Annotated in this window: 52 protein-coding genes, 2 tRNA genes, 3 pseudogenes and 1 other annotated feature (1 of these 58 running past the window's edge); of the genes and pseudogenes, 3 read left to right on the forward strand and 54 right to left on the reverse strand. The window is 52.5% G+C overall.

Features of this window, described 5'->3' with window-relative positions; genetic code table 11:
• From JJQ72_RS04130 to ltrA, 4 genes and pseudogenes are all read right to left on the reverse strand, one after another.
• The coding region (locus JJQ72_RS04130; RefSeq protein WP_243895879.1) for an SMI1/KNR4 family protein at positions 1-475 on the reverse strand (475 nt) is incomplete at its 3' end.
• Positions 476-558: 83 nt separating this feature from the next.
• Positions 559-744: pseudogene (locus tag JJQ72_RS04135) on the reverse strand (N-acetylmuramoyl-L-alanine amidase family protein); the annotation flags it as partial.
• Positions 741-836 (reverse strand): phage holin family protein, encoded by a 96-nt coding sequence (locus tag JJQ72_RS20420; RefSeq protein ID WP_347880718.1) that lies wholly within the window; start codon positions 834-836, stop codon positions 741-743. The gene JJQ72_RS20420 and the pseudogene JJQ72_RS04135, both read right to left, overlap by 4 nt.
• A gap of 221 nt (positions 837-1,057) precedes the next feature.
• Positions 1,058-2,456: pseudogene (gene ltrA, locus JJQ72_RS04140) on the reverse strand (group II intron reverse transcriptase/maturase).
• Between ltrA and JJQ72_RS04145 the strand changes: the two are divergent.
• Together JJQ72_RS04145 and JJQ72_RS20425 are read left to right on the forward strand one after the other, a co-directional pair.
• Complete coding sequence (locus JJQ72_RS04145) at positions 2,345-2,638, forward strand: hypothetical protein (protein ID WP_208203014.1); 294 nt, start codon at positions 2,345-2,347, stop codon at positions 2,636-2,638. The pseudogene ltrA and the gene JJQ72_RS04145 overlap by 112 nt on opposite strands.
• A gap of 1,318 nt (positions 2,639-3,956) precedes the next feature.
• Positions 3,957-4,130 (forward strand): annotated as a pseudogene (locus JJQ72_RS20425) (tyrosine-type recombinase/integrase); the annotation flags it as partial.
• Positions 4,131-4,286: 156 nt separating this feature from the next.
• Here the strand turns inward: JJQ72_RS20425 and JJQ72_RS04155 are convergent.
• The 16 genes from JJQ72_RS04155 to lspA form a co-directional block, all read right to left on the reverse strand.
• Positions 4,287-4,360, reverse strand: a tRNA-Ile gene (locus JJQ72_RS04155).
• 45 nt (positions 4,361-4,405) lie between these two features.
• Positions 4,406-4,482 (reverse strand) — tRNA-Met (locus JJQ72_RS04160).
• A 116-nt stretch (positions 4,483-4,598) separates the two neighbouring features.
• Positions 4,599-4,763 (reverse strand): hypothetical protein, encoded by a 165-nt coding sequence (locus JJQ72_RS04165; protein WP_175415243.1) that lies wholly within the window; start codon positions 4,761-4,763, stop codon positions 4,599-4,601.
• A 120-nt stretch (positions 4,764-4,883) separates the two neighbouring features.
• On the reverse strand, positions 4,884-5,564 hold the full coding sequence (locus JJQ72_RS04170; RefSeq protein WP_208202888.1) for a TetR/AcrR family transcriptional regulator: 681 nt from the start codon (positions 5,562-5,564) through the stop codon (positions 4,884-4,886).
• Entirely contained in the window at positions 5,565-6,365 is an 801-nt protein-coding gene (locus JJQ72_RS04175; protein WP_138225323.1) for an ABC transporter permease subunit, read from the reverse strand.
• Positions 6,362-7,279 carry an ABC transporter ATP-binding protein gene (locus JJQ72_RS04180; protein ID WP_208202889.1) on the reverse strand — a complete coding sequence of 306 codons (918 nt, stop codon included), beginning with the start codon at positions 7,277-7,279 and terminating at the stop codon, positions 6,362-6,364. The genes JJQ72_RS04175 and JJQ72_RS04180 overlap by 4 nt, the downstream gene beginning before the upstream one ends.
• A gap of 227 nt (positions 7,280-7,506) precedes the next feature.
• Positions 7,507-8,154, reverse strand: coding sequence for an orotate phosphoribosyltransferase (pyrE, locus tag JJQ72_RS04185; RefSeq protein ID WP_138225321.1), 648 nt, complete (start codon positions 8,152-8,154; stop codon positions 7,507-7,509).
• Positions 8,151-8,888 (reverse strand): orotidine-5'-phosphate decarboxylase, encoded by a 738-nt coding sequence (pyrF, locus tag JJQ72_RS04190; RefSeq protein WP_208202890.1) that lies wholly within the window; start codon positions 8,886-8,888, stop codon positions 8,151-8,153. The genes pyrE and pyrF overlap by 4 nt, the downstream gene beginning before the upstream one ends.
• A gap of 17 nt (positions 8,889-8,905) precedes the next feature.
• A complete protein-coding gene (gene carB, locus JJQ72_RS04195; protein WP_138225319.1) occupies positions 8,906-12,118 on the reverse strand; it encodes a carbamoyl-phosphate synthase large subunit in 3,213 nt (1,070 codons plus the stop codon).
• 1 nt (position 12,119) lies between these two features.
• A complete protein-coding gene (gene carA, locus JJQ72_RS04200; RefSeq protein WP_138225318.1) occupies positions 12,120-13,262 on the reverse strand; it encodes a glutamine-hydrolyzing carbamoyl-phosphate synthase small subunit in 1,143 nt (380 codons plus the stop codon).
• A 76-nt stretch (positions 13,263-13,338) separates the two neighbouring features.
• Positions 13,339-14,622 carry a dihydroorotase gene (locus tag JJQ72_RS04205; RefSeq protein ID WP_138225317.1) on the reverse strand — a complete coding sequence of 428 codons (1,284 nt, stop codon included), beginning with the start codon at positions 14,620-14,622 and terminating at the stop codon, positions 13,339-13,341.
• 112 nt (positions 14,623-14,734) lie between these two features.
• On the reverse strand, positions 14,735-15,646 hold the full coding sequence (locus JJQ72_RS04210) for an aspartate carbamoyltransferase catalytic subunit (RefSeq protein ID WP_481856822.1): 912 nt from the start codon (positions 15,644-15,646) through the stop codon (positions 14,735-14,737).
• Between the two features lie 2 nt (positions 15,647-15,648).
• Positions 15,649-16,209, reverse strand: a complete 561-nt coding sequence (gene pyrR / locus JJQ72_RS04215; RefSeq protein WP_138225315.1) for a bifunctional pyr operon transcriptional regulator/uracil phosphoribosyltransferase PyrR — start codon at positions 16,207-16,209, stop codon at positions 15,649-15,651.
• A gap of 251 nt (positions 16,210-16,460) precedes the next feature.
• Positions 16,461-17,714 carry an LL-diaminopimelate aminotransferase gene (locus JJQ72_RS04220; protein ID WP_208202892.1) on the reverse strand — a complete coding sequence of 418 codons (1,254 nt, stop codon included), beginning with the start codon at positions 17,712-17,714 and terminating at the stop codon, positions 16,461-16,463.
• A 141-nt stretch (positions 17,715-17,855) separates the two neighbouring features.
• Positions 17,856-18,830 carry an RluA family pseudouridine synthase gene (locus JJQ72_RS04225; protein ID WP_481856821.1) on the reverse strand — a complete coding sequence of 325 codons (975 nt, stop codon included), beginning with the start codon at positions 18,828-18,830 and terminating at the stop codon, positions 17,856-17,858.
• A complete protein-coding gene (gene lspA / locus JJQ72_RS04230) occupies positions 18,830-19,336 on the reverse strand; it encodes a signal peptidase II (protein WP_138225312.1) in 507 nt (168 codons plus the stop codon). Before lspA ends, JJQ72_RS04225 begins: the two co-directional genes overlap by 1 nt.
• 201 nt (positions 19,337-19,537) lie before the next feature.
• On the opposite strand from lspA, the gene JJQ72_RS04235 reads away from it, so the two are divergent.
• Positions 19,538-20,272, forward strand: a complete 735-nt coding sequence (locus JJQ72_RS04235; RefSeq protein ID WP_208202893.1) for a TraR/DksA C4-type zinc finger protein — start codon at positions 19,538-19,540, stop codon at positions 20,270-20,272.
• 19 nt (positions 20,273-20,291) lie between these two features.
• On the opposite strand, the gene JJQ72_RS04240 is transcribed toward JJQ72_RS04235, so the two are convergent.
• The 34 genes from JJQ72_RS04240 to JJQ72_RS04405 form a co-directional block, all read right to left on the reverse strand.
• Positions 20,292-20,591, reverse strand: a complete 300-nt coding sequence (locus JJQ72_RS04240) for a DUF5665 domain-containing protein (RefSeq protein WP_243895882.1) — start codon at positions 20,589-20,591, stop codon at positions 20,292-20,294.
• A gap of 218 nt (positions 20,592-20,809) precedes the next feature.
• A complete protein-coding gene (ileS, locus tag JJQ72_RS04245) occupies positions 20,810-23,896 on the reverse strand; it encodes an isoleucine--tRNA ligase (protein ID WP_208202894.1) in 3,087 nt (1,028 codons plus the stop codon).
• Between the two features lie 83 nt (positions 23,897-23,979).
• Positions 23,980-24,247 (reverse strand) — a binding site (T-box leader).
• Positions 24,248-24,315: 68 nt separating this feature from the next.
• Positions 24,316-24,810 (reverse strand): DivIVA domain-containing protein, encoded by a 495-nt coding sequence (locus JJQ72_RS04250; RefSeq protein WP_138225308.1) that lies wholly within the window; start codon positions 24,808-24,810, stop codon positions 24,316-24,318.
• A 71-nt stretch (positions 24,811-24,881) separates the two neighbouring features.
• Positions 24,882-25,664, reverse strand: a complete 783-nt coding sequence (locus JJQ72_RS04255) for a YlmH family RNA-binding protein (protein WP_208203001.1) — start codon at positions 25,662-25,664, stop codon at positions 24,882-24,884.
• 37 nt (positions 25,665-25,701) lie between these two features.
• Complete coding sequence (locus tag JJQ72_RS04260) at positions 25,702-25,968, reverse strand: YggT family protein (RefSeq protein ID WP_208202895.1); 267 nt, start codon at positions 25,966-25,968, stop codon at positions 25,702-25,704.
• Positions 25,969-25,975: 7 nt separating this feature from the next.
• On the reverse strand, positions 25,976-26,413 hold the full coding sequence (locus tag JJQ72_RS04265; protein WP_138225305.1) for a cell division protein SepF: 438 nt from the start codon (positions 26,411-26,413) through the stop codon (positions 25,976-25,978).
• 12 nt (positions 26,414-26,425) lie between these two features.
• A complete protein-coding gene (locus tag JJQ72_RS04270) occupies positions 26,426-27,106 on the reverse strand; it encodes a YggS family pyridoxal phosphate-dependent enzyme (RefSeq protein WP_208202896.1) in 681 nt (226 codons plus the stop codon).
• Positions 27,107-27,114: 8 nt separating this feature from the next.
• The gene (gene pgeF, locus JJQ72_RS04275; RefSeq protein ID WP_208202897.1) at positions 27,115-27,963 is read right to left on the reverse strand and encodes a peptidoglycan editing factor PgeF; all 849 of its coding nucleotides are present in this window, start codon (positions 27,961-27,963) and stop codon (positions 27,115-27,117) included.
• Between the two features lie 63 nt (positions 27,964-28,026).
• Positions 28,027-28,341 carry a YlmC/YmxH family sporulation protein gene (locus JJQ72_RS04280; protein WP_208202898.1) on the reverse strand — a complete coding sequence of 105 codons (315 nt, stop codon included), beginning with the start codon at positions 28,339-28,341 and terminating at the stop codon, positions 28,027-28,029.
• A 153-nt stretch (positions 28,342-28,494) separates the two neighbouring features.
• Positions 28,495-29,277, reverse strand: coding sequence for an RNA polymerase sporulation sigma factor SigG (gene sigG, locus JJQ72_RS04285; protein ID WP_138225301.1), 783 nt, complete (start codon positions 29,275-29,277; stop codon positions 28,495-28,497).
• A 78-nt stretch (positions 29,278-29,355) separates the two neighbouring features.
• Positions 29,356-30,078 carry an RNA polymerase sporulation sigma factor SigE gene (gene sigE, locus JJQ72_RS04290; RefSeq protein WP_138225300.1) on the reverse strand — a complete coding sequence of 241 codons (723 nt, stop codon included), beginning with the start codon at positions 30,076-30,078 and terminating at the stop codon, positions 29,356-29,358.
• Between the two features lie 262 nt (positions 30,079-30,340).
• Positions 30,341-31,303, reverse strand: a complete 963-nt coding sequence (spoIIGA, locus tag JJQ72_RS04295; RefSeq protein WP_208202899.1) for a sigma-E processing peptidase SpoIIGA — start codon at positions 31,301-31,303, stop codon at positions 30,341-30,343.
• Between the two features lie 227 nt (positions 31,304-31,530).
• The gene (gene ftsZ / locus JJQ72_RS04300) at positions 31,531-32,649 is read right to left on the reverse strand and encodes a cell division protein FtsZ (protein WP_138225298.1); all 1,119 of its coding nucleotides are present in this window, start codon (positions 32,647-32,649) and stop codon (positions 31,531-31,533) included.
• 57 nt (positions 32,650-32,706) lie between these two features.
• The gene (ftsA, locus tag JJQ72_RS04305) at positions 32,707-33,993 is read right to left on the reverse strand and encodes a cell division protein FtsA (RefSeq protein ID WP_138225297.1); all 1,287 of its coding nucleotides are present in this window, start codon (positions 33,991-33,993) and stop codon (positions 32,707-32,709) included.
• Positions 33,994-34,209: 216 nt separating this feature from the next.
• The gene (locus JJQ72_RS04310; protein ID WP_138225296.1) at positions 34,210-34,980 is read right to left on the reverse strand and encodes a cell division protein FtsQ/DivIB; all 771 of its coding nucleotides are present in this window, start codon (positions 34,978-34,980) and stop codon (positions 34,210-34,212) included.
• Between the two features lie 65 nt (positions 34,981-35,045).
• Positions 35,046-36,329, reverse strand: coding sequence for a UDP-N-acetylglucosamine 1-carboxyvinyltransferase (gene murA / locus JJQ72_RS04315; RefSeq protein ID WP_138225295.1), 1,284 nt, complete (start codon positions 36,327-36,329; stop codon positions 35,046-35,048).
• 16 nt (positions 36,330-36,345) lie between these two features.
• Entirely contained in the window at positions 36,346-37,254 is a 909-nt protein-coding gene (murB, locus tag JJQ72_RS04320; protein ID WP_138225294.1) for a UDP-N-acetylmuramate dehydrogenase, read from the reverse strand.
• A 155-nt stretch (positions 37,255-37,409) separates the two neighbouring features.
• On the reverse strand, positions 37,410-38,519 hold the full coding sequence (gene murG / locus JJQ72_RS04325) for an undecaprenyldiphospho-muramoylpentapeptide beta-N-acetylglucosaminyltransferase (protein ID WP_208202900.1): 1,110 nt from the start codon (positions 38,517-38,519) through the stop codon (positions 37,410-37,412).
• 5 nt (positions 38,520-38,524) lie between these two features.
• On the reverse strand, positions 38,525-39,622 hold the full coding sequence (gene spoVE, locus JJQ72_RS04330) for a stage V sporulation protein E (RefSeq protein WP_138225292.1): 1,098 nt from the start codon (positions 39,620-39,622) through the stop codon (positions 38,525-38,527).
• Positions 39,623-39,674: 52 nt separating this feature from the next.
• A complete protein-coding gene (gene murD / locus JJQ72_RS04335; RefSeq protein WP_208202901.1) occupies positions 39,675-41,096 on the reverse strand; it encodes a UDP-N-acetylmuramoyl-L-alanine--D-glutamate ligase in 1,422 nt (473 codons plus the stop codon).
• A gap of 2 nt (positions 41,097-41,098) precedes the next feature.
• Positions 41,099-42,064, reverse strand: a complete 966-nt coding sequence (gene mraY, locus JJQ72_RS04340; RefSeq protein ID WP_138225290.1) for a phospho-N-acetylmuramoyl-pentapeptide-transferase — start codon at positions 42,062-42,064, stop codon at positions 41,099-41,101.
• 4 nt (positions 42,065-42,068) lie between these two features.
• Positions 42,069-43,484: a UDP-N-acetylmuramoyl-tripeptide--D-alanyl-D-alanine ligase gene (locus JJQ72_RS04345; protein WP_407669153.1), complete on the reverse strand. Its 1,416-nt coding sequence runs from the start codon at positions 43,482-43,484 to the stop codon at positions 42,069-42,071.
• A complete protein-coding gene (locus JJQ72_RS04350) occupies positions 43,484-44,971 on the reverse strand; it encodes a UDP-N-acetylmuramoyl-L-alanyl-D-glutamate--2,6-diaminopimelate ligase (RefSeq protein ID WP_208202902.1) in 1,488 nt (495 codons plus the stop codon). The genes JJQ72_RS04345 and JJQ72_RS04350 overlap by 1 nt, the downstream gene beginning before the upstream one ends.
• Before the next feature lie 63 nt (positions 44,972-45,034).
• On the reverse strand, positions 45,035-46,981 hold the full coding sequence (locus JJQ72_RS04355) for a stage V sporulation protein D (RefSeq protein ID WP_138225287.1): 1,947 nt from the start codon (positions 46,979-46,981) through the stop codon (positions 45,035-45,037).
• 83 nt (positions 46,982-47,064) lie between these two features.
• Positions 47,065-49,299 (reverse strand): penicillin-binding transpeptidase domain-containing protein, encoded by a 2,235-nt coding sequence (locus JJQ72_RS04360; protein WP_208202903.1) that lies wholly within the window; start codon positions 49,297-49,299, stop codon positions 47,065-47,067.
• Between the two features lie 18 nt (positions 49,300-49,317).
• Entirely contained in the window at positions 49,318-49,722 is a 405-nt protein-coding gene (locus JJQ72_RS04365; protein ID WP_138225285.1) for a cell division protein FtsL, read from the reverse strand.
• Between the two features lie 33 nt (positions 49,723-49,755).
• Positions 49,756-50,709, reverse strand: a complete 954-nt coding sequence (gene rsmH, locus JJQ72_RS04370) for a 16S rRNA (cytosine(1402)-N(4))-methyltransferase RsmH (protein ID WP_138225284.1) — start codon at positions 50,707-50,709, stop codon at positions 49,756-49,758.
• A 63-nt stretch (positions 50,710-50,772) separates the two neighbouring features.
• Positions 50,773-51,210: a division/cell wall cluster transcriptional repressor MraZ gene (gene mraZ, locus JJQ72_RS04375; RefSeq protein WP_208203002.1), complete on the reverse strand. Its 438-nt coding sequence runs from the start codon at positions 51,208-51,210 to the stop codon at positions 50,773-50,775.
• 216 nt (positions 51,211-51,426) lie between these two features.
• A complete protein-coding gene (locus tag JJQ72_RS04380) occupies positions 51,427-52,695 on the reverse strand; it encodes an adenosylhomocysteinase (RefSeq protein WP_208202904.1) in 1,269 nt (422 codons plus the stop codon).
• 28 nt (positions 52,696-52,723) lie between these two features.
• The gene (gene bshC / locus JJQ72_RS04385; RefSeq protein WP_208202905.1) at positions 52,724-54,355 is read right to left on the reverse strand and encodes a bacillithiol biosynthesis cysteine-adding enzyme BshC; all 1,632 of its coding nucleotides are present in this window, start codon (positions 54,353-54,355) and stop codon (positions 52,724-52,726) included.
• A 203-nt stretch (positions 54,356-54,558) separates the two neighbouring features.
• Positions 54,559-55,497, reverse strand: coding sequence for an ABC transporter ATP-binding protein (locus JJQ72_RS04390; protein WP_138225281.1), 939 nt, complete (start codon positions 55,495-55,497; stop codon positions 54,559-54,561).
• Complete coding sequence (locus JJQ72_RS04395) at positions 55,494-56,489, reverse strand: ABC transporter ATP-binding protein (protein WP_279591684.1); 996 nt, start codon at positions 56,487-56,489, stop codon at positions 55,494-55,496. The genes JJQ72_RS04390 and JJQ72_RS04395 overlap by 4 nt, the downstream gene beginning before the upstream one ends.
• A 13-nt stretch (positions 56,490-56,502) precedes the next feature.
• Positions 56,503-57,453 (reverse strand): ABC transporter permease, encoded by a 951-nt coding sequence (locus tag JJQ72_RS04400; protein WP_138225279.1) that lies wholly within the window; start codon positions 57,451-57,453, stop codon positions 56,503-56,505.
• A protein-coding gene (locus JJQ72_RS04405; protein ID WP_279591685.1) for an ABC transporter permease crosses the window boundary here: on the reverse strand, positions 57,453-57,671 show its 3' end. 714 nt of this gene lie beyond the right edge of the window; 219 of the gene's 933 nt are visible here — the last part of the coding sequence; the start codon falls outside the window, past its right edge — the gene reads right to left on this strand; its stop codon occupies positions 57,453-57,455. The genes JJQ72_RS04400 and JJQ72_RS04405 overlap by 1 nt, the downstream gene beginning before the upstream one ends.

Consider the following 57,671-nt stretch of genomic DNA (forward strand, 5'->3'; position numbering starts at 1 on the left):
TGTTCCAAAATACTGTTAACCATTCTTCAAAGTTTGGTAAAGTTTTGACAATGACATTAGTAGCCTGGCTAATGAACCCTAGTCTATACTCATGATTATAAATTCCATCCTCACAGATAAAGACCCAATGATGATTTGAACTTTCTCCTGCATCGAACATGGTTAAGGATATAAGACGATTTGAGTCGATCAACTCACCCGTCTCACGAATCAAGATTTGATCAGGCAAATCAGGCAGAATCACTTTGGTTTGGCATAACCTTCCACAAGGTGATTCATTAGAAACCCCACCAATTGGTTCAATATCGAGTAGAAATATACCATTTGAAAACTCAGTTAGAAAAACAAGTAATGAAGATGGTAAATTCACCCCTAAGTTGTCTTCTATAACTGTAATGTCTTCATAGTTTCTGAGCTCAAATCTATCAACATCGGGAAACTTTTTATTAAACTGATTTATAAACTCTCTAATCATAAACACAATCACGATCCCTTTATATGTTTTGACATTTACTTTCTTGGTGCAAACTGCCCTACCTCAATAAAATCTGCCATGAATTCTGAAAGCTCGAGGAAAACATCACTCCCTCGTGACATCAGCACCTGAACTCCTTCATACTCAGCTTCCAGCTGCTTTTTTACGCCTAATGCGATTTTTAACACGATGTCTTTTTCTCGCAGTCCATTTGCCACTGCCCCTGGGTCTTTACCGCCATGATCTGCATCGATCCATACCTTCTTCATCCTTGATCGACTCCGATCTTGGTTTGTTTAACGACCTGGTGGCCAAACACGGCAAAGGCACCTGCAAGAATGCCTTGAATCACTGATTCCACGCTTCAGCCAATGATCCCAATGATAAAAAGGACAGCCATCAATAGAACAATATAAACAATGGACGAGTCTGACATTAAGCTCTTTTTTCTTTTTCTTCATTAGCTAAGCGTTAGCTAATTATAAGAATAAAAAGTAAAATAAATCGAGTAGGAGGAGGCGCCTAGCCTCCGTCCTCTCACACCACCGTACATGCGGGTCCGCATACGGCGGTTCCAAAAGGTTAACAAAGCTCCAAATAACGAGAAAGCAAACTTTTCAGCCCTTTCGCTTCCCAATAGGAAGTTGGAAGGGCGTTGTTTGTGTTTCGAGACATTTCCCACGCTCCGCGTCTGGAGTTAGCCATGACAAAACATGCCCATTCTGGGACACCGAGTGCCCGGAGTTCTCGGATACGAGTACGTACCCGTTTCCATGGCTTCCAGAGACACATACGTAACCTGCGCCGAATCCACTGGTCGAATTTCTCGCAGTGACCTTTTGCTGAGGCTAGCCGGAAATAGCCAATCCAGCCGATGAGATAGCGGTTTAGTTGCATAATCCGGTTTTCCATAGACATCGATCGCGTTCGGTTCGTCAGCTCTCGCACCTTCTCTTTGAATCGCGAGATGGTTTGTGGCGCTAATCGAATCGTCGCTTTCTTGTCCCTCAGGAAACTGAATCCGAGGAACTTACGGTTCCAAGGGCGATCTACCGCGCTTTTCTCTCGATTCACTTTCAGTTTCAGCTTCCCTTCTACGAAGCGTGTTACCGAATCCATGACGCGTTCTCCCGCACGTTTACTCGCAACGAATATATTGCAGTCGTTCGCATAGCGGACGAATCGCAATCCTCGTTCGGATAGTTCTTTGTCCAAGTCGCAAGTCGTCCAGCAGAATGTTCGCTAAGAGCGGGCTCAATGGTCCGCCCTGCGGCGTACCCTCTCCCGTTTTCTCGAGCACGTCATTTGCCATAACTCCTGCATTTAGGTAGGCACGAATGAGCTTCAACACATATTTGTCCGTCACTTTCCTTGCCACCCTTGCCATGAGCATGTCGTGGTTTACTCGGTCAAAAAACTTCGCTAAGTCCAGGTCTACGACCCAGCGGAAGCCTTCTTGGATGTAATGTTGAGCTTGCTTTACCGCGTCATGCGCTCGCTTCCCAGGGCGAAAGCCGTAGCTATGCCTTGAGAAGTCCGCGTCGAAGATCGGGTTCATCACTTGCAACAGGGCTTGTTGATGAAAGCGGTCCATCACGGTCGGGATGCCAAGCAGCCTCACGCCGCCTCCGGGTTTGGGGATTTCCACCCGTTTGACGGGCATGGGTCTGTAGGTTCCCGCAAGGAGCTCGGTCTTCACCGTCTCCCAATGTGTTTTCAGGTAAGCTTGTAGATTCGCTACCATTACGCTGTCCACGCCGGGCGCTCCTCCGCTCTGTACCACTCGCTTGTAGGCGAGCCTGAGGTTATCTCCTCTGAGCATTCGTTCTAACAAGTCGTTATTCGCTTCGCGAGAGGGAGGGGCGACTTGTGCCGACGAAGAACTCGGCGCTCCGACATACCCTGACGGCTTCACCGCTTCTCTTTGCCACGAGCTCTCTTGCGAGATTTCCTGCTGTCTTTGCTCTTCATGCGAACGCATCGGTTTCCTCTCTCCTTTCAGTTCAGCCCTTCCGGTTTCCGGCGTCCCGTACTCCCGTACTATGGCCTCTGCTGACTCCTGCGGATTCAGCACGGCTTCTCAGCCGCGGTTACGAAGTAACTTCGCGTATTCCGCAGGCCTCCCCAGATAAGAACGTCATCTTTCTGCCCGCGACCACCTAAGTCTACAGCGCCAGCCCTTGGCGGCTTTGGATTTCGTCTTGGTGTGGAGACTCATCCGGCTGTCACTGCCTCAAATTAGGTTCGTGTACCTTGGTCCGTGCATTTGCCTCCGGCTTCCTTCAGATTCCGCCTCGCGGTGGACACCCTTGCCCTTGGTTATGGTAGGCGCTCGCCAGCTCCCGTTCGGGACTTTCACCCTAAAGATAACGCCCATGCTGGGCGTAAACAGCAAAAAACCCTTGCAGCGCAAGGGTTTTTCAATAAGTGCGCCCTGAGGGACTCGAATCCCCGACCAGTCGGTTATGAGCCGACCGCTCTAACCAACTGATTTAAGGGAAACGTTAATTTCGGTTTTAATAGGTTTAATTTCCCTTTATTTACCAGGTTTATCTCTCCTACGGGCTTAGCACGTTTTAATGAGTTTATGACCAACTCTGTGATCATTTTTATGATGCCACCTTGATCAGAAAGATTTGTCTAATCTATATGTAAGTTTTTTTGAAACCCGGAACTCGAACGATTGGATTTAAGGCTTGCTTCACTGTCTTACTATTTTTCATTAAAACTGAACAGACACTATTTCTTCAATCTTTATCCACCGCCATTCATTTGAACCTGTGGCCAACTTGATTTCACGTCTAAATGTATGGATGATAACGACCCGTTCCATCTCATTCCACATCCTCATATTTATAAAATAAACGAATCTTCACCTTTCTGCGTCTGTGATATGACTCAGCCAGAGCTTTTTCAATCAATTCTATCTCTTGCGTATCAAGATTTATTTTCCTTCATTCCTCTTACTAGTTGCTATTAAATGATACACCCTTCTAAGCAATATACAGTAAAAAAATGCTAGAATGGCATCTTATGACGTTTTTATGTTGTTCAAGTCAGTATCTACCATCCTCTTAATAACCATTTTAATAAGTTAACTATAAGGTTAATAGCATAAATTGTGATTAACATTATTAAGGAAGCCCATAGTATTTGTTTAACACTCATTTTTTTCTTACTGTTAAATATTCCAAACAAAAGAACGAAGGTCAGCACAGTTGCAATAACAACATAGTCAGGAAGCATTTTGATCTCAAGGAAGTCAAACATCACTTACTCCTCTCAATATATCAAAGGAACACCCAAATAGGTGTTCCTTTCGAGTAACTTAAACGCATTTACTATGTTATCAAAATACTGTCCAAGTATTATATTGGACACTTCCACTTTTATCAATAACAAATCTTACTCTATAGTGCCAAGTATTATCCTTTCCAGAAATGCTGACATACACAATAACCTCCTTAGACCCAGATTTAGTAAGATTCGTTTTCATGATCTCCGACATTCTCATGCATCAATGCTCCTTAATAATGGAGTAAATCCAAAAATAGGTGCCGAGAGGTTAGGACATAGTAGCGTTCAGATTTATCTCGACCGTTATTCTCATCTCCTCCCCAACATGCAAAGAGATGCAGTGGACCTTGTAGAATAAAAGATAAAAGATGCTATAAAATTAGCTCATTAAATGTTATGTGACCATTTATGTGACCAAATTAAAAAATCAGGAGTAAAACGGTATTCATTTACTTTCCCCATCAACCCCCATAGACAGCAAAAAACCCTTGCAGCGCAAGGGTTTTTCAATAAGTGGGCCCTGAGGGACTCGAACCCCCGACCAGTCGGTTATGAGCCGACCGCTCTAACCAACTGAGCTAAGGGCCCTGATCATATACCAAATCCTATAAGTACATTATCAAGTAAGAACATTGGTTGCGGGGGCAGGATTTGAACCTGCGGCCTTCGGGTTATGAGCCCGACGAGCTACCGAGCTGCTCCACCCCGCGTCATTAAAAAATCAAACAGCGACAATAAATAATATACATGATCTCGCAGCAGCAAGTCAAGTCTGAAATTCTGGAATTCACAGTGTGGCCTCGGGTTATCTTTGCCAGTTATGAATTTAAGGAAGATATCGGACTCCATATTTGCCCTTTCGAGAGCGGTACACTTCAACGGCCCGAGGATCGCCATAGCCAAACAGCCAGGCATCCTGCTCCAACCGCTTGGCGAAGCAGCCTGCCTGGAATTTGGTGGTATACAGCTTGCCATAATAAACCCAGTTCATTGGTATCATCTCCCTTTGAGCATGTCTAACGCAGTGTCGTTAGTATGCCCAAAGAGCCCGATTACATGCCAGGCTCACCCTGATCTTTCTTCAGCATCACAAGCTTCCATAGATCGTAATTTATTTATCATCCGGAGACTTTACCGCAGAGGCCTCTTTTCTGTCATCCCTATCCGGATCATCAGCGGTACCGTTAAGCTCCGGTTCAGCAGCAGAAGCTGCAGAACTCCGGGAGTCCGGCTCAAGAAAGCCGTAATAAAGAATGCGCATCATTTGCTCCCCCACAGCATTAGGGCTTCCCAATCCTTCATACCAGGGTACTCGTGCAGAGTATTCTTTGATGAAGCTAAGAAAGGCCACGAGAATATGGGGAGAAATATCCTTACGGATCTGCCCTTTTTGCTGACCTTTAAAAATCAGAAGCTGCAGCTCAGGAAGCACCTTTTGTTGATGAAAAGACAGCATTTTGTCCATCTGCTCCGGAAATTTTGCCAGATCCGATACGAATGGCTCACTGACGGCCGGAGAGAAGCGTTCCTGCTCTTGATACAGCCTCGTAAATGCTTCCAGAGGGTCCTTCGCCTCATCCAGCAGCTCCTGAAGCTGAGCCCAGGACTCTGCTATCAGTAAATCCACAACCTGATCCAGGAGGCCTTCTTTACTCTGAAAATGATTATATACCGTCATCTTCGACACCGGTACAGCTTCAGCAATCTCCTCCATGCTTGTCTGCATGATGCCTTGGGATAGAAATAGAGACTTGCCGGCCTCCAGCATCGCTTTTCGTTTCGCAGTGGTCATCTACGGAATATCCTTTCTCTGCAGCAGCGCAACACCCACGACCAGCCCGGCAGCATACAGGCCTAACGGCACCAGCCACCCTGCCGCGCCCAGTCCCCCGCCGCTGACGATATCTGTTGCATCCACCAGCTGATACGGAGAGAGCAGTGCGATCAGCTCCATCCATTCGCTACTCCCGGACAGCATATCCAGGAAAAAAGCCAGTACAGCCACCCCGCACGCAATCCCCACAGCCGTCCGATCGGAAGCAAACCACGAGGTCAGCATATACCCAATCCCCATAAAGCACAGCACGAGCAAGTAGCCCGACCACAGCAGCAAAAGCACTTGGTCCCATGAAAGCTCCCCCGATGCCTTGCTGTAAAGAAGCGCCAGCAAAACGCCGCTGCCTGCAATATACACCAGGCTCATATAAATCCAGTGCGCTGCCGCTTTGGACCAGAATATACCCGAACGACGGTAAGGAAGCGTGAACAGGTATTCACCTGTGCCGCGATCCTTCTCCTTGGCAATGCTTCCCGCAGCCCAGGCAGCAGCAAATGAAGATAAAATCACGATGAAATATGGAAACACCTGTGTCGCCAAATACCCCTGCAGCGTGCGGAAGCTTTCGACATCCAGACCAAAGGCCTGAACCAATCCCGGCGGCATGCTTCCCAGCAGTCGCTCCATTTCGGGATTATCCACGAATGCATCTGCCTTAGCCAGCAGCAGCAGAATGAAGACGACCGTTACCCCAAGACACGTAAAAAAAGCACGTCGATTCTGCCGCAGCTCATGAGAAACAATGTTCCAGCTCACGCTTCTTCCCCCTCTTCATTACGTGCCCTGTAATCGTCCATGAACAGCTCCTCCAGCGTCGGCCGGCGAATTTCCAGATCCTGCACCGGCAATCCCGACAACGCGGCAAGCAGCGAAGACAGCTTCGGTCCTGATGCCTCCAGCGTATGATATATGCCGTCAAACTGTATTTGAGCATCCAGCTCCTTTAGCGGCAAGGTCTCCCTCTGATCTCCCGGGGTATCAAATTGCACGGAGACCCGGTGTGTACGACCAGAAGACAGCTCTTCAAGCCGATTGACCCGCAGCAGCTGTCCTTCCTTAATAAAAGCAACCCGCTCACAAAGCTTCTCCACCTCAGATAACACATGCGTCGAGAAAAAAATAGTCATGCCCTCCTGACGGTTCAGCTCTGACAGCAATTGAAACAGCTCTCGCTGGATCAGCGGATCCAGTCCAGAGGTTGGCTCATCCAGGATAAGCAGCTCGGGCTGATGAAGCAGGGATAGGATGATACCGAGCTTCTTCCGATTACCCAATGAGTAAGATTTCATTTTCAAATCCGGATTCCACTGCAGCCGTTCTGCGTAATTCATAGCTGGTGTATCCTTGAGCCTCCGCCCGTAGGCCCGGGCAGTGAGCTCCAGCGCCTGCTTTCCCGTCATTTGGGGATAAAGCATTACTTCAGACGGCAGATAGCCTATACGCTTGCGCAGCTCCGGCTTTTCTCGATCCAGAGCCTCTCCCAGCACCTGCAGGGATCCGGATGTCGGATGAATCAGCTGCATGAGCATACGGATGGTTGTAGACTTTCCAGCTCCGTTGGGGCCAATAAACCCGAAGATTTCCCCTTGCCGCACCTCCATATTCAGTCCCGTAACCCCGATCCGTTGTCCATATTGCTTGCTGAGGCCTACCGCTTCAATGGCGAGCATAACCACACCTCTTTTATACTTTTATTTGACTTATAGTCTAATTATATGTTAATACAAAGCTATAATTCAATATATTTTATACTTATGATCATAGTAATATAAAAATTACGAGTCATCAGTGCCACTCCTCCACCTACATCCACGCAAAAAAAGACCGAAGCTCAAAGCCGCCCCTCAGGCAGCCGTCTTCGGTCTTTGTCATATAGCTCCAGTTAAGTAAAAATGCGCTACTGCTTCTGGCCGTAGGCAGCCGGATTGGCTCTAAAGGATTGCAGCAGCTCCAGATCTTCCTTCTGGATTACACCCTTTTCGAGAGCTACTTCGGTCAACGCCGTGTAGTTAGAAAGGCTTTGCAGCGGCACACCCGCTTCCTCAAACGCCTTCTCGGCCTTGTCCAGCTGATAGCTGAAAATCGCCAGGACGCTTTGAACCTGTGCACCGGCCTCCTCTACAGCCTTCGCCGCTTTAATAGAGCTTCCCCCGGTGGAGATTAGATCCTCAATTACGATGGCCTTCTGACCCGGCTTGATCTGTCCTTCGATCAGATTCTCCTTGCCATGGCCCTTGGCCTTATCGCGGATATAGGCCATAGGCAGATTCAGCTTCTGGGCAACCCAGGCAGCATGAGGAATGCCAGCTGTTGCCGTGCCTGCAATGACGTCCGTGTCCGGAAACTGCTCCCGAATGATCGCCGCAAAGCTCTCCGCTATGAAGTCCCGAACTTGTGGATGAGACATGGTCAGCCGGTTATCGCAATAAATCGGAGATTGAATGCCGGATGTCCAGGTGAAGGGCTGATGCGGACGCAGGGCGACAGCTTCGATCTCCAGCAAATACGATGCGATTTGCTGAGGTACTCCGTTCAAGGTATTCATGTCAACATCATCTCCTCTATAATTTGCTCTGCAGCTTCCCTCGGATTCTGTGCAGCTGTAATCGGACGTCCCACCACCAGATAATGGCTGCCGCGGGCAATCGCTTGTCCAGGGGTAAGCACGCGGGACTGATCGCCAATACCGCTGCCGGCAGGACGGATACCTGGGATCACGGTCTGAAACTGCGGACCGCACGCCGCTGCAATAGCTGTCACTTCGAGAGAAGAAGCTACCACACCGTGAAGGCCTGCCTGCTGCGCCATTTGAGCATAACGAACAACCGCATCCTCTACAGTTCCGGAAACGCCAATCTCCTCATTCATCATCTGCTGACTCGTGCTGGTGAGCTGAGTGACCGCTATGATGGAGGGCATGACAAGGCCCGGGGTTTCCGCAACGGCTGCTTCGGCCCCGTCCTTGGCTGCTTCCATCATCTGCACGCCCCCGGCTGCGTGCACATTAAACATGTCCACACCCAGACGCGTTACGCTATGCGAGCCGCCCTTTACAGTGTTGGGAATATCATGCATCTTTACGTCCAGAAAAACACGGTAACCCCTAGCTTTCAACGCCCGGACAAAATCAGGTCCCGCCGCATAAAAAAGCTGCATACCTACCTTCATATAGCACGGGATGCCTTCCAGCTGACGGATCAAATCAGATGCTTGGGAAGCATCCGCATAATCCAGGGCCACCATCAGGCGGCCCGCCATGGATTCATAACCGGTATTCATGAAATTCCTCCCTCTTTTTACTGTAGAACCGGCATCGCTTCCGAAGTGAAGTTAATTGTCTCCAGCATCGTCAGCAGCTCACGTACAGTATCCAGAGAGGTCATGCATACGACTCCGTTCTCAACCGCTTCACGGCGGATTCGGAATCCGTCACGCTCCGGAGTCTTGCCTTTGGTCAAGGTGTTGAAGACAAAGTTCGCTTCACCTGTCCGGATCATATCCAAAATGTTCGGTGCACCCTCAGACAGCTTGTTGATCGTCGTTACATCCAGCCCTGCTTCCTGCAGCGCCTTCGCAGTACCGCCTGTCGCGAGAATTTTGTAGCCCAGCTTGTGGAAGCCCTTCAGCAGTTCAGTCGCCTCCGCTTTATCCTTGTCGGCAATCGTCGCTACAATGGCTCCTGTGGAAGGAATCTTCATGCCTGCACCGATCAGACCTTTGTAAAGTGCTTTGGCATATTTCACGTCACGGCCCATAACCTCACCCGTGGATTTCATTTCCGGACCCAGGGTTGGCTCAACACGGCGCAGCTTCGCGAAGGAGAATACCGGTACCTTTACCGATACATACTCGCTCTCTGGCCACATGCCTTCCTGATAGCCCAGATCCTTCAGCTTGCTTCCCAGAATCGCCTGGGTTGCGAGATTCGCCATCGGGATTCCCGTCACCTTGCTCAGGAATGGAACCGTCCGGGAAGAACGAGGATTTACCTCAATCACGTACACCTCATCCTTGTAGATAACAAACTGGATGTTGACGAGTCCGTAGGTTTGCAGTTCCTTCGCAATCTTGATCGTAATCTCCGTAATCTTGTCCTTCAGCTGCTGGCTCAGATACTGCGGCGGGTATACAGCGATGGAGTCGCCGGAGTGAACCCCTGCCCGTTCCACATGCTCCATGATACCCGGAATCAGAACGGTCTCTCCGTCACAGATCGCATCCACTTCCACTTCTTTGCCCAGCATGTAGCGGTCAATCAATACCGGATGCTCCGGATTAATCTTGACAGCCTGCTCCATATATCCAAGCAGCTCGCTGTCGGAGTAGACGATTTCCATCGCGCGTCCGCCAAGAACGTAGGACGGTCTTACCAGTACCGGATAGCCCAGCGACTGCGCAGTGCCTACCGCTTCATCCACCGAGGTCACGGTGCTGCCCTGCGGCTGTGCAATGTTCAGACGGGAGAGCAGCGCTTCGAACTTCTTGCGGTTCTCCGCCTCATCAATGCTGGCAAGACTCGTACCCAGAATGTTAACGCCTGCTTTTGCGAGCGGCGCAGCCAGGTTGATCGCCGTTTGACCCCCGAACTGGACAATAACGCCGATTGGCTTCTCCTGCTCGATCACATTCATGACATCCTCGAAGAACAGCGGCTCAAAGTACAGTCTGTCAGATGTACTGAAGTCCGTCGATACGGTCTCCGGGTTGTTGTTAATAATCACCGCTTCATAGCCGGCTTTTTGAATAGCCCATACGGCATGGACGGTCGAGTAGTCGAACTCGATGCCCTGTCCGATACGGATCGGTCCTGATCCCAGCACGACAATCTTCTCTTTGGCAGAGCCGATCACTTCATTTTCGGTTTCATACGTAGAGTAGTAGTACGGCGTGGACGCTTCAAACTCGGCCGCACAGGTGTCTACCATTTTGTATACCGGACGAAGTCCGTGCTCATGACGCAGGAAGCGAATGGACTCTTCCGTTGTGTGGGAGGACGCCCCGCCTTCTGTGCGAAGCTCGGCGATTGCGCGGTCGGTAAAGCCCATGCGCTTGGCTTCGTACAGTGTTTCATAAGTCAGCGATGCTTCGCTGCGGATGTGCTCCTCATACTTGATAATGCCCTCCAGCTTGTCAAGGAACCACCAGTCGATATGGGTAAGGTCCTGAATTTGCTGCAGTCCGTAGCCGCGGCGGAACGCCTCGGCAACCAGGAACATCCGCTCATCATCCGGCTTGATCAGGCGCTGCTGCAGAACTTCCTCGCTCAGAGAAGCAGCCTCCTTCAGATGAATGCGGTGCACGCCGATTTCAAGGGAACGAACCGCTTTGTGCATCGACTCTTCAAACGTCCGGCCAATCGCCATAACCTCGCCGGTGGCCTTCATTTGCGTGCCCAGCTTACGGTTGGCCGAAGTGAACTTGTCGAACGGCCAGCGTGGAATTTTGCTGACGATGTAATCCAGGGTTGGCTCAAAGCAAGCGTAGGTTTGGCCTGTAACCGGATTGACAAGCTCATCCAGCGTGTAGCCCATCGCAATCTTCGCTGCCATTTTGGCAATCGGGTAGCCTGTCGCTTTGGATGCAAGCGCAGAAGAGCGGCTTACCCGCGGATTTACCTCGATAACATAGTATTGATAGCTGTTTGGATCCAGCGCAAACTGCACATTACATCCGCCTTCAATATTGAGGGCACGAATAATTTTCAAGGATGCCGATCTCAGCATCTGGTATTCACGGTCGGACAGCGTCTGGCTCGGTGCCACAACGATACTGTCTCCGGTGTGTACGCCTACAGGGTCAAAGTTCTCCATGTTACACACGACGATACAGTTATCGTTCGCGTCCCGCATAACCTCGTACTCTACTTCTTTCATGCCGGCGATGCTCTTCTCGACGAGACACTGGTTGATCGGGCTGTAGCGGATGCCGGAGGATACGGTCTCACGCAGCTCCTCCTCATTCGCACAAATACCGCCGCCGGTGCCGCCCAGGGTGTATGCCGGACGCACAATCAGCGGGTAGCCGATTTCATCGGCGAAATCCAGCGCTTCCTGCAGAGTAGTTACGATCGTGCTCTCTGGAACCGGCTGCTCCAGCTCATGCATAAGTGCACGGAACAGATCACGGTCCTCCGCCTTCTCAATAGAGTTCAGCTGGGTTCCGAGCAGCTTCACGTTCTCCTGCTCCAGAATGCCGGCACGAGCAAGCTCTACCGCCATGTTCAGGCCCGTCTGGCCGCCAAGCGTCGGAAGCAGTCCATCCGGACGCTCCTGGCGGATAATCTGTGTTACAAAATCCAGCGTAATGGGCTCAATGTATACTTTGTCAGCCATATTGGTATCGGTCATGATGGTGGCCGGGTTGCTGTTAATCAGGACAACCTCGACGCCTTCTTCCTTCAAGGCCTCGCAAGCCTGGGTACCGGCATAGTCAAATTCTGCAGCCTGACCGATAACGATCGGGCCAGAGCCAATAACCAGAATTTTTTTGAGTTGTTCGTTTTTAGGCATATTAGCGAGCTCCTTTCACGGCTGCAGCGAGTTCCGCCTGGCGCGGCTTGCGAATTTCATTGGTTTTATGCTGACGAATCATTTCCAGGAAATCATCGAAGAGGTAGCTGCTGTCATGAGGACCTGGCGCAGCTTCCGGATGATACTGTACGGAGAATGCCGGATACTTCTTATGCTTCAGGCCTTCTACGGTTTTGTCATTGTTGTTGATATGAGTTACTTCAAGATCAGTGCTTGCCACAGAATCCTCTTTCACTGTGTAGCCATGGTTCTGCGAAGTGATGTAGCAGCGGTCTGTCGCCAGTTCTTTCACCGGATGGTTGCCGCCGCGATGGCCAAACTTCAGCTTCTCGGTGTCTGCACCGGAAGCCAGCGCGAATAGCTGGTGACCCAGGCAGATGCCGAAGATCGGGTATTCTCCGAGCAATTCCTTAATCATATCCACGGCATATGGAACATCTTTCGGGTCCCCAGGACCGTTGGACAGCTGGATGCCGTCCGGATGAAGGCGGCGGATTTCATCAGCCGTGGTATCATGCGGAACCACGATCACGTCACAGCCGCGGGCAGTCAGCTCACGCAGAATGCCGCTTTTTGCGCCGAAGTCAACCAGAACGATCCGTTCTTTTTGACCCGGACTGGTGAACATTTGCGGAGTTGAAGTACGCGCAACCTGGTTGCGCAGCTGTGGAATCGACGTGTCTGCCATCATCTCCATCAGCTCTTCGACTGATTTGCTTGACGTGGTCAGAATTCCCTTCATCGTACCATGGTGGCGGATGATTCGGGTCAGCATACGGGTGTCAATGCCGCTGATGCCGGGGATACCATACTCTTTAAGCAGGCTGTCCACGCTGTATTCTGCACGCCAGTTGCTTGGAACAGGCTCATGCCGGCGGACGACAAAGCCGTGTACAAAAGGACGGATGCTTTCAAAGTCATCCCGTGTAATCCCGTAGTTGCCAATCAAAGGATACGTCATGGTCACGATCTGACCGCAGTAGGACGGGTCGGAAAGCACCTCCTGATATCCGGTAATCCCTGTGTTAAATACGACTTCGCCAGTCATTTCAGCATCTGCGCCGAAGGATTTGCCGTTGAACAGCGTTCCATCCTCCAGTAACAATCTAGCCTGTGCCTGCATTCCATTCACTCCTGTCATCTATATGTTAAATAATTTATAATGTCAAACGCCTAAATGTGACTGAGCTGGACTCTTTTTATGAGTATTTCAGCTCTCCATCCACCCAAGTCATTACCGGCCAGCCCTTGAGCTTCCAGCCCGTAAACGGGGTGTTGCGGCCCTTGGTTGCAAAGGCTGCAGGGTCAACCGCCTGCTCCAGATCCAGATCAATCATCGTGATGTCTGCAGGTGCCCCCGGCTTCAGCACTCCGCTGTTCAAGCCGAATACACGTGCAGGATCACTGGTCATTCGCTGAATGAGAAACTCCAGGGTCCATTGACCGGTTTCGACGAACTTGGTGTACAGCAGCGGAAACGCGGTTTCAAACCCGACGATTCCGAATGGAGCCAGCTCCATCCCTTTCGCCTTCTCCTCTTCACTATGAGGAGCATGGTCGGTCACAATCATGTCAATGGTACCGTCCAGCAGGCCCTCAATGCATGCCTGTACATCCCGCGGCGATCTCAGCGGCGGGTTCATCTTCCAGTTGGCGTCCAGCCCGGGAATGTCCTCATCGGACAACACCAGATGATGCGGACATACCTCTGCGGTTACCTTGATTCCAATAGCCTTGGCCTGGCGGATCAGGCGAACCGACTGCTCTGTGCTGACATGGCACACATGGTAGTGTACTCCTGTCGCTTCTGCGAGCAAAATATCACGGCCGACATGAATCGCTTCCGATTCGTTCGGAATTCCTTTCAGTCCGTGGCGCTCTGCAAAAGCCCCTTCGGTCACACATGCACCCTTGACGAGCGAGTCGTCTTCGCAGTGCGCGATAACCGGCATGCCCAGAGACACCGCCTTTTTCATCGCGTTCTTCATCATCTGTGCGTTCTGCACACCCACGCCGTCATCCGTAAAGCCGATCGCTCCCGCTTCCTTCAACGCTTCAAAATCGGTAAGCTCCCGGCCCAGCTCGTTGACTGTAATGGCGGCGTAAGGCAGCACCTTGGCAAGCCCGGCTTGCTTCGCCTTCTCCAGAATGAGGGATACCGTCTCCGCCGTATCCGTAACCGGCTTGGTGTTCGGCATGCAGGCAATTGTCGTAAAGCCGCCTTTCACAGCGGAACGACTGCCGCTTTCAATCGTTTCCTTATGCTCAAAGCCCGGCTCTCTCAAGTGAACATGCATATCAATGAATCCCGGGGCTACCAGCCTTCCTGCTGCATCCACGATTTCAGCCTGCTCACCCTGCTGGGGAAGCTCTTGATCGCCGTTCATCATGGCTTGAATTTGTCCGTTCTCGATTACAATGTGCTGGAGCTGAAGCTGTCCCTCTTCGTTGATCACCTTGGCGTTCTTAATTATTTGTAGCACGTTTAGGTTCCCCTCCGCTGGAGAAGCGCGACCGCTTCTTGTATATTGTATAATAATAATTCAGTTTTGTGTATATTTATTAATTTTGTCCCTGAAAAAAATATTCCTGCTGCTAATCCCTCATCGCCCGTTCCATGACCGCCATGCGCACTGGCACGCCGTGTGCCATCTGTCTGAAGATGTAAGAGCGGTCACATTCAACAACGGCATCGTCAATTTCCACGTTCCGGTTAACTGGAGCCGGATGCATAATAATGGTATGTCCCGATAAGGAGGCTGCCCGTTCCTCGGTTAGACCGTATTGCTCGCGGTATTCCTCACTGGACTGAAACAATCCGCCGCTATGCCGCTCCAGCTGCACTCGCAGCATCATGACGACATCCGCCTTCAAGGCTTCTTCCATACTTACATAAGGAGCATGCTCGGCAAGCTCCGGAGCCGACATCACGGACGGGGCGCAGAACTGCACCTTCGCTCCGAGCTTCTGTAGTGCCCAGAGATTGGATCTGGCGACCCGGCTATGCTTAATATCTCCGATAATGGACACCGTCAAGCCCTGCAGCTCGCCGAACACTTTGCGCATCGTGTATAAATCCAGCAGCGCCTGCGTCGGATGCTCGTTGTTTCCGTCTCCCGCATTAATCAGTGGAATCTTCACTCGCTGCGCCAGCTCCTGCAGCACGCCGGACGGCTTCAGTCTGACCACACCTGCATCCACGCCCATGGACTCCAGCGTGCGTACTGTATCGTAAATGGATTCACCCTTCTCGACACTGGAGGCCGCTGCGGTGAAGTTCATCACCTGAACACCCAGCCTCTTCTGCGCCATTTCAAAAGAGAATCTCGTTCTTGTACTGTTCTCAAAAAACATGTTGACAGCAAACTTTTTGTTCAGAATCGGCACCAGCTTCTCGCTTTGCTGCTCCCAATATGAGGCCCGGTCAAGAATCGCCAGAATGTCCTCGCGGCTCAGATGCTTTAATCCCAGCAGGCTGCGCTCCTGGATCGCGGTTGCGGTACTCATCATTATCGTTCCTCTCTCTGTGAGATGGTGACCTCGTCCTTGCCGTCATACTCCTGAAGCGCTGCCGTAATTTCTTCGTGCTTGGAGGTCGGCACATTCTTGCCGATGTAGTCCGGCCGGATCGGCAGCTCGCGGTGACCGCGATCTGCAAGAACAGCCAATTGAATCATCCGCGGCCGCCCGCAGTCCATCAGCGCGTCCAGCGCGGCCCGGATCGTGCGGCCGGTATATAGCACGTCATCGAACAGGATGACTTTTTTGTCGTGGACATTAATCTTCTCTTCCGATGATGACATCAGCACTTCCTCACACGGCTTCGGAGTCGTTCCGTCCCGGTCATCCCGATAAGAGGTTACATCAATCTCACCCCAAGGAATCGGCGTACCTTCAATCTCTTCAATTCGTTCTGCAATCCGCTTGGCCAAAAATACACCTCGGGTCCGAATACCGATCAGAACGCAGTCTTCAATGCCCTTGTTCTTCTCCAGGATCTCATGCGCAATTCTTGTCAGGGCGCGGCGGATTGCCGTTTCATCCATAATCACATGCTGCTCACTGCTCATGGGTTACCCTCCTTCTAGCTTGATTAGCGCCTGGTGTCAGTGTCCGCGGATACAAAAAACTCCTTGCCGCAAAGGCAAGGAGTATATGATATACACGTAGAGATTCCGATAAGTCTCTTGCTGTCCGCAGACAAATAGAGCTTACCCTGTAATGAACCTCGGTTCACGTTACCTTGCCAGCCTCACGGGACTGATTTAAAGGTGCTATTCGATTACTTGAAGTATGACAGGTCTCACAAGGAATGTCAATGTTAAAATTCAAACTCCACATCACTCAGACGCTTCTGGATTTCCTCAATGACCCGCTTCTCATCTTCAATGCCGTTCGCAATGAAGGTCACGGAGAAACGCACGAAGCTTCCAGCATCATCCCAAGGCACCGTGGAGATCAGCTTCTCGCGAATCAGGTACTGGGAGAAATCCTCACCGGAGGCAAAGCGGGCGCCGCCCTTGATGCCTTTCGGTGCTTCAACATACAGGAAGAAGGAGCCCTTCGGCTTCTCCGCCTTGAACCCAAGCCCATTCAAAGCATCAACCAGCATATTGTGGCGGCGGGAATATTTCTCGGCGATTTTCTCGGTAATCTCCGGATGGTCCAGCCCCCACGCTGCCGCCTTTTGAATGGCGATAAATTGCCCTGAATCGTTGTTATCCTTCACATCACCAAAAGCCTTCACAATAAGCGGGTTCCCAGCGACGAATCCGATCCGCCAGCCGGTCATGTTGTAGGATTTGGACAGGGAGTGAAGCTCGATCCCTACATCCTTCGCTCCGGGAACAGACAGAAAGCTCAGTGGCTTCAAGCCGTCATAGGTCAGTGCTGCGTAAGGTGCGTCATGAACGACAACGACATTGAACTTACGGGCCCACGCCACTACCTCTGTGAAGAACTCAACGGTAGCGCTGGCACCGGTTGGGTTATTGGGATAGTTCAGGTACAGCAGCTTCGCGCGCTTCGCGATCTCTTCAGGAATTGCAGTCAGGTCCGGAAGGAAGCCGTTCTCCTTCTTCAGCTCTACCGTGTAAACGTCTCCGCCCAAGTACTTCGTATGTGTTCCGAGTACCGGGTAGCCCGGCACCGTCATAATTGTGACATCGCCCGGATTAATAAAAGCTGAAGGAAGCATCGCCAGAGCAGGCTTGGAGCCGATGGAGTGCAGCACCTCGGTCTCCGCATCCAATCCTTCCACATTAAACACTCGGCTCAGGTAACGAACGGCAGCTTCTTTGAATTCAGGAATCCCGTTGTCGGCATACCCCCGGTTCTCTGGCTTCGCCGCTTCTTCAGCCAGCTTGCTGATAATGCCGCGGTCTGCCATCTCATCCGGCTCACCAACGCCCATATCGATCAGTTCTACGTCCGGGAAAGCTTTTTTGGCGGCTGCCTTGGCACGCTTGATCTTCTCGAATTTATAGATGGATGTGTCTTTTCCGTAATTTGCTCCGCCAATGCGGTCAGCGAAGTTATTCTGGATATATGTTTCCTGATATTGTTCAATATTCATAATTTGCATTCATCTCCTAGATTATCATTTGTTCCATTCCTTCATATTGAAGCAAAACCGCAGAATGAGCCATGTATAAATCATCAAATGATTTGTACTTTTGCGGACAAGAAAATAAAGGCATTACGCAGAAAAAAACTGCTAGCGGCTCCGGAGTGCCGTTAACAGTTCTTCCATATCGCGGGGCAGCGGAGCCGTAAACTCCATATATTGCCCTGATCGGGGATGCAGGAAGCCAAGCACCGCAGCATGCAGAGCCTGTCCGTTCATCTTAATGCCCTTGCTTCGCCCGTATACGGGATCACCGACCAATGGATGTCCGATATATTTCATATGCACACGAATCTGATGCGTCCGGCCCGTTTCGAGCTTGAGCTCCACCAGATTGTAGTCACCAAGCCGCTCCACCACAGAGAAGTGGGTTACAGCATGCTTGCTGTTCTTATCTGTAACTACATACAGCTTCCGGTCTTGCGAATCTCTGCCAATCGGAGCATCAATCGTGCCCTGATCATGGCTGATATTACCGTGGACTACAGCAAGATAGCGCCGGGTCACACTGTGCTCCTTCAGCTGTGCAGCCAGTGAAGCATGTGCCTGATCATTCTTCGCCGCCATAATGAGGCCGGAGGTGTCCTTGTCAATACGGTGAACAATTCCGGGTCTCAGCTCTCCATTGATGCCTGATAAATCCTGACAGTGATACATCAGGGCATTGACCAATGTGCCCGACGGATGTCCCGCTGCCGGGTGCACAACCATACCGCGCGGCTTGTTCACCACGATGACATCTGAATCCTCATAGCTGACCTCCAGCTTGATATTCTCCGGCACAATTTCAACCGGCTGCACCTCAGGCACCGTAAGCACCACATGATCGTCTGCTGCCAGCTTATAGTTGGATTTCACCGGCTTGCCGTTGACGAGTATATGGGCATCCGTAATCCACAGCTGAATTTGTGAACGAGATGCCGTGCCTGTCAGCTCCTCGGCAAGAAATTTATCTAATCGCAGCTTGGCCTGCTTCTCCGACATCTGCCACTCCTGCACGCGTTCCTCCAGCTCATCAGCCGGCTGTCTGCTCTCATCTGCAATATATTGGTTATGCTCCATCATTAGGATTGTCCTTCCTGATTTGTGCTCGAAGAAGACGATTGCTGGGCTTCCTGCTCCCGCTTGCCCTCCATAAATGTATCGAGGAGAATCAGCCCTACACCGATTACAATACAGGAGTCCGCAATGTTAAAGATTGGGAAGGTGTATGATCCGAAATTGAATTGAAGGAAATCAACAACCTCACCCATTACAAGCCGGTCGATAAAATTGCCAAGCGCACCGCCCAGCACCAAAGAAAGAGCTACGGGCAGCAGCCTGCGCCCTTCGGATTTCACTTTTTGCATATACCAGATAATTCCGATCACAACCAGCGAGGTAACCACGATAAAGAACCACAGCTGATTCTGCAAAATACCAAACGCAGCGCCGCGATTTCGGCTGGACGTAATTAAGAAAAAGTCGCCAATGACGGGAATTTGCTCTCCCAGCGCCAGACGGCTAGCGATCAAATATTTCGTTCCCTGATCGATAAGGAACACAATTAAGGCAATCAAATAATACATCACAGCAGCTTGTCACTCCGATCTTCTCTCGTCACTCTAAAACTCTGCCTTCACCGGGCAGAACTCGTCTTATTGTAGCACAGCGTATTTGAAACCGTCCATTCCTGCCCAAGTAAACGTACATTTTCCGCCTGTAAAAACCTCGCTCTCCGTGCAACCTATAAGCAAATACACCGCCTTAGGGCTTGAAGGGAGAGTGTAGCTATGCCGCATCTCAGCAATGCCCAGCTTCAGGAGCTTCGCAGCCAGCTTCTAGAACGCAAGCAAGAGCTGGAGCGATTGAACGCCAGCCATAATCATGGTCTTAGCATTTCGGAAAGGGATACTACCGGAGAGCTGTCCCATATCGATAACCATCCCGGGGATTTGGCTACAGAGCTCTATGAGCGTGAAAAGGACCTTGGCCTTCAAGATCGTGCCGAGCTGGAGCTCGAGCGCGTCATGACTTCCCTTGAGCACATGGAGGACGGCACATACGGGATCTGTGTCATTTGCAGGCAGCCGATTCCGTTTCAGCGTCTGCAGGCCGTTCCAGACACCCAGTATTGCAAAGATGATTCTCCCCGCAATATGCCATCACAGCGCCGTCCAGTCGAAGAGCAGGTGCTTTATCCGCCTTTTGGAAGATCCAGTCTCGATGAGCACGAATACTCCGGATTTGACGGTGAGGATACACTGCAAACTCTCGAGAGTATGGGCAGCTCCAATACACCGGCGATGGCAGAAGATCGCGAGGTGCACAGCTATAACGACATGGATTATGAAGAAAATGATGATCTTGGCGGATTTGTTGAGCTTTACGAGAACTTTGTTGCGACCAATATAGACGGCACCGAAACCTTTGTGGTACGCGGACCTCATTACGACAGCTATATAGAACAAGGTGAAGGAAGCTACCTGCTGGATCCCGGCAGCCGGGAAGACGCTGACTATGAATGACAAGCCTGTCCTGCCTGCTTTATCGCAGCTCCAGCTGGCGCTGAACAATCTGCACAATATCTGCGATATAATCCCCAACAATCGGAAGATTTAAGGCACCCAGTGCCTGAAGCAGATAAATAATCGTCGCCGCAAAAAAAGTAAATCCAATCGCAATCCCGATCCCCCGGGCTGTACCGGCAAGCAGGTTTAAGCCTACCAGCTTCCAGGGGCGGTGCAGCAGCTGCGTATATTCCTGAATCCGGGATTTCTCCAGCTGCTGCGCCATGCTTACGGTCAGCTGGTACATCCGGCTGACCTTTTCTTCTTCCGTGTTCAGGGACGCCTCATGCGCCGGAGCTGCACCGGTTTCTGTCCTTTCCGCCACGACCTGTTCCCCCTTGTCGCTTTCATATCCTACCTATTATGTGACAGGAGCCGCATTGGCATTCTTCAAGGCTTCTTCCACCAAAAAAAGAGCTGTTCTGCAGCCGGAGATAACTCGTCTCCGGCTGTCAAGAACAGCTCCTTCGTTAGGGTGATCACCTTCACCAGCAGTTAGGCCATGTGAATGCCTACGCTTTTACCGCCGAGCTCTACCCGCTCCATCTCGGCTTCAGTACCAAAGGACACGCCCGTAACAAGGACATTTTCCTGCAATACGTCCTGGAATGCCGTAATGGCAGCCTGCAGCACCGGATCGCATTCCAGCGTCAGCTTCACACGCTTCTCAATGGGCAGATCGAGCTTCTTGCGCGTATCCTGAATTGCACGCACAACCTCACGCACCCAGCCCTCCTGCTCCAGCTCTGGCGTAATATCGGTGTTGAGCGCTACCGTCAGGCCATAGCCGGAAGCAGATGCAAAGCCTTCCTTCGCCTGCTTCTCCACCAGCAGCTCCTCTGCAGTCAGATTCAGCTCCTGCCCATCCGGTGACGTCACGTTCACTCCGCCGTTCTGCACAACGGTCCGCGTTTCGTCCGGATTCATTCCTTTCAGGAAGCCCTGCAGAAAGCCGACATTCTTGCCATACTTCTTGCCGGCAGCCTTGAGGTTCAGCTTCAGTGTGAAATCAACAAAGCCGCTATCGCTGGTTTCAACCACAATGCTCTTCACATTGATCTCGTCCTTGATGATCGCCTCGTAATCCGCCAGATGGAACTCGCGGTCCATGGAAATGATCAGCTCCGAGAGAGGCTGACGTGTCTTGATCGCCGTCTCGTTACGCACATTCCGGGCTAATTCTACGATTTGGCGAGCCGATTCCATATCCTGCTCCAGCGTCTTGTCAATCATAGACTCATCGGCTGCAGGGAAGTCGGCCAGATGGACACTTTCGCCGCCGCCCAGGTTCACGAAGATATCCTCGGCAAGCATTGGCGTAAACGGCGCCATGACTTTGGACAAGGTTACAAGAACATAAGTCAGGGTGCCGTAAGCAGCCAGCTTATCCTCACCCAGGCCGCTGCCCCAGAAACGATCGCGCGAACGACGGATATACCAGTTACTCAGCTCATCCACATAAGCCTCAATCGCTTTGGCAGCATTCAGGAAGTCATTGACCGCCAAGCCTTTATCCACGGTTTGGATCAGGCTGTTCAACCGGGACAGAATCCATCGGTCCAGCTTGTGGTCCGAGCCCTTGAACTCATGCTCTGCCGGGTTATATCCATCGATGCCTGCATACAAGGTCAGGAATGCATGTGTATTCACCAGTGTATCAATGACCTTGGACTTGGCTTCACCGACGATGCCTCTGGAGAACCGCTTGCTGTTCCAAGGTGCACTGTCGGCTAGCAGCGCCCAGCGGAAAGCGTCCGTACCGTATTCGTCAATGATCTCCCATGGGTCAATGACATTTCCTTTGGATTTGGACATTTTCTGTCCGTTCTCATCCAGGATATGCCCGGTCGCCATCACCGCCTTGTACGGGGCTTTGCCCGTGAACAGCGTGGATACCGCCAGCAGGCTGTAGAACCAGCCACGAGTCTGATCAATCCCTTCGCAGATCATGTCTGCCGGGTACTGATTCTGGAACAGGCTGTCTTCCTTGAACGGATAATGATATTGGGCAAACGGCATGGAGCCGGAATCAAACCAGACATCAATAACCTCTGACGTACGCTCCATCACTTCTTCACAGTGAGGACACTTTACCTTGACCGCATCCACGTAGGGCTTGTGCAGCTCCAGATCCTCCGGCACGTCTCCAACGGCATGCTCTCGAAGCTCGGAGAGACTATGAGGAACGAACTGATGCTTGCCGGACGGGCAAACCCATACATTCAGCGGAGTTCCCCAGTAACGGTTCCGGCTGATGTTCCAGTCCACCAGATCCTCCAGAAATTTACCAAAGCGTCCGTCACGCACATGACCAGGGTACCAGGTTACTGAATTGTTGTTCTCAATCAGCTGATCCTTGACTGCGGTGGTCTCGATAAACCAGCTTTCCATCGCATAGTACAATAGCGGAGATTTACAGCGCCAGCAGAACGGATAGCTGTGCTCGTACTTTTCCTTGCTGTAGAGCAGGCCCTGCTCGGACAGAGCTTTTACAATGTCAAGATCGCAGTCCTTCACGAAGCGGCCCGCGAAATCCGTCACCTCTTCGGTGTAACGGCCCTGCGCATTGACCACGTTAACAAAGCTGATGCCATGCTCCCGACAAGTACGGTAATCATCCTCCCCATGCGCCGGTGCCATATGCACAATACCGGTTCCGCTTGCATCCGTCACGAAGGAGGCGCCTACGATGATATTGCCTTTTTCCGGCTTGACGTACGTAAATGGAGGGGTATAGCTCTTGCCCACCAGCTCAGACCCTTTCACGGTCGAGAGCACCGTGTAATCGCCCTTCATCACTGCTTCCACCAAATTCTTCGCAACGATGTAAATACCGTCTTCCTGCTCGACACGGGCATAATCCATATCCGGGTTCACGGCCAGGGCAACGTGGGAAGGCAGTGTCCAAGGCGTCGTCGTCCAGGCCAGCACATATTCGCCGCTGTCCTGAAGCTTGAACTTCGCAGTCGCGCTGAGGTCCTTCACATCCTCGTATCCTTGTGCGACTTCGTGAGAGCTTAGAGTCGTCTGGCAGTCCGGACAATACGGGCTGACCCGGTGTCCCCGGTACAAGAGGCCCTTGTCATGAATGGTAGCCAGGATGTTCCATACACTCTCAATGTATTCATTCTGCAGGGTGATGTAAGGATCGTCGAGATCCGTCCAGTATCCGATCGCTTCGGTCAGCTCCCGCCATTTATGCTCATATTCAAACACGCTTGCCTTACATTTCTTAATGAAATCTTCGACGCCGTAATTCTCGATTTCATGCTTGCCGGAAATTCCCAGCTGCTTCTGAACCCCTAGCTCCACCGGCAGGCCATGCGTATCCCAGCCCGCTTTGCGGATCACCTTGTAGCCCTTCATCGTTTGATAGCGGCCGACAAAATCCTTGATGACCCGGCCCAGCACATGCCCGATATGGGGGGCTCCGTTGGCCGTCGGAGGACCTTCATAGAAGACGTAATGCGGCTTACCTTCACGGTTCGTGATGGATTTCTTGAAGATGTCTTCCTTATTCCATTTCTCCAGAATCCGGAGCTCCCGGCTCCTCGCTCTTTCCTTCACATCCACTTTGTTCATACGTGTCGTTCTTCCTTTCCTTGTGCAGGTTAAATTTCCATGTGTATTCCAGCAGAAATCCACAAAAAGAGGCCCCCGCCCCTGTAAGGGACGAGAACCTTTCGCTCGCGTGACCACCCTAATTCCGTAGCTGCATTGACTGCACAACGGCACCTTAAGTCCATGCTCAAGGGCATGGTACCGATGTAACGTTCGGTCATACGGCTGCTGCCTACCCACAAGCTCTTACACTGCTTCGGCACAGCTTCTCCGGGAGGATCTTCCTTTAAGGTCTGAACATTGGCTTTCAGCGCGCGGCCAACTCTCTGGAGATCAGATGTCCCAAAGTACTTATCCCATCAACGAATTCACACTATACATTCCTAGTTATGATAATAGTTATAGTCCCTTTACATCCAAATGTCAACTCTGGCGTATTCCTAGTAAGCTTCCCGGGTTTCCAGGCTTGGCTCACGCTTCTCCAGCGATTCCCACCCGTCATGCTTCAGAAGCTCCAGCTGAGCCTCCACCAACGAGCGGAAGCGTGTACGGTAGATAGACGCCTGCTTCTTGAGCTCCTCTACCTCCAGCGCGATCTTCCGTGACTTCCCGAGGGCGTCATTGATAATCCGGTCGGCATTCTTCTCCGATTCCTTCACGATGAGCTCCGCTTCCTTCTTAGCATTAATCTTGACCTCATCGGCCGCTTCCTGAGCAACAATGATCGTCTTGGACAGCGTCTCTTCGATATTCATAAAATGATCCAGCCGCTCCTGCATAGCCATCAGCTGGTTCTTCATTTCCTTGTTCTCGCGGATCACACTCTCGTAATCCTTAATGACCTGGTCCAGAAACTCATTGACCTCATCCTCGTCATAACCGCGGAGCCGGCGGGAAAACTCCTTATTATGTATATCCAGCGGCGTTAATGACATGATGTCCACCTCCTATAAATGTGAGCTTGCTCTTGGTTTTCGACAAAAAAACGGCAATTCCTTCAAACGGCTCAAGTATATTTGCCGACCTTGACGCGGTATCGCCCTTTTTTCGTCAGCCCACCGGTTTCAAGCACCTTAAACCTTCCCAATCCCTGGATCGAAACCATGTCGCCGTCACTAAGGATCGCAGAAGGGTCTTCCTCCACCTTCCAGTTGACCCGGCATCGTCCTGCCTTGATGGGGTCGAGAATCTTGGCGCGGCTCATGCGGTGAACGTCACTGCTAATGCCGTCCAGCCGAAGTGACGCCACTGTCAGGTCCATTTCCTGCAGCTTCGTCTCCTTCACGCGGAGCTTCTCCACAGGCAGAATCTCTGTCATCACATGAACCCGGTGAACCTGGCTTAAATTCAGGTGCAGATAAGATGAAATATCAGCGCTTACGACAGCATGACAGCCATCTTCCAAGACATGAATATCTCCGATCTTGGACCGCTTGATGCCAAGCCCCAGAATAGAGCCCATGTAATCACCATGCTCCAGCGCCAGAAACTTCTGGTCCCCTGAGGTCACAGACAGCACCTGCAGCCCCCAATCCTCTCCGGCAGGATCCCGGTAATCCGGGGCCACCCAGCCGCGCGTTCTCTCCGCATCCGGATGCCCCCCCTCAAAAAAAACATGGACATCAGGATGGCGATGGGCCAGGGTCTCCAAAATATAGCGCTGGCGCGGATCCAGAAAATCCGTCAGCTTCACCTCGTGATATTGGCCGGCATGCTCTACCCATTCCCAGGCCTTGTCCACGAAATCACGCTCATCCCGGTGAAAATGGTTGTATATATCTGGCTGCATCATCTTATCCCGTGTCCCTTCTTAACCTTCATAACGTTTAGCTTAGATAGCCAATAATGGCGTATACACCGTTCTGGGCCAGCCGCAAGACGAACAGGGCCACAATCGGAGAAATATCCAGCATTCCGCCAATCGGCGGAATAAATCTGCGGAAAGGCGCCAGGTATGGCTCTACCAGCTTGCCCAGCAGCTCACCAATAAAGCTCTCCCTCACGTTCGGCAGCCATGACATAAGAACATAGACCAGAATCATATAGAAATAAAATTGAAATAACACATCTACCAAGCTTACAAGACCTGTCAAGCAACACTCACCTCATTCTGTTATATTCGTGCTCCTCACCAAGAATTTCCGAGATGGAGCCCTGAATTTCTACGGTGTCCGGGGTGCAGAGAAAAATATTACCACCAAGCTTGGAAATCCCGCCTCCCAGAGCATAAACCGTTCCGCTTAGAAAATCTATGATTCTCAAGGCCTGATCATTCCGTACGCGCTGGAGATTGACCACGACCGAGCGGTAGGATTTCAGCTGATCTGCAATTTCCTGCGCCTCCTCATAGGAGCGGGGCTCGATTAATACAACCTTCACATTTTTCTGAGAATGTATACTCACCACATTGCCGCCTTTAAGGTTTCTACGGTTGTCCACCGGAGGCTGCTCCTCCGGCTCGTCCAGCACTTCACGCTCCACAACCTCTTCTTCCTCCTGCAAGCCGAGGAAATTCATAAACCGGTTCATCACACCCATGAAGCATTCCTCCTACTTTCCCACTAAAATAGAGCCCAGACGCACCCAAGTCGCTCCTTCTTCAATGGCGACCTCGAAATCATTAGACATTCCCATCGAAAGCTCCGTCATTGGCTCCGGCGTCAGCGCCTGTCTGTTCAACTCGTCTCTTAGCTGTTTCAATCCGCGGAATACCGGTCTTGTATCCTCTGCAGACGATTCATAAGGAGCCATGGTCATTAAACCCTGAACCTGAATATGCTTCATGCCGCTCAATGCTTTAAGAAAGTCAGCGGCCTGTTCCGGCTTCAGTCCGTATTTGGTGGACTCGCCTGAAATATTGACCTGAACCAAAGCGGATACGGTCAGGTCCAGCTGCTCGGCCCGCCGGTCGAGCTCCTTGGCCAGGGAAAGCCTGTCCAGCGAATGAATATATGAAAACTTGCCGATGACATCCTTCACCTTATTGCTCTGAAGATGACCGATAAAATGCCAAATCCCCCGCTCTCCCAAAGCACGCCATTTCTCCTCAGCAGTCTGCCAGCGGTTCTCGCCAATGTGAACGATGCCTTCTTGAAGCACCTCTTCGGTCATCGCTGTCGAGACATATTTCGTCACGGCGATCACCTTCACCTCATTCCGCGATCTTCCGCTTCGCCGGCAGGCCTCGCTGATCCGCTGCTCTACCAGGTCTACGCGCTCTTTCAAACCCAAGGGAAAGCTCACCTCTTTCTGATTCCCATCCAGCTAGCCATACGTCCTGTAACGCCGCCGTCCTTCCGGTATGAGAAAAACAAGTCATTGCGGCAGCTCGTGCACCATGTAGTACATTCGATATGATCCGCCAATATTCCTGCTTTTATCATAATGTGTCTGTTTATTTCTTTCAAGTTTAGCATCGTCTTACCGCCGCCTTTTTCCTCAAAAAAAGGTTCCCTCGGGCGTTCCTGTCGCTCTCGCGAAAGCTGCAGCCCGGCAATCCGGTCCATGACCACCTGATCCACCTCGTAGCAGCACATCCCGATCGAGGGCCCGATGGCGCACCGGATGTCAGCCGAGCGGCTGCCGTAATGCTCATTCATCCGCTCAACCATGGCTTCAGCGATACCGGATACGGTCCCTTTCCAGCCGGCATGAGCCAGACCCACAACACCGCGTACCGGGTCCAGGAAATACAAGGGCACACAGTCGGCATAAAAAGAAGTCAGCAGCACCCCCGGAACGTCTGTCAGCAGGCCATCACTATCCTGAATGGCTGTATGACGGCCGGTGCTGCCCGCTCCGCGATCCTTCTCCCCAATGACGGCAATCCTGCGTCCATGCACCTGCTCGGCGCAGGTCCAGTCCTGCAGGGTAAAGCCGAGGTGTTCTGCCAGCATACGGCGGTTATGGATGACGGTATCATGATCATCCCCGACGTGAAACGCCAAATTCAATGTATCGTACGGAGCCGTTCCAAGACCACCCCTGCGGCCGGTAAAGCCGGCAGTTATGCCGCCTTCTTCTTGATCCCAGGAAGAAAGCGTAAAGTGCAGCGGCGTCTTTGGCTCCTGCTGTTTGAATGCATCCATTTCTCCACTCACCTCAACATCAGTGTACCAGAAAATGAGCTGCGCTACATCGCAGCTCAGCTCTCAATACATTTTTCGATCCCGGCGCTGTGTCTCCGGTGTCTCCAGATAGTTCTCTGCACTCGGCTCTTCCACGGTCTTGCGGACTTCTTCCATCTTGACCAGCACGACATCGGACCCGATCTTGACGATATTGCGCCAAGGTATAATAAGGTCGCTTCCCCCGCCAAACAGCCCCATAAATTTACCGTAGCTGGGGACGACAATGGCGTCAATGCGCCCCTGCCTTAAATCAAGCTCCAGATCGCTGACCTGACCAAGCCTCCTGCCATCCACAATATTGATAACGTCCTTTGTCTGAAAATCAGAAATCTTCATATCCTTTTCCCCACCATCTGGTTCTCGTATTGTCGTACTGCTACCACTATATGACGTCAGGGCAGGAAATAAGCTTCTTTCAGACATAAAAAACGATCCCGTTTACCGGGATCGCAGCTGTTATAGAGGACCTATTGCATGTCAAATGGGCTATTAAGTTTTAACGTGCTTTTGCATCTGCTTGATGGCGGACTTTTCAAGACGGGACACCTGGGCCTGTGAAATGCCGATTTCGTCGGCGACCTCCATTTGGGTTTTGCCTTCGTAGAAGCGCATTGACAGGATCATTTTCTCCCGTTGTCCCAGCTTGTGCATCGCCTCGCGCAGTGCAATCTCTTCAATCCAGGTAATATCCTTATTCTTGTCATCACTGATCTGATCCATCACGTAGATGGGGTCTCCGCCGTCATGATAAATGGGTTCGAACAGTGAAACCGGGTCCTGGATGGCGTCCAGCGCGAACACCACATCCTCCTTCGGAACATTAAGCGCCTCCGAGATTTCAAAAATCGTCGGTTCCCGTGAATTCACATTCGTCAGCTGATCCCGAATCTGCAGCGCCTTATACGCAATGTCGCGCAGTGAACGGGAGACGCGGATCGGATTATTGTCCCTCAGGTAGCGCCGGATTTCGCCAATGATCATCGGGACGGCATACGTTGAAAACTTGACATTTTGGGAAAGATCGAAATTATCAATGGCTTTCATCAGGCCGATACAGCCTACCTGGAACAGATCATCGACAAATTCACCGCGATTGTTAAAGCGCTGAATGACACTGAGCACGAGCCGCAGGTTGCCATTCACTAATTTCTCTCTGGCTGACCGGTCATGATTCTGCTGAAGCTCGTGGAACAGATGCCTCATTTCTGCATTGGTCAGAACCGGCAGTTTGGCCGTATCCACACCGCAAATCTCAACTTTGTTTCGAGTCATGCTGACTAAACCTCCCAAGGAGAAACATTACTGTACATTATCTCCTGAGGGGCTCATTTTATTCCTTTCCTTTTCCATCTAAACCATCTTGTTGAATTCCTTACGCAGCCGCTTAATGATCCTTTTCTCCAATCGAGATATGTATGACTGGGAAATGCCGAGCAGATCCGCGACGTCCTTCTGCGTCTTCTCTTCTCCATCCTGCAGGCCAAAGCGCAGCTCCATAATAAGCCGTTCCCGGTCGCTCAGCTTATCCAGCGCCTTCTGCAGCAGCTTGCGGTCTACCTGCTCCTCAATGTTGCGGTAAATGGTATCATTCTCCGTGCCGAGCACATCAGAGAGAAGCAGCTCATTGCCGTCCCAGTCGATGTTCAGCGGCTCGTCAAAAGATACCTCGCTTCGCGTTTTGTTATTGCGTCTGAGATACATCAGGATCTCGTTCTCAATACAGCGTGAGGCATAGGTCGCCAGCTTGATCTTCTTCTCCGGATCGAACGTATTCACCGCCTTGATCAAGCCGATCGCTCCGATTGACACCAGATCCTCAATGTTAATGCCGGTGTTCTCGAATTTACGCGCGATGTACACGACCAGCCGGAGGTTGCGTTCGATCAGCATCGCCCGGATGGCGGCGTCCCCGGTGGGCAGCTTCTTGAGGAGGTATTCCTCTTCCTCCCGGGTCAAAGGGGGCGGCAGGGCCTCACTGCCTCCAATGTAGTAGACCTCCTGGCTTTTGAGGCCGAGCAAGAACAGAACACGGTAATACTGCAGCTGCAGCGCTAATCTCCATTTGACGGGCATTTTTTTGTCCTCCTAAAAGCATTTCTTCGAAGAAGAAATGCTAACTTCGTAAGCGTAAACCTGGCATTTCTTCGAAGAAGAAATGCTAACTTCGTAAGCATAAACCTGGCATTTCTTCGAAGAAGAAATGCTAACTTCGTAAGCGTAAACCTGGCATTTCTTCGAAGAAGAAATGCTAACTTCGTAAGCGTAAACCTGGCATTTCTTCGAAGAAGAAATGCTGACTTCGTAAGCGTAAACCTGGCATTTCTCCGTTTTCTTTTTACATGGCGCTAGAAGTCGCGCTCTTGGGCTTCTCGCTCCGGATTTCCTCCACCGGGCTGGATGCCAGCTCCGGGTGAATAATCGCCCGGTACGCGCCGTCACTGGATAAGGCTCCGCCATCAAGCCCGATCAGCAGTCTCGCGCTTTCATGCACTTCGCCGTTCATTACAATCCGGGCGCGGTCCGGCTTCATCGCCAGCATAAAGGCCGCTCCGCGGTTAATTCCGCGATAAGGAACCAGCCGGAGGCGGTCCTGCAGCTCCCCTGCAGCCTCGCCCAGCTCCAGGATAAGTTTGTCCGGTTCAGACAGCCTCGCTCTCCAGGAGGACGGTATGCTTTCTTCCCACAGCGAAGCCTCCATGACCATGACGGGCATACGGGTAAGCGGATCACTCAACTGATTGCCTGTATCCAGCAGCCCCGTGCAGGACACCGTAACGTCCCCCATGACTACGGTAACCTCTCCTAGCAGCGTTTCCCGCTGCTCCACCTGGCGCCTGCTTGTCTGAACCGCACGAAACAAGGTAATCGCCGCAAAAAAACCGATCGCAATAAACCAAAAGCTGATTTTTAACTCAAAGGTAAGCCCTCCCGAGGCCGTATACCATATTCCGCTGAACAATTCACCCGAGCTCTGCAGCAAATAATGAAAGCCCACGATTCCGCCCGCAGCAGCGAAGTTGACCATATAGAACGTGCCCAGATTGCGCAGGTAGCTTTGCAGGCTGACGAAGCCGAAAGCGATCCATAGCATGGCCAGAGAGAGCACGAACTTGATCACAAAGGTAAACAAAAAGCTGAACGGCGGCAGAAACATCATCAGAACATACATGGCGCCCGTGAATGCCGACAGCAGCAGTCGCCAGCGCTTGGGCTTGATTTTGCGCATCCAGGCAGTCAAAGCTAGCAGCAATCCATCAATAATCAGGTTCACTAGAAAGATCAGGTCAATATACACCATTTGGGGCCTTCACCCGCTTAGCCGGAATTTTCGGTCATCAAGGATGGGGTATGGGAGATATGAACAGTATAAAGAAGATGTCTCTTCAAAGTCTGTCTAAACATGGGGGCTGTGTTCCGACTTTTTTTGTCGAATGAAGGGTGTGACAGAAAAAAAAACCGGCCCGAGGGCCGGTCTTTATTCTATCCAGCAGGGTTCCGCAGCGCATAGATCTCTGCGTTCCTGTATTAGTCGTTGTTACGGGATCGATTCCGAAGGAAGGTTGGAATATCCAGCTGATCATTGCTTACCTGATTGCCAAAAGGCCGGAGATTCACATTCCCTTTGTCTGAGGACTGGGACTGCTGCTCACTTTGAGGAGCCGGACGGCGCATTTGAGGCGGAGTCGCAGGCTTCGTTTCAAAGCCAGTGGCAATAACGGTCACCTTGATTTCTTCCTTCATATTCTCATCAATGATGGCACCGAAGATCATATTGACCTCCGGGTCGGAGGCTGAGGTTACGATCTCGGCCGCTTCATTGACCTCATACAGGGATAGATTGGATCCTCCGGTAATATTCATGATTACGCCTCTGGCTCCTTCAATCGAGGTTTCCAGGAGCGGGCTCATAATGGCTTTACGTGCTGCCTCTGCTGCCCGATTCTCACCTGTTGCCATTCCAATGCCCATCAATGCAGAGCCGCGCTCTGTCATAATGGTCTTGACGTCAGCAAAGTCAAGGTTGATCAATCCCGGAACCGCGATCAGGTCGGAAATGCCTTGTACCGCCTGGCGAAGCACGTTATCGGCTTCCCGGAATGCTTCCAGCATCGGCGTCTTTTTATCGACAATTTCCAATAGCCGGTCGTTCGGAATGACAATCAGGGTGTCTACCTTTTCCTTGAGAGACTCGATGCCTACCTCCGCATGGGAGGAACGCTTGCGGCCTTCAAAGGTAAACGGGCGAGTGACTACACCCACCGTCAATGCTCCGCACTCTTTGGCGATTTCAGCAATCACCGGGGCTGCGCCGGTACCGGTTCCGCCGCCCATGCCCGCTGTAACAAACACCATATCTGCGCCCTTGAGCGTGTTCATAATCAGATCGCGGGATTCTTCTGCCGCCTTCTTGCCGACATCCGGATTCGCGCCGGCGCCCAAGCCGCGTGTAAGCTTGTCCCCGATCTGCAGTTTATGTTCGGATTTTGCAAGGTGAAGGGCTTGAGCGTCTGTATTTACGGTAATAAATTCGACGCCCTGTACGCCGTTCTCAATCATGCGGTTCACAGCATTGCTGCCGCCGCCGCCTACCCCGATGACCTTGATCTGGGCCAGGCTTTCCATTTCGAAATCAAATTCCAACATCTATTCCATCTCCCCCTCAATGTGCGTGGATGGCACGTCCACTGCCAAATGAACCCGCTAAATAAATTCGCTGAACATATTTTTTATTCGTTCAATAAATCCCGGCTTCTGGCTGCTTTCTTCCTGAGCTGCTGCGGCAGGATTTTGCTTGGCGCGGTTCACCGGTTTTTTGCTGTTGCTGTTTCCTGCGGAGGTGCTGCCTCCTGTAGTGCGCACCCGCATGCTGCGGATTGCGCTGTGAAGGATGCCGACACCACTGCAGTATCCTGGATCGCGAACGCCGATATAATCCGGTGAGGATATACGGACGGACGCAGCCAGTTCGTTCTGTGCCACCTGCAGCACACCAGGCATAGACATAGTACCACCCGTAAGTATATAACCTCCGGGAAGCTCATTGTAACCCAGGCGCTTTACTTCCTGACGGATCATCTGGAAAATTTCCTGAACCCGCGGCTCCACAATGGCTGCCAAATCCTCCTGGGTAAACTCCTTGTCCACATTGCTGCCGATCCGGGTTACCTTAAAGGTTACGTCTGAAGCGGCGCTCTCGAGCCACGCACAGCCGTATTTCAGCTTGACCTTCTCCGCTTGGTCGGTCAAGGTACGCAGACCGTAAGCAATGTCATTCGTTACGAAATCGCCGCCAATGGGAAGCGTGGAGGTGGCTGCAATACTGCCGCCTTCAAACACTGCAATACTGGTAGAGCCTGCGCCGACATCAACAAGCACGGAGCCCATGGTCTTCTCATCCTTCGACAGCGCCAGCTGGCCTGATCCCAGGGGAACCAGAACGAGGTCCTTGACCTTCAGGTCGGATTTCTCCACACAACGCAAAAGATTATGTATGGCCGTCTTGGCACCCGTAATAATGATAGCTTCCACCTCTAGCCGGACGCCGATCATTCCGCGGGGATCTGAAATACCTTCTAAGCCGTCAACTACAAACTGCTTTGCTACCACATCGATAATTTCACGATCCGGAGGAAGAGCAACCACCTCGGCTGCCTTCAGCACCCGGTCGATATCCTCTTCTCCAATCTCGCGATCCTCGTTCGATACCGCCACGACGCCGTGACTCGATTGAAGCCCGATATGATTCCCGGAAATGCCGACGTACACTTCGGATATTTGAATGCCGACCATACGCTCCGCATGATCCACAGCTTCGCGGATCGAGTGTACGGTCTGATCGATATCTACAATTGCACCTTTTCGAATTCCCTCCGAGTCGGCAGATCCAACTCCAATAATATTAAAGGTTCCATTATTAATTTCCCCAATAATAGCACGAACTTTGGATGTACCGATGTCCAAACTAACAATGATGTCATTGTTGCTCAAGCCCCTGGCACCTCCTGTTTTTCATCTGGTTTCATAAATTCATCATTAAATAAATACTATTTCATAATAACACTTCTCTACTTATTCCACACGCTCAGTGCTATCCCTCTTTTTTCTACAATTTTTTTAATGCCAACATCTGCTAGAGCAGGGCCGAAAAGTCAGAGAAAAAAAAGGGAAAACGGCATGCGCTGTCTATGATTGTACCACTCTTTGCTACTCCTGAGTAGTGGGCTCTGCGGCCTCGTCCTGCTCGCCTTCAGGCTGAAACGGCTCGTACGAATCCGCCTCCAGCATGGTGATGTAGCCAGGCTGCTGCATTTCGATGACCTGATTCAAATATTCCACCTTGTTTCCCAGCAATGAAACGGCTGTAATCACTTCGAATTTAGAGCGGGTATACAGCTTGATCCGGTCGGGGAACGAAGGCGTCGGGGACGGGGTGATTTCGGAAATATCAGCGGTCAGGCTGTTCGGGATCTTCGCCAGCACCTCACTGAGCTGAGCCTTCAAGGGATCCTCTGGATCCCAATGGGTTAGGATCGGCTTTTCGACTGCGATCCCGCTGGCCGATACCGGAACCGATGTCCCGGTCGCCAAAATAGCCTGGAGCGCCCCATCCTCTGCAATTTCAAACGCGACCGTCGGGTGCTCGGCGACCGTAATCTCGATGACACCCGGAAACCGCTTGTCCACCTTCGCAGCCTGAATGGTTCCGTCCGCTTCCAGGGCCTGCTGAACCTGGTCTGAATCTACTCCGAAGAACTGGATTCCTTCTTTCAGCCCCGCCTGCTCCAAGAGCAGCTTGTCCGGCTGAAAGGTATTTCCTTGAATGGATATATCCGAAACCTTGCTCAGCGGAGACCGAAAAAAAAGCACGGCCAACAGCGCAGCAAACAGAAGCATCAGGACAAGAATGATTTTTTTCGCAGCCTTGGGTGCTTTGGGCCTAGCCTCTTTCAGCGCAGGAATGTGGTTGTTCTGCATATCCTCTCTCCCTGTAAAAGACCCGGTCATTCCCTTTGTTCCTGCGAAGAGAATGACCGAGCTGATCAATTTGCTAAATCCAGCGGCTTGGTCACGGGTGAGTGCCGCATCATTCTGGCTCCCAGCCCTTGAAACATCTTCTCGATCCTGTCATATCCCCGGTCAATATGATGCACCTGCTCCACAATGGTAGTGCCTTGAGCCGCCAGCCCTGCAATAACGAGGGCAGCTCCTGCACGAAGATCAGTGGCTTCTACAGTCGCACCGTAGATTCGCTGTACCCCCCGAATGAAAGCACAGTTCAGGTCGGTCGTGATGTCCGCTCCCATGCGGCACAGCTCCTCTACATGCTTGAACCTTCCTTCGAACACCGTTTCCTTCATGATGCTAAAGCCATCAGCCAAGGAAAGAAGCACCATGACCTGAGACTGCAGATCGGTTGGAAAAGAGGGATACGGAGAGGTTACGATCCGCTCCACCGCTTTGGGCCGGGCCATACAGCTTACGGTCATTATATCATTGCAGATGCTGGTTTGAACACCTGCGCGCTTGAGCACATGAATCAATGAGCTCAGGTGTGAAGGATTGCAGTGAGTCAGGGTAACCTGGCCCCGGGTGGCGGCCGCAGCGATCATCACCGTCCCTGCAACGATGCGGTCGGGAATGATTTCGTACTGACACGGCTGCAGCTTCTCGACGCCGTGAATCGTGATCGTATCGGTTCCTGCGCCGATAATATTTGCACCCATGCTGTTCAGGAAATTTTGCAGATCCTGAATCTCCGGCTCGCGGGCCGCATTGCTCAGCACGGTCGTTCCCGACGCCGTGGCGGCAGCCATCATGATGTTCTCCGTCGCGCCGACACTGGCGAAATCCAGATGAATGTCTGCGCCGACAAGCCGGGATGCCTTGCAATGAATCTTCTGGTCGCTTTCGTCAATCTCTGCTCCGAGCGCCTGCAGCCCCCGGAGATGAAGATCGATTTTGCGTTCTCCGATGGCACAGCCGCCGGGCTGGTAGATCGTTACTTCTCCGAACCTTGCCAGCAGAGGACCCATCAAGAAGATGGAGGATCTCATCTGCTTCATTAAATCTTCCGGCACATGAAACGAATTGGCGGATGCTGTATCCACAGTGACACTTTCCAGCTCATGCTTGCACTTGGACCCCAGACGGCCGAGAATGTTGAGCATGACCTCGATGTCCAGCAGATGCGGGACATTGCTCAGCTTAAACTGTCCTTCTGCAAGAAGGCAGGCTGCGAGTATCGGTAAAGCGGCATTTTTTGCTCCATGGATACGTATAGTTCCTGATAGAGGACTTCCGCCCTCAATCACCAATTTGTCCAATGTATCACCTCCGAGTTTACCGCTCCCCCATGACGTAGACTTCGGGAACCAAGGTGACTCCGTTGTTCTCGGATATGGTGTCCTGAACCATCTTCATAAGGGCGAGCACGTCCTCTGCTGTCGCTTGGCCGGTATTCTCGATGAAATTGGCATGCTGCCTGGATATTTCCGCACCGCCGATCCGGTGTCCCTTCAAGCCGGCCGCCTCAATCAGTCGGGCTGCATGATCCCCCGGCGGGTTACGGAACACGCTGCCGGCGGTTGCAGACTGCAGGGGCTGTGTACGCCGGCGCCGGTCCTTGTAAGAGGCCATCGCTGCGGAAATCTCCTTCCTGTCTCCCCGGCACAGTTGAAATTCCGCGCGGGCGACGATACCTTTACGCTGATGCAGGATAGAGTGGCGATAACTGAACTCCATATCCTTTGCAGCGTACGTAACCAATTCCCCAGTTTCCAGCACAATGTCAGCGGACTTGAATATACGTGACACATCAGATCCGTGAGCGCCGGCATTCATGTATACGGCCCCTCCGACCGACCCCGGAATGCCTCCGGCGAATTCCAGTCCGGTCAAGCTTTCCTTCCCGGCCAGCACACTCAGCTTGACGAACGACAGGCCTCCGCCGGCGGTAACGATCTCTCCATCAAAGGATACCTCGTCAAACCCTTCCCCCAGCTTGATCACCGCACCGCGGATGCCCTTGTCGGACACGAGCATGTTAGAGCCTCGGCCCAGCTGAGTCCATGGAATCCGGGCCTCGTGCAGAGCCTGCAGCAGCTCGGAGAGCTGCTCCTTGGTTTCCGGAATAATGAGAGCATCAGCAGGTCCGCCGATCTTCCAGGTCGTATACTTGGACAAAGGCTCGTTCCAGAGGACCGCTCCGACATGTTTTGTAGATAATAATGATTTTAATTGCTGCTGCATGCTGATTTCCTCCTTGATCAAACCGAAAAAGCCGTTTCCCTGCCGAAGTAGAGAGGGCCGTGTTCGGGTCATACCGGCCGCTGTTGGATGATTGTCACGATTTATAGAGTATCTTATGTAAGGCTCTACAGGTGTGTGACAGCCGCCCAGCCGTTTTACATTCTCGTCGTTAATCGATGTATTTCTTTCAGGATTACCGCCGCTGAATCCGGTTTTCCAAGACGTTTGGACTCTCTGGACATGGAGGCCTGAAGGGCCGGGTCCTGAACAATATCGGTAATGTCTTTCCACAGCCGTTCCTCAGTAAGCTCCTTCTCCAAAATCATCCGGCACGCCCCCGCCTCCTCCAGCTCCCTGGCATTGGCTTCCTGATGATTGTTCGTCACATTGGGCGATGGAATGAGAATGGACGGAATGCCCAGTGAAGTGATTTCCGCGAGAAAGGAAGCTCCGGCGCGGTTAACAATCAGCGACGCTGCGGCCAGCACCTCAGGCATGTTGTTGATATAAGGAACAATATGCAGCCGGTTTGGCATCGTCCCCAGCATCTGCAGGACGGCTTCGCGGGTTTTTTCGAAATAAATGTCTCCGGTGACGTACACAAAATGAACATCCTCAAGCTGCTCCAGCCTGCTGGCCATGCCAATCATCGCCTGGTTGATCACATTGGCTCCCCGGCTGCCTCCGGTAATCAGAACGACCTTGCTGTTCATCGGAATCCCGAGAGACGCGAAGCCGCGTTCCCGATTCGCCGATTGCACACTGGTTGCCCGGGGGTTGCCGGTATACACGACGCGCTTTCCTTTTCGGAACGCTCCTTCAGAGCCCTTGAAGCTGACGGCCACGGTATCAGCATATCGGCTGAGGAACTGGTTGGTCAGTCCTGGAATGGCATTCTGTTCATGAATCATCGTCGGTATACCGAGCTTCGCTGCCGCATAAACGACCGGTCCGCATACATACCCGCCGGTACCGATGACGACATCGGGCTTGAATTCAGTCAGCAGCTTCTTGCTCCGGGTTACTCCTTTAAAAAAACGCATAATCGTTTTGACATTATCCATAGACAGCTTTCTCCGAAAGCCTGTAATATCAATGCTTTCAAAGGGAAGTCCCTCCTGCGGGACGAGTCTGGCTTCCAGTCCTTTTTCACTGCCGATATATAAAAAAGCGTTGTTTGCGCTTTCCGCCTCACATTGTCTGGCAATGGCCACGGCGGGGTAAATATGCCCCCCTGTTCCGCCGCCGGTTAATACAACACGCATTCCGTTCACCTCGCATAACGGGAAATATTTAATAAAATACCGAGCGCAGTCAGCATCAGCGTCAGAGAGCTTCCTCCGTAGCTGATCAGCGGCAGCGTAATACCGGTAACCGGCATCAGCCCGATGACGACGCCGATGTTAATGATGACCTGGATCGCAACCATGCCGATGATCCCTGCAGCCAGCAGGCTACCAAAGCTGTTATTGACGGTCATCGCCGTCCGCATGCCTCTCCAGATCAGAATCATAAAGAGCAGAAGGACGATGACCCCGCCGATAAATCCCAGCTCTTCGGCCAGAATAGCAAAAATAAAGTCGGTCTGGGGCTCAGGAACATAGCTGTACTTCTGCCGGCTCATCCCCAGTCCCAGCCCGCCGAGCCCGCCGGGGCCTATGGCATACAGGGATTGAATAATCTGATAGCCCGTTCCCAAGGGGTCAGACCAAGGATCGAGAAAGCCGGTAATACGCTTCAGGCGGTACGGCGCCGCCAGAATCAGGCCGACGAAGCCCGCTGCGCCGCCAAGCGCGAGAAAGCCCAAATGCTTCATCTGGGCACCTGCCGCAAATACAATCATCAGCGCGGCGGCCAGCATCACAGCGCCTGTACCCAGATCCGGCTGCAGCATAATAAGGCCAAAGGCCAGACCGATCAAGCCGAGCGGCGGCAGCAGCCCCTTGGTAAAGGAGCTGATCTGATAATCGTCCCGCGAGAGCCATTTGGACAGAAACAAAATCATGCCGAGCTTCATAAACTCCGAGGGCTGAATGCCGAAGGAGCTGATCCCGAGCCAGCTGCGCGCGCCGCCGCGGACAACACCGACCCCTGGAATCAGTACGATGACCAGCATCACGAAGCAGAGGAGCAGGCCGAGCTTCGCGTACTTTTTCCACACCTTAAAATCGGTATGGGCAGTTACATACATGGCACCCAGGCCCAGCACAGCGAACAATAGCTGCCGTTTCACGAAATAAAAGGAATCCCCGTAATCATGAAAAGCCAGGACAGAGCCTGCACTATACACCATGACCATTCCGATGGTCAGCAGGGCTAGAATACTGATCAGGAGCCATAAATCTGGCGCCGGGAGCTTTTTGTTCATGAAAGAGGCCACCTTTAGCAGGGTAAGTAGGGGCTTATCCACACCCCCCTACTTACAGATTATGCACCGCCTCTTTAAAAATGCGTCCGCGTGTCTCGAAGGAGTTAAACATGTCCCAGCTCGCACAAGCCGGCGACAAAAGAACAACATCTCCCGGCTCTGCCAGCTCGGCTGCCTGTTTCACCGCTGACGCCAGCACTGCGGCGGCATCCTCTCCATTATTCACCAGGACAATGTCCTTTAGTCCGGCCTGCTCTGCGGCATGGGCCAGCTTCTCTTTGGTCTCGCCAAGCAGCACGGCTGCCTTGACACCCCCTTCAAAGAACGGGACAAGCTCCAGATAATCTGATCCCCGGTCCAGACCGCCGGCAATCAGCACGATTGGCTGCTCAAAGGAGGTTAAGGCCATGGAGGTGGCCTTGGCATTGGTGGCCTTGGAATTATTGTAGTAGGCTACGCCATGATGCTCTTTTACAAATTCCAGTCGATGCTCTACCCCTTTAAAGTCTGTCAGCGGGCCGGCAAGCATGGATACAGGCACACCGGTTGCGATTGCAATTGCAGCCGCTGCCAGCGCATTCTCCACATTAAACCGGCCGGGCAGGCCGATTTGATGGACAGGAAGAATGTCATGAGTGATGCCCTGCTCATCCGTATAGACAATACGGCGTTCCTGCTTGTCCTCAAGCTCTGGAAGATACGGAGGCATGACGTACACACCCGTTTGAAGCTGCTCCTGCATCGAGAACGGCAGAATTGTACTTTGGATATAAGGCACAAGACTCCGGCATACCGGATCATCCCAATTCAGGACTGCGGTATCGTCCGGAGTTTGATTGGCGAACAGCTTGGATTTGGAGGCAATGTAATCGTCCAGATCCCCATGGTAATCCAGATGGGTTTCAGTAATATTCAGCAGGCAAGCGACACGGGGATGAAAGTCTTCTGTCCCCTTGAGCTGGAAGCTGCTAAGCTCTACCACCATCCAGTGATCTTCTTGCGCCGCTTGCGCCGCTTCACAGAGCGGCGTGCCAATATTACCGGCTACAATCGGCTTCATCCCGGCTGCGGCAAGAAGCTTGCCCACCCAGGTGGTCGTCGTTGTCTTGCCATTGGAGCCGGTAATCCCGATCATCGGTGCCCGGCATAAATGCTGGGCCACCTCTACCTCAGTCACGACCGGAATCCCCAGCTCGCCCGCCTTCACGATCGGTGCGGCGCGATAGGGGATACCGGGATTCTTGACCAGCAGCTCCACACCGGGATGCACCAGATTGTCGGGGTGTCCGCCACAGATAACCTTGATGCCGGCGGCTTCCAGCTCTGCGGCTTCCGGGCATTCCTCCCGCGGCTTCTGATCATTCACCGTTACGGCTGCACCTGCGGCGTGCAGCACCTTGGCCACCTGCAGCCCGCTTTTGGCAAGCCCTAACACGATGACTTCCTTACCGCGGTACTCTTCCGGATGTTTCATCTCTACAACCCCTCGTTAATATAAAGTCCGATGCCTGCTAATACAATGCCGACAGCCCAGAAGGTGATCACAACGCGCCACTCCGACCAGCCGGACAGCTCGTAATGGTGATGGATCGGGCTCATCTTGAAGACACGCTTACCGCGGGTCTTGAAGGAGATTACCTGAATAACGACCGAGAGCATTTCAATGACGAACACACCGCCGATAATGAGAAATAACAGCTCGCTTTTGGTCACGATAGCAATGGAGCCGATAGCGCCGCCAATGCCCAGCGAGCCTGTGTCGCCCATAAATACCTTGGCGGGATGGGCATTGAACACGAGAAATCCGAGCACCGCACCGATCATGGCTGCGGCACAGAACGCGGCGGCAAACGATGTAGATTGTATTGCCACCAAAGCGTAAGCCCCGAAGGCGATCGCACTCACGCCGGAAAGCAGACCATCCAGTCCATCCGTGAAATTGACCGCATTGCTGATCGCCAGCATCATCAGCACGATGAAGGGATAATAGAACCAGGGTCCGAAATCAAACGACCACGCCGTCCCCGGTACCTCAATCGCCGTGCTATGACCGTTATTCAACAGCAGCCAGCACATGATTCCTGCGAACAGAAGCTGTCCGAACAGCTTCTGGCGTGCAGTCAGGCCCAGGGAGCGTTTGAAAACGATCTTGATATAGTCATCCAGAAACCCGATAAGGCCAAAGCCCAGCGTGCCGACCAGCAGCACGTAGAAGCTGTTATCCACAGGGGCGAATTTCAGAAAGGTCAGAGTGAACGCCAGCAGAATCACCACACCGCCCATCGTAGGCGTACCGGCTTTTTTCAAATGGCTTTGAGGACCATCATCCCGAACCTGCTGACCGAACTTCATGCGACGAAGCAGCGGAATCAGCAGCGGAGCGGAAATAACAGCGAGTATGAAGGATACACCCATTGTCAGCAATAAGAGTTGAAAGTCCACCGTATCACCCCCTCACATCATTTTCGTTCTGCGGAAGCTGCTTGAGCGCATCCACGACTTCTTCGAGCTTCATGCCCCGGGAGGCCTTGACCAGCACAATATCCTGTGAGCCTACAGACTCCGCGAGCGCTTCAATCAGAGCCGCTTTATCCGTAAAGGCGCTGATCTGTGCTTGGGATAACCGGGTTTGGGCCGCTTCCGCGATGTGCAGGGCAAGCGGTCCGTATGTATAAAGATGATCGATATGCTCTACCGCGATATAATGTCCGATCTCTGCATGGTACTCCTGCTCCTGATCCCCCAGCTCCAGCATGTCCCCGAGCACGGCAATCCGCCGTCTATAGCCATTCATGCCTGCCAATACATCCAGTGCTGCCTTGACAGACAGCGGACTGGCATTGTAAGCATCATTCAGCACGGTTACCCCGTGTGTGGTTTGAATGGCTTCAATGCGCATGCTTGTCAGCTTGAGGGAAGCAAAGCCTTCACGCATATCCTCTCTGCTGACGCCAAAATGAGACGCTACTGCCATGGCAGCCAGCGCATTAATGACATTGTGCTTGCCTAGCAGCGGAAGACTGAAGCTTTCGCCTTCATACAAGGTGGAGGTGAATATTACCCCCTTCTCATGGAACATCAGGCCAGCAGGTGAATTATCATTGCTTGGCTCTGTCCCAAACTTAAAGACCGAATATTGCTCTGGCTGCCGGGTTTCAGGCTCAGCAAGCACTTCATGCAGTAAAGGCTCATCCCCGTGAAAAACAAGGAGGCCGCCTTCTTGAAGGCCGCTTAATATTTCTGCCTTGGCGCGGGCAATCTCTTTTCTAGAGCCAAGCTGCAGCAAATGGGACTCCCCGATATTCGTAATGACCGCCACATCCGGGCGGGCAAGCTTCGAGAGCAGCTCAATTTCATGCCGCCCGCTCATGCCCATTTCCAGAACGACAATCTCTGTATCCGCCGGCATCCCCAGTACAGTCAGCGGAAGTCCGATCTGATTGTTGAAATTGCCTTGCGTTTTGTGCACGTTATAACGGGTCCCGAGCAAGGAGGTTACCATATCCTTAACGGTCGTTTTCCCGTTACTGCCTGTAATGCCCACGACCTTAACGCCGGTCTCTCTTAGGTATGCAGCCGCCAGAGACTGCAGCGCCAAAAGCGTGTCCTCCACTAGAACTACCGGCCCTTCGGGCGGGGTGCCGTGGTTTGTCTGCCACAGCACCGCCGAGGCTCCCTGCTGCAATGCCGCCTCTGCATAATCATGGCCGTCAAACCGTTCCCCGGCCAGCGGCACGTACAGACAGCCCTGCGGCAGGGTCCGGGAATCGGTAGACACCCCTTGAATGCTGATGGAATGATTCTCACTGTGTATAAGCACACCGCCGCACATGGCTGCGATGTGTTTCAGATTGGTATGGATCACAATTGTCTGCCCCTTATCGCTTCTTTTGCAACGATACGGTCATCAAAGTCCAGGACTTGATTCCGTATCAGTTGGTAGGTTTCATGGCCTTTCCCCGCAATCAATACTACATCTCCCGGGCTTGCCATTTCAATAGCCTTTTTAATCGCGTCCCGCCGATCCTCAATCAGCTCATACCTTTCCTGCGGAATGCCTTCTGCTTTCAGGCCGGCTTCGATATCTTGAAGGATCTGTGCGGGATTCTCCGACCTTGGATTATCCGATGTGATAATGATCTGGTCGCTCCACTGAGCGGCAATCCGTCCCATAACAGGACGCTTGCTGCGATCCCGGTCGCCGCCGCAGCCGAATACGGTCAGAATCCGCTGCTGCGCAATTTCCTTCATCGTTCTTAGCACATTGTCCAGGCCATCCGGGGTATGCGCATAGTCCACAATAACCGCGAATGGCTGCCCCTCCGTCACCGGCTCCACCCGGCCTTCAACGCCTTGCATCTTCATAAGACTGGCCGCGATGCTCTCAAGCGGCACTCCTTCCAGCAAGGCAGCCGCAATGGCAGCCAGTGCATTATACACATTGAATCGGCCGACCATCTTCAGCTGGACATCCACCTGACCGCGAAACGTCTCGGCGCGGAAAAAGGTGCCTTGAGCGCTCACGGAAATATTAACGGCGCGAACATCAGCTTCCCGATCAATGCCATACGTGATGACCTCTGCTGACGTCAGCTTGGCATACACCTCCGACGATGGATCATCGACATTCATCACCGCATACTTGCGCCGTTTCGGGTCCTTGGAAAAAGCATTGCCCAGCCGGGAGAAAAACAATCCCTTCGCCGCTCGGTATTGCTCCAGAGAAGCATGATAATCGAGATGATCCTGCGTCAGGTTCGTGAATACCGCGGTGCGAAAATCAGTTCCTTTGACCCGGCCCTGCTCCAATGCGTGCGAGGATACCTCCATCACACAGAGCTGGACGCCGCTCTGCGCCATTTCACTCAAGGAGCGCTGCAGCTCCAGAGCACCCGGTGTCGTCCGGGATACCGGGTATGAGACTCCGCCAAAAGACATTCGAAGCGTACCGATCATTCCGGTCTCGACGCCGTGATCAATCATAATCTGATGAATGAGACAGGTCGTGGTCGTCTTTCCGTTCGTACCGGTGACTCCGATCAGGGTCATTCCGTGGCTTGGCTGCTGGTAGAAAGCATCTGCCAGCGCGGCCAGAGCAAATCGGCAGTCCTTGACGACAACCTGCGTAACCGGTATATCCAGCTGCCGGTTTACCAGCAGGGCGACAGCGCCCCGCTCCACCGCTTCCGCGGCATAATCGTGACCGTCCTTCTCGTAGCCCGGCAGACAGATAAATAGATCTCCCGCTTTCACCTGCCGCGAATCACAGGACAGGCCTGTAATTTCCGTATCCCCATCACCGGCAATCGCCGCCGCCGCAAGCACATCCATCAGCTCTTTCAGCTTCATCGTCATCCCCCTATACGCGGTGACTCTGGTTCCGCCATTCTAAATCCATGAAAAAGAGAGTCCCTAATGACTATGCTCCTCTTCGCCGGATGCATTCCCCATATATATTCGAATGGTTGAACCTCGCTCCACCCGGCTGCCCGCTTTGGGAGCCTGGTTGATGACGACGTTGCCTGTGCCTGACTTGGCCAGGTTGAAATTCATATTCAGATCCTCATACAGATCCTGAATGGTGGCTCCTACCAGATTTGGCACGGTAACTACCGGAGTTTCGCCGTATTTGTATTCCCTTGCCAGCTGATCACTACGCTTGGGCACCTTTAGGTAGTGCAGCGAATCCTCCAGAATATTCTGAACAATAGGTGCCGCGACGACGCCCCCGAACTGAATGCCCTTCGGATTGTCCACAGCAGCGTACACGACGATCTCCGGATCGTCAGCCGGCGCAAACCCGATAAAAGAAACAATATGCTCGGTAGTGGAGTAGCGGCCGTTAATGACCTTCTGGGCGGTTCCTGTCTTGCCTCCGACACGATAGCCGTCGATAAATGCCGGGCGGCCGGTCCCTTTCGCTACAACGCTCTCCAGCGCTTCGCGAATCTGCTTAGAGGTTTCTTCCGAAATGACCTGCCGGACGGGCGCAGATTCAATCTCATCCACAACCTCACCGGTTTCCGGATGAATCCAGGCCTTGGCGACATGCGGGGTATACAGCTTGCCCCCATTGATCGCAGCCGAGACGGCAGCCACCTGCTGGATGGGAGTTACAGACACCCCCTGTCCGAACGAGGTCGTTGCCAGCTCCACGGGACCAACCCGGTCCAGCTTGAACAGAATCCCGTTCTCTTCGCCGATCAGGTCAATGCCGGTTTTGGTACCGAAGCCAAAGTCGCGGATGTAATCGAACAACGTTTCTTTACCCAATTTTTGACCCAATGCGACAAAGCCGGGGTTGCAGGAGTTCTGGACGACCTCCATAAAGGTCTGGCTGCCATGGCCACCCCGCTTCCAGCAGCGCAGTCTGGCACCGCCAACCTCAACGAACCCCGGGTCAAAAAACATGTCGTTCTTCAGATCAACCTTTCCCTCTTCCAGCGCTGCAGCAAGCGTAATAATCTTAAAGGTAGAGCCCGGCTCATATGTCATCCAGATCGGCAGGTTCCGGTTATATACACTCGAATCCGCCTCACGGTAATGGGCCGGTGAATATCCCGGACGGCTGGCCATCGCAAGAATTTCGCCGTTTTTGGGATTCATGGCGATGGCCCAGCTGGCGTTTGCCTGGTATTTCACCATGGCCTGATCCAGCTCCCGTTCCATAATCGACTGCAGAGACTTATCCAGCGTTAATTCCAGATGAAGTCCGTCCTTCGGCTCGACATATTTCTCCGAGGAACCCGGCATCAGCCGTCCTCCCGCATCCGATAAATACGAGATGCTGCCGTTCAGGCCGCTCAGCTGGTCATCGAATTTTTTTTCGGTGCCGGTCAGGCCCTGATTGTCAATGCCGGTAAAGCCAAGAATATGTGCCGCCAGCCCTCCATAAGGATAGTAGCGCATATTATCCTCGGCTACGACGATGCCCGGCAGCTCCAGATCACGAATTTCCTGAGCCAGCTCCATCGTGATCTTTCGCCCGCCGGGCTTCAGCCGCTCGACCATTGAACCCTTTTTGGTAATCACTTTATACACCTGATCCTTGGTCATACCCAGCTTGGCTGCCAGCAGCTCTGCCGTCTTGTCCGGCTCTTTAATCTGGACCGGAATAGCCATAATGGTGGGTGTACTAATATTCGTAACGAGCGCCTCTCCGTTCCGATCGAGAATGTTGCCCCGTTCGGCGGTATAGGGAATATTACGGCGCCACAGCTCCTCCGCCTTGGCCGACAGCTCTGCGCCTTCACCCAGCTGGACATAGGCAAGCCGGATGACCAGGGCAGCAAACATCATTACAAGAAATAACAGGCTCCAGAACAATCGCTTTCGTCTAGATACTGCAGAAAATTTCAAAGCTCATTCCCTCCCCGTTCACCTGTTTACTCATAGAAAGCTCTATCTGATGAGTATTCGGTACAAACGGGGGATAGAACAAGCTACTCCTCGTCCTTCTCTCCGGACTCCTGCCCGGCTTCAGCTTCGGGCTCCCCTTCAGAAGGCTCTCCCTGCAACGATTCCGAGGACGATTTCAGCGTAAGGTAAACCACCCGGCCGTCCTTCTCCTTCGTGACCTTCTGATCGGCAATATAGCCTTCACCCTGCACATTGACCTTCACCTTCATCAGGTTCAGAATTTCCATAGCATCACGAAGTGACTCCCCCTGCATATCCGGGATTTCCATCTGGGCTGCATCCTCAGTCAGGAGGTAAATCCGCTGGCCGGCAGACAACGCCGTGCCCGGCGCGGGAACCTGCTTGACCAGGCTGCTTCCGCTGCCGAGCACCTCATACACGAAGCCTTCAGCCAGCAGCTTGGTCTTGATATCCTTCATGCTCATGCCGGAAAGCTCCGGTGCAACCCGTGTATCCGGCTGCAGCGCCGCTGCTTTGGCGGCTGTCGCATCCTCGGCAGCCTTCTCCGTCTTGGGAACACCCCAGTATTTCAAAGTCTGGGATACAATCTTCTGAAACAGCGGCGCTGCTACTGCGCCGCCCCCGAGCTGATCATTCGGCTCATCCACAATGACGAGCACAGCGATTCGGGGATCATCGACAGGAGCATACCCCGTGAAGGAAGCCACCAGCCTTGTGTTATCACTGTAATCACCCTTAACGGCCGTTCCGGTCTTTCCTGCAACACGGTAGCCCTCGATAAAGGCGTTATAGCCTGTGCCCTGCTCCTGATCGGCAACAACCTGCTCCAGGTAACCTCCGGTCTTGCGTGCGGTTTCCGGTGTGATGACTTGACGCACCAGCTCCGGCTGAATAACCTGAACCTCACCGGTATTAGGGTCCTGAATTTCCTTGACGATTTGCGGCTTCAGCAGCTTGCCCCCGTTAGCCACAGCAGATATGGCTGCAATCTGCTGAATCGGGGTAACCGAGACGGCATAGCCATAAGGCACCGTGGATATGTCAATGTCCCGGCTCATGTTCAGAATGCCCAGACTTTCGCCCGGAAGCTCGATGCCCGTCTTGCCGCTAAACCCGAACAAATTAATGTAATTCGTCAGCCGCTCCTTGCCGAGCATTTCATAGCCCAGCTTGACGAAGGCAACGTTACTGGAGCGCTTGACGCCCTCCAAATAAGTGATCGTTCCCCAGCCGTTGCGCTGGATATCCCAGTGCGTCCGTCCTCCGGACCGAATCGATCCGGATTTATAATAGGCATTGGGGTCAAACAAATTCTCCTGAATGGCACTGGCCAGCGTCACAATCTTAAAGGTCGAGCCCGGCTCATAAGTGGAGCGGATCGCATGATTATAATAATTGCTGTAATCCGATGCTACTTCCCAGTAAGTATTGGGATCAAAGGTAGGCAGATTCGCCATCCCGAGAATTTCCATGGTGTTCGGATCTGCCGCGATGACGGTCATGCTGACGGGCTCATATTGTTCATAAACCTCCCGCATGGCTTCCTCGATATAATGCTGAATGGTATCGTCAATGGTCAGCTTTATATTGCTGCCATTCTTGGCCGGCTGATACACATCGTCCGCAGACGGCAGCTTGACGCCTTTCTTATCGCTTTTATATTTGGCAAATCCGTCCACGCCCTTGAGCTGCTCATCGAACATGAGCTCAAAGCCATCCCGTGCCTGTCCCTGCCGATCGGTATAGCCCAGAATATGGGCTGCCAGTGAATGACGGGGATAAAAGCGCTTGTTCTCCGCAATCAGGTTAATTCCGGAATCCGGAACCTTTCCTTCTGACTGCAGCTGCAGCTCCAGCTCGTCCATCAGGCCCTGAATTTCCTCCCGCTTTTCTTCGCCAATCTTCCAGCCTTCATTTCGTACCTCGCGGTTGATCAGGTAATTCCCCTTATCGTCCTTGGCTGTGACCAGCTTGACCAGCTCATCCTTGTTCTTGCTAAGCAGACGGTTCAGCCCATCAACCACCTCGTCCTGCAGCCCGTTGGCTTGAATTACCCTCGGATTGACCACTACGGTATAAGCCGGTGCATCCATAGCAAGGATATCGCCGTCCCGGTCCGAGATCGTGCCCCTTGAAGCTGTGAGCGTCTGCTCCCGTTCCCAGTTCTGCATCGCTCTTTCCCGCCAGGAGTCCGTATCGACGACCTGCAGCCAGAATACACGGACTATCAAAACAGCAAAAAAGAGGGTGATGAATCCCCCTATTAGCAGTGAACGCATTTTAATTTTTTTGATCATCGGTTCAACCTCACTATCCTAGTTTCCCGACGCCTTGCCTGCAGTACCTGCAGCATTGCTATGGCCCGGTAAGTGAATGGCCTCGCTCTGCTCAGCCTGGATATATCCAAGCTCCTTCGCCTTTTGAACAATTCCCATCTCCAGTGTCTGCTTCTTGACCTGCAGGACATCCATGCTCTTGCCTGCTTCATGGATCTGATAGTCCGACTTCTGGATCTGCCGGTTGAGCTCGTACATCTTGACGTGGCCCATTCCGATCCAGCCCATCACCGCGACTACAAACATGACAGACAGCAGATAGAGCAGTTTTTCTTTCTGGGGCAGCTGGGAACGGCGTCTGATTACCGTTGTTTTCTCAACATATCCATTGTGGCGTTCCTTCTGTCTCTCCTGAACGGCCAGGTTTCCGCGGGTATAGGCCATGGCTGAATTCTCCTTGTTTGTTATTGGGTCAATCTACAATTTCTCGGCTATGCGCAGCTTCGCGGAGCGGGAACGCGGATTCATGGCGATCTCCTCATCCCTTGGAATGATCGGCTTCCGATTCACCAGCTTCAGCTGTCCTTCTCCCCCGCCGCATACGCACATTGGAAAATCAGGGGGACAGGTGCATTTGGCAACATAGCTGTTAAAAATTTGCTTGCATATCCGGTCCTCCAGCGAGTGGAAGGTAATGACCGAAACTCTGCCGCCTGGAGCAAGGCATTTCACGGCCTGATGCAGCGCATCCTCAAATGCCCCCAATTCGTCATTCACGGCAATGCGCAGTGCCTGAAAGCTTCGCTTCGCAGGGTGGCCTCCCGTACGTCTTGCAGCAGCAGGAATCCCTTCTTTGATGAGCTCCACCAGCTGCCCTGTCGTTTCAACACGCTGATTGGCTCTTTTCTCACAGATGACCTTGGCGATCCGCCTGGAAAACTTCTCTTCCCCATACTGATACAGAATTCTGGCAATTTCCTGCTCCGGCCATTCATTGATAATCTCCGCTGCCGTAAGGCCCGCTGACTGATCCATTCTCATATCCAGCGGTGCGTCATGGTTGTAGCTGAACCCCCGTTCTCCTTCGTCGAACTGAGGCGAAGAAACACCGAGATCGAACAATATTCCGTGAACGCGCGACACGCCGTCAGCATCCGGCTCCACCTGCTCTTGCAGCACCTGTTCAAGATCTCTGAAGTTGGTTTTGACAAGCGTCACTTTATGCTCTTCCTGGCCTAGAACCTCCTTGGCGTTATCTAGCGCCCAATCATCCTGATCCAGTGCAATCAGACGACCCTGATCACCAAGCTGGGAAGCAATTAAAGCACTGTGGCCGGCTCCTCCCAGCGTACAGTCCACGTAAATCCCTTCCTGCTGGATGCGCAGCCCCTCTGTCGCTTCTTCTTTTAGTACCGTGATGTGATGAAACAAGCTGCAGCCCTCCATAATGTGCAATTCATCCTGAACATTGTCTTATGTACGGATTGTCTTTCTCTATAAGTCAAAATTAAAATCAACCAGCTTCTCGGCAATATCATTAAACGCTTCTTCTGACTGCTGGTAGTATTCATTCCATTTGTCCTTGCTCCATACCTCGACCCGGCTGGATACGCCGATCACGACACACTCTTTATCCAGCTTGGCGAACTCGCGGAGATTGGCCGGTAAATTTACCCTTCCCTGTTTGTCCCATTCGCATTCCGCTGCACCGGAGAAAAAGAACCGTGAAAAGGCCCGGGCATCGGATTTCATCAGCGGCAGTGATTTGAGCTTCTGTTCCATGACAGCCCATTCTTCATGAGGATAGACAAAGAGGCATTGATCCAGCCCTCTGGTAACAACAAAAGAGCTGCCTAACAGTTCCCGGAATTTGGCAGGGATCGTTAATCTGCCTTTATCATCGATGTTATGCTGATACTCCCCCATAAACATCCGGTCACTCACCCCTTACCCCATTTCCCCCACTTTACACCACTTTCCACCACATTAGAATAATAGATTCTTCGTTTTTAATCAAATTCCTTCTGGTTTTTAACCATTTTTTCAGGATTACCGGAAATTCCCCAAATTGAAAAAAGCTCTGCCGCCCCCTTTCAGGAGAGACAGAGCTTCTCGAAGACTTGGCCAAACCCTTATAAATCTGTGATTTTAGTGCTCGGCCCAGCTGTCCAGGTAGGATTTCTGAGCCTCGCTAAGCTGATCAATTCCCATTCCAAGACTCTCCAGCTTATAGCGCGCTACCTGCTCGTCGAGCTCGTAAGGCACGTTCACGACCCGGCTTCCGATGCTGTTGTGCAGATCGTTGACATATTTCAGAGAAAGCGCCTGAAGCGCAAAGGTCATATCCATAATTTCTGCCGGGTGGCCGTCTCCCGCTGCCAGGTTGACAAGGCGTCCCTCGGCAAGCAGGTAAATCTTGCGTCCATCCTTCAGCTGATATTCCTCAATGTTGCGGCGGACCGTCCGTACAGACTGGGAGCGGGCTTGCAGCTCCGGCTTGTTAACCTCTACATCAAAGTGACCCGCATTGGACAAAATCGCGCCGTCCTTCATCACATCATAGTGCTCACCCGTGATGACATCCCGGTTGCCCGTGACCGTGACGAAGAAGTCACCCTCGCGTGCCGCTTCATGCATCGGCATAACCCGGAAGCCATCCATGTACGCTTCCACGGCCTTGATTGCATCGATTTCCGTGACAATGACATTCGCTCCAAGGCCCTTGGCCCGCATCGCCACGCCTTTACCGCACCAGCCGTAGCCCACGACGACCACAGTCTTGCCCGCTACAACCAGATTCGTTGTCCGGTTAATGCCATCCCACACGGACTGTCCTGTGCCGTAACGGTTATCGAACAAATATTTACAGTACGCATCATTAACGGCAACCATCGGGAACTTCAAGGCGCCTTCCTTCTCCAAGGCTTTCAGGCGCAGAATGCCTGTAGTCGTCTCCTCGGCACCGCCGCGCACAGTTTCCAGCAGCTCTGGACGCTCTGCATGCAGGATCGTTACCAGATCTCCGCCATCGTCGATAATGAGATCCGGCTTGGTTTCAAGTGCCCGGATCATCAGCTCTTTATATTCTTTCGGCTCCGGATTATATTTCGCAAACACGGTAACGCCGTCCTCTACCAGCGCTGCACATACATCGTCCTGTGTTGACAGCGGATTACTGCCCGTAATGGTTACGTCCGCGCCGCCAGCCTGAATAACCTTCGCAAGGTAAGCTGTTTTGGCTTCCAGATGAAGAGAAATGGCCACCTTCAGTCCCTTAAAGGGCTGCTCTGCTTCAAACTGCTTACGAACCTTGTTCAGCACAGGCATATGCGCCTCAACCCAGTCAATCTTCAGATGTCCTTCCGGTGCCAGACCCAGATCCGTAATAATACTGTTCTCTACTGATTTGGAACTCAAATGCAACGCCTCCCATGAATCATATAATTTAAAGATAAACCGCCCGGTGCTGTCCGGTATCATCATAAGGCAAGCTCAGCAGCTGATCAATAAGCCCCATTCCGTAACGGTTCAAATAATAAAACACATTATATACGCGCTCCTGCGGACGTCCAAGCGGCATCAGCTCGGTTTCAAGGCAATCCCACTGTCTCAAGGCTGCACGATGCTGCTGCTCCAGCGCGAGCCTGGAGCGGTCCAGCAGGTAGTCCATTTGTTCCAGAATTTTGCCGTGGTTCACTTCACCCAGGCGCATCAGACCTGGCTGCAGCCGCCCCAAATCCTGAAGCAGCGGCTCATACAAAGCGGTAAAAGCCGCCTTCGTCTCCTGAAACCGATCACTCAGCCCGACCTCATCCTGCTCCTCCAGCCAGCGGCTTCGCTGCTCGCCCAGTCCCTGCACAATATCCTGGAAGCTCACGTTGTATTTATCCATCCATTTGGGCAGCGTCGGGCTGACAAGGCTGAATGACATTCGCGGCAGGATCAGCGGCATCTGAAGCTCCAGCTCCTGAAAAGCATGCCGCGTGATGGCCCAGTACGAGATCTCCCCTTGGCCCAGCACCGTACCAAGCACCGGGAGAACAGCATCCTGCATTAAGGGCCGTGTAAGAACATTATTGCTGAAGCGCTCCGGATATGCACGCAATTCATCCAGCAGCTCCTCCTCCGAGAAGGAGACCAGCCCCTTGCGGTCTGTAAACCGGCCTTCCTCCTTGAACAGCAGGAGCCGCTTGTCCTCATGCACATAAAACAGATTAGCTCCATCAGGGTGCACCTCGGCCTGAACCTCATACGAAAGGCTCTCGAGCTCTCCTGCTGCTCTCTTATACGCGTCAGTCAATGCATCACTGCGGGTAATCAGCTGTTCAAAGACCGGCTTCTCCAGAGCTCTCAGGCCCCGGTCTGCAGAATCCATCAGAACCAGCCCATGCTTCCCGAACAGCTCTCCCATCAGCTGGGCAAAGGCTCCGCTTAATTCTTCATGCTTCGACGCCCGCTGCAGCACATCCAGCACGTCCTTCTTAAACGGACTATCCTCCAGCAGCTGCTGAATCTCTCTTAATGCTTCATCCCATTGAGTCCGGCTCACCGGAGTGTAGCTTACAGAGGTGCGGGATGCCCCTTCGCTATCCATGCGGATTCTGGAAGGGCCCTGATCTGCAGCCGGCAGGTAGGTATGATTTACCTCATCCCAGTCATGGTCCTCCCCGGCAATCCAGAATACGGGAATTACCGGTCGGCCCAGCATAGCCTCTGCCTTCCTCGCTGCCTGAATGATAGTAATGGCCTTATAGATGACGAGCATGGGGCCTGTGAACAGACCGCTCTGCTGCCCCCCGGCAATGACCAGAGCATCCTCCTTCTCCAGCAGTTCCAGAGATTTATGTACCTCGACATGTGTATTATGGACATAATCATTGTAGCTGCGCAAACAGCCTGCCAGCGCCGAGCGGCTGATATATCTGCCGTAGCTCTGACTCAGCCAGTCTGCCCGCTGCTTCCATGCCGCAGGTTCCCAGGGACTGCCGCCGTAAAATGGACTCACCTGATCGTAATGATGTATATAGTCATACGAAAGCCGGGAGCCGCCGGACAAAGGCTCCGGAATGATATTCATGAAAGCTCCTCCTATTCTCGCGGGTGCTCAAGTTAACTTACTTTATTAAAGCCTTTCTTGATTGTACCGAATGTGAGGCTTCTCCGTCAAAGGAAAAGAAAACAGCAGGGCACAGCCCGGCACCGGATCAAAAAAAAACCGTTCCTTCTACAAATGGATCCTGCCGGCCACTTGCAAAAGAAACGGTTATGTTGTCACACAGCTCAAGCATACGGCTTGCTCACCCAGTGCCCCGGTGACACCTCAACCAGCTCCGTGTCCTGCTCTTCCAGCAGCACGGTTCCGTCCTCGCCCTTCACCGCCGAGATCGGTCCCTGACCGCTGTCCTCCATCGTCAAGCGCTGCTTGCTGCTTTCAATTTCCGGATCAGGGACCGGGATGGCAGACAGCAGGGTCTGCGTGTACGGATGAATGGGATTTCCATAAAGCTCCTCGCTTTCAGCCAGCTCAACCATTTTGCCCAAATACATGACAGCGACCCGGTCACTGATATGCTTGACCATAGACAGGTCATGGGCAATGAAGAGGTACGTCAGTCCCAGCCGCTCCTGAAGGTCCTTGAGCAAATTTACAACCTGTGCCTGTATGGATACATCCAGCGCAGATATGGGCTCGTCACAGATGATGAACTTCGGATTAACCGCCAGAGAGCGGGCAATGCCGATCCGCTGCCGCTGACCGCCTGAGAATTCATGGGGATACCGCGTGGCATGATCGCTGTTCAGTCCGACCATATCCAGCAGCTCCTCGACCCGCTTCTTCCGCTCTGCGCGGCTGCCGGCCATCCCGTGAATGTCCAGCGCTTCGCCGATAATATCCGTGACCGTGAATCTGGGATTCAAGGACGCATAGGGGTCTTGAAAGATCATCTGCATATCGCGCCGCATGACCTTCATCTTGCGGGGTGACAGCTTGTAAATATCGGTGCCCTGAAAAAACACACTCCCCGCTGTCGGCTCATACAGCCGCAGAATGGTGCGGCCTGCCGTCGATTTGCCGCAGCCTGACTCACCGACCATGCCAAGCGTCTCTCCCTCATGGATTGTGAAGTTAAGGTCATCTACAGCTTTCAGAACCTTGCCTCCGCCCACTTGAAAATACTTTTTCAGCCCTTGCACCTGGAGCAGGACGTTCTCCTTCATGACGGCTCCGCCTCCTGTGCCATCGGATGCAGATTCCAGCACCGGGCCATATGCGTATGACTGAACACGGTTGCACCAGGATCAATCCGGGCGCAGATTCTCATAGCCTCCTCACAACGGGCTGTAAAGGGGCAGCCCACCGGCGGCTTAATGAGATCCGGAGGTGTACCCATAATCGGAATCAGCGGCTCATCCTTTGGCTGATCCAGGCGGGGCATGGAACGCAGAAGACCCTTGGTGTACGGATGCTGAGGGTTTTTGAAAATTTCCCATTTGTTCCCCGTCTCCACAACCTCACCGGCATACATGACAATCACACGATCACACATCCCGGCCACGACGCCGAGATCATGAGTAATAAGGATGATCGACGTCCCCAAACGACGCTGCATGTCCTTCATCACATCCATAATCTGCGCCTGGATAGTAACATCCAGCGCGGTCGTGGGCTCATCAGCGATCAGCAAAGACGGGCTGCAGGCGAGTGCGATGGCAATCATGGCCCGCTGCCGCATACCGCCGGAGAACTCATGAGGATATTGATGAAAACGCTCCTCGGCATGCTTGATGCCGACCAGCTTCAGCATCTCCACGGCTCTGCTTTTGGCAGCGGAAGAGGACAGGCCCTGATGCTTCTCCAGCCCTTCTGTGATCTGGCGTCCGATCTTGAGCGTCGGATTCAAAGAAGTCATCGGGTCCTGAAATATCATGCCGATATCCTTGCCGCGGATGGCTTCCATCTGCTTGTTGCTTTTTTGCAGCAGGTTCTCGCCCTTGAACAGAATCTCCCCTCGCTTGATCCGCGACGGCGGTGAGGGAATCAGACGCATAATGCTTTGGGCGGTCACGCTTTTACCGCTGCCGGACTCCCCTACGATGGCGACAGTCTCGCCTTTATGGACCTCAAAACTCACGCCGCGGACCGCCTTCACCTCTCCGCCCCTGACCTCAAAAGAAACATTCAGGTCCTTGACCTGTAAAATCGGGTCCATTTTCATCACACTCCTACTTTTTCAGCTTCGGATCCAGCGCATCCCGCAGCCCGTCCCCGAAAATATTGAAGGCGAGCATCGTCAAGCTGATGAACAGCGCCGGAAACAGCATCCGCCAGGGATAATACATCCAGCCCGATAACGCATCATTGATCATCGAGCCCCAGGACGCAACGGGTGCCTGCACACCCAATCCAAGGAAGCTTAAAAACGATTCCGCAAAAATCGCATTCGGCACCGATAGGGTCAGCGTCACGATAATGGGACCCATGGCGTTCGGAATGAGATGGCGAAACAGCAGCCGTGACGTGCCGGCGCCCATGGACCGGGAGGCAAGGACATATTCGCGGCTCTTTAGCTGCATAATTTCCCCGCGCACGATCCAGGACATATTAATCCAGCCTGTAATGGTCAGTGCCAGAATGATCGTGCCCAAGCTCGGCTCGAAGACGACGAGCAGCAGAATCGTAACCAGCAAGTAAGGGATGGAGTATAAAATCTCGGCGAATTTGTTCATGATTTCATCTACACGGCCTCCGAAATACCCCATCAACCCGCCGTAGATCACGCCGATTACAAGATCGATCGCCGCCGCTGCCAGCCCTACTGTCAAGGAGATTCGCGCGCCCATCCAGGTGCGAACGAAGACGTCTCGTCCGAGATCATCCGTCCCGAACCAGTGCTCTGCGGAAGGGGGCAGATTCGTGCTCATCAGATCATTCGTTTCGTAATCATAGACCGAGATCATCGGTCCAATGACCGCCATGATCAGGATCAGCAGCATGATGAGCATACCTGCCATGGCGAGCCGGTTTTTTTTCAAGCGTTCCCAGGAATCCCGCCAGGCGGAAAGGCTCTCGCGCTGAATGACCTCCGATTGCTTCTCATCCGGACCGATCTTCTGAAAGTCCTCCGCCTTCAGGGCTTCGTCAAAGCTGTGTGTCGCATTACTATTGACTGCCATCAGGAGCCCCCTTTCCCGCTGCTCAGCTTAATCCGGGGATCAATCAGGCCATACGCGATATCCGTCATAAACCGGGCCAGCATAAGCAGAATGCCATAGAAAATGGTAATGCCCATAATGACCGTATAATCCCGGTTGGTAATGCTGTCGACGAATTGTTTGCCAATGCCGCCGATCCCGAAAATCTGCTCGATGACCACCGAGCCTGTAATCACGTT

Source organism: Paenibacillus sp. F411 (genome assembly GCF_017582705.1).
GTDB classification, from domain to species: domain Bacteria; phylum Bacillota; class Bacilli; order Paenibacillales; family Paenibacillaceae; genus Paenibacillus_AQ; species Paenibacillus_AQ algicola.

Excerpts from the sequence above, each read along its gene's own strand:
- JJQ72_RS04165 (WP_175415243.1), bottom strand. The coding sequence starts at position 4,763 with ATGAACTGGGTTTATTATGGCAAGCTGTATACCACCAAATTCCAGGCA.
- JJQ72_RS04170 (WP_208202888.1), bottom strand. The coding sequence starts at position 5,564 with ATGACCACTGCGAAACGAAAAGCGATGCTGGAGGCCGGCAAGTCTCTA.
- JJQ72_RS04180 (WP_208202889.1), bottom strand. The coding sequence starts at position 7,279 with ATGCTCGCCATTGAAGCGGTAGGCCTCAGCAAGCAATATGGACAACGG.
- pyrE (WP_138225321.1), bottom strand. The coding sequence starts at position 8,154 with ATGAATACCTTGAACGGAGTACCTCAGCAAATCGCATCGTATTTGCTG.
- pyrF (WP_208202890.1), bottom strand. The coding sequence starts at position 8,888 with ATGAATACCGGTTATGAATCCATGGCGGGCCGCCTGATGGTGGCCCTG.
- carB (WP_138225319.1), bottom strand. The coding sequence starts at position 12,118 with ATGCCTAAAAACGAACAACTCAAAAAAATTCTGGTTATTGGCTCTGGC.
- carA (WP_138225318.1), bottom strand. The coding sequence starts at position 13,262 with ATGCAGGCACAGGCTAGATTGTTACTGGAGGATGGAACGCTGTTCAAC.
- JJQ72_RS04210 (WP_481856822.1), bottom strand. The coding sequence starts at position 15,646 with ATGAGTACCGCAACCGCGATCCAGGAGCGCAGCCTGCTGGGATTAAAG.
- pyrR (WP_138225315.1), bottom strand. The coding sequence starts at position 16,209 with ATGAGCAGTGAGCAGCATGTGATTATGGATGAAACGGCAATCCGCCGC.
- JJQ72_RS04220 (WP_208202892.1), bottom strand. The coding sequence starts at position 17,714 with ATGAATATTGAACAATATCAGGAAACATATATCCAGAATAACTTCGCT.
- JJQ72_RS04225 (WP_481856821.1), bottom strand. The coding sequence starts at position 18,830 with ATGATGGAGCATAACCAATATATTGCAGATGAGAGCAGACAGCCGGCT.
- JJQ72_RS04235 (WP_208202893.1), top strand. The coding sequence starts at position 19,538 with ATGCCGCATCTCAGCAATGCCCAGCTTCAGGAGCTTCGCAGCCAGCTT.
- ileS (WP_208202894.1), bottom strand. The coding sequence starts at position 23,896 with ATGAACAAAGTGGATGTGAAGGAAAGAGCGAGGAGCCGGGAGCTCCGG.
- JJQ72_RS04250 (WP_138225308.1), bottom strand. The coding sequence starts at position 24,810 with ATGTCATTAACGCCGCTGGATATACATAATAAGGAGTTTTCCCGCCGG.
- JJQ72_RS04255 (WP_208203001.1), bottom strand. The coding sequence starts at position 25,664 with ATGCAGCCAGATATATACAACCATTTTCACCGGGATGAGCGTGATTTC.
- JJQ72_RS04265 (WP_138225305.1), bottom strand. The coding sequence starts at position 26,413 with ATGGGTGTGATGAACCGGTTTATGAATTTCCTCGGCTTGCAGGAGGAA.
- pgeF (WP_208202897.1), bottom strand. The coding sequence starts at position 27,963 with ATGGATGCATTCAAACAGCAGGAGCCAAAGACGCCGCTGCACTTTACG.
- JJQ72_RS04280 (WP_208202898.1), bottom strand. The coding sequence starts at position 28,341 with ATGAAGATTTCTGATTTTCAGACAAAGGACGTTATCAATATTGTGGAT.
- sigG (WP_138225301.1), bottom strand. The coding sequence starts at position 29,277 with ATGACTCGAAACAAAGTTGAGATTTGCGGTGTGGATACGGCCAAACTG.
- sigE (WP_138225300.1), bottom strand. The coding sequence starts at position 30,078 with ATGCCCGTCAAATGGAGATTAGCGCTGCAGCTGCAGTATTACCGTGTT.
- spoIIGA (WP_208202899.1), bottom strand. The coding sequence starts at position 31,303 with ATGGTGTATATTGACCTGATCTTTCTAGTGAACCTGATTATTGATGGA.
- ftsZ (WP_138225298.1), bottom strand. The coding sequence starts at position 32,649 with ATGTTGGAATTTGATTTCGAAATGGAAAGCCTGGCCCAGATCAAGGTC.
- JJQ72_RS04310 (WP_138225296.1), bottom strand. The coding sequence starts at position 34,980 with ATGCAGAACAACCACATTCCTGCGCTGAAAGAGGCTAGGCCCAAAGCA.
- murB (WP_138225294.1), bottom strand. The coding sequence starts at position 37,254 with ATGCAGCAGCAATTAAAATCATTATTATCTACAAAACATGTCGGAGCG.
- murG (WP_208202900.1), bottom strand. The coding sequence starts at position 38,519 with ATGCGTGTTGTATTAACCGGCGGCGGAACAGGGGGGCATATTTACCCC.
- spoVE (WP_138225292.1), bottom strand. The coding sequence starts at position 39,622 with ATGAACAAAAAGCTCCCGGCGCCAGATTTATGGCTCCTGATCAGTATT.
- murD (WP_208202901.1), bottom strand. The coding sequence starts at position 41,096 with ATGAAACATCCGGAAGAGTACCGCGGTAAGGAAGTCATCGTGTTAGGG.
- JJQ72_RS04350 (WP_208202902.1), bottom strand. The coding sequence starts at position 44,971 with ATGAAGCTGAAAGAGCTGATGGATGTGCTTGCGGCGGCGGCGATTGCC.
- JJQ72_RS04360 (WP_208202903.1), bottom strand. The coding sequence starts at position 49,299 with ATGATCAAAAAAATTAAAATGCGTTCACTGCTAATAGGGGGATTCATC.
- JJQ72_RS04365 (WP_138225285.1), bottom strand. The coding sequence starts at position 49,722 with ATGGCCTATACCCGCGGAAACCTGGCCGTTCAGGAGAGACAGAAGGAA.
- mraZ (WP_208203002.1), bottom strand. The coding sequence starts at position 51,210 with ATGTTTATGGGGGAGTATCAGCATAACATCGATGATAAAGGCAGATTA.
- bshC (WP_208202905.1), bottom strand. The coding sequence starts at position 54,355 with ATGAATATCATTCCGGAGCCTTTGTCCGGCGGCTCCCGGCTTTCGTAT.
- JJQ72_RS04390 (WP_138225281.1), bottom strand. The coding sequence starts at position 55,497 with ATGAAGGAGAACGTCCTGCTCCAGGTGCAAGGGCTGAAAAAGTATTTT.
- JJQ72_RS04395 (WP_279591684.1), bottom strand. The coding sequence starts at position 56,489 with ATGGACCCGATTTTACAGGTCAAGGACCTGAATGTTTCTTTTGAGGTC.
- JJQ72_RS04400 (WP_138225279.1), bottom strand. The coding sequence starts at position 57,453 with ATGGCAGTCAATAGTAATGCGACACACAGCTTTGACGAAGCCCTGAAG.